The organism is Aeromonas veronii bv. veronii (assembly GCF_000820225.1).
GTDB classification, from domain to species: Bacteria; Pseudomonadota; Gammaproteobacteria; order Enterobacterales; family Aeromonadaceae; genus Aeromonas; species Aeromonas veronii.
Map to the genome: position 1 here is coordinate 1 of NZ_CDDK01000005.1, position 57190 is coordinate 57190.

The window sequence follows — 57190 nt, forward strand, 5'->3', positions numbered from 1 at the left end:
GATGCCACCTATCTGGCCTGGATCGATTGCCGCCAACTGGGGCTGCCGGACGATGAGCTGAAACAACTGCTCATCGAGAGGGGGGGCAGGGCTTTATTCGCCTCAATCTCGGCTGCCCGCGCAGCTATCTGGAGCAGGCACTCAATGGCCTGGAGGCGCTGGTCAGCAATACACCGGCCTGAGTGAAGCGAGTTGGGGCTGCACTGCCCCGACTTTTATCTCATGCACCGCGATAAGTAAGCTTACAAGCAGTCAACCTTCTATGACACGATCCGAGAGAACTTAACACTCCTGCCCGAATGTGGTAGTACAGCCCATTAAACACCCAGCCAGAACCATCACAGCTCCTGCTCCAGCAGCAGGCACTCATCGGCATCTTCGCTCAACTTGACCAGTCGACTGCGCACCAGCCCCAGCTTGGCCAACAGGCCAATGGATCGCTCGTTGCCCGGAGTGACGATGGCGACCACCTGCCCGATCCCCAACCGGCTTTTGCCATCGGCAAGGGCGGCCTGCGCCGCTTCAATGGCGTAGCCCTGACCGCGATATTGCGGCAGGAAGGCGTAACCGATATCGACCTGCTCCAGGGTATCGCGCTTGATCAGACCGCAGATACCGAGGCTGGCACCGTCCTCCTTGCGCTCCACCAGATAGAGCCCGTGACCATAACGGGCATAGCTGACCGCCGGCCCCTGCTGGATATACTCCTGCGCCTGCTCCAGGGTGCGAATGCCCCGATCACCGATGTAACGATAAAAGTCGCCGTCATTGAGCAGCTCAAGGATGAAGGGGGCATCGGTGGCGATCATTTCGCGCAGGATCAGGCGGGAGGAGGCAATCATGGCAAGGGCTCTCAAACGGAAAGTGAAGGGCAAAGAGTGCCCCGTCACTCCCGGGCTGGCAAGCCTGTGGCACCATCGGCCATAAAAAAGGGGCCATATTGGCCCCTGATGAGATGGGATAAACGGGCTCAGGCAGCCAGCAACCCGGCGTAGCCATTACCCTGCTCGCGCAGTGCAGTGAACTGGGCGGCACAATCGGCCCAGCTCAGCCCCAGTGCATCTGCCACCTTGTGGGGCCACTCGGGTGGCGCCTCTGCCCCCACATCGGATTGCGCAGCCAGCACGATCGCCAGATGGATCAACCCGGCCTCGGCGGAGAACTCCTTGGCCAGCATGGGGTTGTAGTGATACTCCACCGCATTGCTGATGGTCTCGGGGAACTTCCAGTAGCGTGCCATAGCCGCCCCGACCTGGGCATAGTTGAAGCCAACCACCAGCTCTTCCGCCTTGGCCCGCCCCTTGTGCAACTCCAGGTCGTGAATGTGATGGACGGTGTTTTCCGGCAGGCCCACATGCATCACCAGTCGGCCAAGGTCATAGAGCAGGGCGCAGGTAAAGACCTCATCTCCCTTCATCCCCTTCTTCACAGCCAGACGACGCGCCAGCTCCGCCACATTGAAGACGCAGCCCCAGAAATGTTTGAGGTCAATGCCGGGCACCGCAGTGACCGATTCGGTGAGCCCGCAGGCCAGCACCATGTTGCGCACCATCGCCAGTCCAAGCCGCACCGCGGCTTCATTGACGGTGCCGATCTGACGACTGCTGCCGAATTTGGCCGAGTTGGCCAGCCGCAGCAACTTGGCGGAGATGACAGGGTCCTTGTTGATCAACTTGCTGATCTTGAGCAGATCCGGATCCTTTTCATTGAAGGTCTGGATCAAATCGCGCATCACTTCCGGGATCTGGGGCAGTAGCTTGGGCTCGGCCAGCAGGGAATCTATCGTGGGCATAGGCGTGTCCATCCATGTTATCTGTGTTCCAACCTGTTTGCCTTGGCAAACTCCTCCTAATTATGGGTAACAAATGGCCTCCCCATCGGATTGTTTATTCGCTGGTCATTCAAGGTGTTAGTCACATTCAGGCTATACTGGCCGCCACATTCACTGTTGCGGATATCCCATGAACGACACTCAGGAATTTTTTGATGAAGACGCGCTGCTGGAGATGGTGGAAAACCAACTCAACGACGGTCACCCGCCCCATGTGAAGGCGACCCTGATGCGGCTGGTGATGAAGGGCACCCCGCGAGAAGAGGCGCTGCAATATATCGCCTGCGCCCTCGGTGCCGAGCTGATGGCGATGGAGGCAGATCAGGGCCCCTTCAATCTGACCCGTTACGGCGAGTTCCTCGACAGCCTGCCCGAGATGCCGTGGGCAGACGACTGACCCGAGCTGGATGACGGATGCAAAAAGGGCGGGTGCCAATAGCCCCGCCCTTTTTGCATGGATCCACTCCGGATCAGAACTGGGAGTTGATGATCACCTCTTCCCCCAGCGCCCCTGCCAACGGCAGTGGCCGATAGCTGGAGTTGGCGGCCCGCAGCAGACGAATGCCGCGAATGCCGACCTCCTGCGCCGCCTTGATATCCCCATCGGCGTCGCCGTAGAACAGCTTCATCTGCTTATCCTTGAGCCACTGCACCTTGGTGTTCTGACCCGGCTGATCACCCGCGAAGATCACCGGATTGAGCTGGTCGGCCGGAATATTCATGGTCTGCTGCAAGGTCTGGCTCACTGTTTCGGTCTTGGTGGCCGAGCGGCCGGTGACGAAATAGATGTGGTCTCCGCGCTTGAGATGCATGGCGATGAGCGCCTTGCCCACCTCTTTCGGCATGCTGAACGCATCCCAGCCGTTATTCATCTTCTCCCAGAAGGCGGGGTTCTTCAGATAGCTCTCGTCGTTGGGCGAGAACTCCTGTTTGCCGCGATAAAAACCCGGGCTGGAGAAGAGCAGGGTATCGTCGATATCAAAGCCGACCGCCATCGGGGGCAATCCATCCAGACTCTTGGCAATCTGCTCCACTGACACCCAGTGGATTGGCGCCTGCTGGGCCAAGGTGACGGTGGTGACACCGGCAGGGATTGGCTGAACGGTAGCGGCTTGACCCGCGACGGCAGGCAGAGAGAGGGCGGCAGCCAGCAAGGAGGCAAGCAGCGCCGGACGAGAGAAGTGTTTCATAAGGCAGGTTGTCATCTTGAATCAAAAGAGGGGCCAATAGTGCCCCCATCCCGCCTCTCAAATCTGTGAATGCTCCTGCAAAAGGGAGCATTTGACGCCCGATAATTAATCTTCGATTGGCAGCAGATCGGTAAAAACAAAGCCGTCGCGCAGCACTGTCTCGCCGACCCGAATGCCGAGCGGACGGGAGAACATGGGGCCATCATAGGCCAGGGTGTGAAACTCGCCGTTCTCGCCGCACGGATCGACTCCCTCCGGCAACGCCGCCAGCAGCACCTCGTCAAAGTCGTGGCCACCCAGGCTGGCATCCAGCTTGTTCGGGTCGAGAGCACTGATCCGCGCCTTCAACCCAGCGGCCACCATTTGCGGCGCCAGTTCACGGGTATTGCTGCCCCACAGCGGGAACAGTGGTTCGATGCCGGTACCTGCCAGCTGCTTTTCACGGTAGGCTCGCACATCCTCGAGGAACAAGTCGCCAAAGGCCATATGGCGGATCCCCTGTGCCACCACATCAGCGATAAAGCCGGTCATGATGCGGGCGTAATCCTCGTTGCTGCAGGGCCAGGGCAGATCAATAGTGGTGAGGGGCAGCCCGACGCAGGCGGCCTGCTCGGTCAACAGCTGCTTGCGCACCCCGTGCATCGCCACCCGCTCGAATGCCTGATTGAGGGTGGTAAACAGCCCCACCACCTCGATGGCGGGATCTTGCCGCAACTGATGCAGTGCCCATGCGCAATCCTTGCCGCTGCTCCAGGAGAGCAGTACCCGTTTCTTTTCCATCATTCCTCCGCCAGCGGGGCATTCGGATTGCCCCAAAAAGATGCAAGACAGTGTTGCGAATTGCGCGATTTACACACAAGAGGCAGGCAGCATACTCTCGATCACCTGTATATGCCCCTTGCACGGGGTGACAATAACTAAAAAAACCGATGGGAAACATACGGATATGACCACAAGCACACAACAGCACGATCACGCCCGCCCCCTCAATCGACAGGATTACAAAACCCTGAGTCTGGCTGCCCTCGGCGGCGCGCTGGAGTTTTACGACTTCATCATCTTCGTCTTCTTCGCCGTGGTCATCGGCGAGCTGTTCTTCCCGGCCGACATTCCCGAGTGGCTGCGCCAGTTCCAGACCTTCGGCATCTTCGCCGCCGGTTATCTGGCCCGCCCGCTTGGCGGCATCATCATGGCCCACTTTGGCGATCTCATTGGTCGCAAGCGGATGTTCACCCTCAGCATCATCATGATGGCGCTGCCGACCCTGTTGATCGGTCTGCTGCCCACCTATGCGGTGCTCGGCATCGGCGCCCCCATCGCCCTGCTGGGACTGCGGATCCTGCAAGGCGCCGCCATCGGCGGTGAAGTGCCGGGCGCTTGGGTGTTTGTCGCCGAGCACGTCCCTGCCCGTCGAGTCGGGGTCGCCTGCGGCACGCTCACGGCGGGATTGACGGCCGGCATCCTGCTCGGCTCCCTCATCGCCACTGCGGTCAACAAGAGCCTGACCCCGGCCGAAGTAAGTGACTGGGGCTGGCGAGTGCCCTTCCTGCTGGGCGGTATCTTCGGCATCGTCGCCATGTACCTGCGTCGCTGGTTGCACGAGACACCGGTCTTCGCCGAGATGAAAGCCAACAAGACCCTGGCCGATGAGCTCCCCCTCAAGTCGGTGCTGCGCAACCACAAGAGCAGCGTGGTGGTCTCCATGCTGCTCACCTGGCTGCTCTCCGCCGGTATCGTGGTGGTGATCCTGATGACCCCCACCTATCTGCAGAAGGTCTATGGCATCAGCCCGGCTGACGCCCTGACCGCCAACTCGCTGGCCATAGTGGCTCTGACACTCGGCTGCATCGTCTATGGTCGACTGATCGACCTGCTGGGCAGCGGTCTCACCTTCATGTTCGGCTCCCTGCTGCTGGCGGGCTCCAGCTACGCCTTCTATCACGGTCTGGCGGCCGGTACGAGCCAGCTGGTGCCGCTCTACATGCTGGCGGGCTTTGCGGTCGGGATTGTCGGCGCCGTGCCTTACGTGATGGTCAACGCCTTCCCGCCGGTGGTGCGCTTCTCCGGTCTGTCGTTCTCCTACAACGTGGCCTACGCCATCTTCGGCGGCCTCACCCCGATGGCGGTTACCCTCTGGATGAAGAGCGACATGCTGGCCCCCTCCCACTATGTGGTGAGTCTGTCAGTGCTGGGTTTCGCCATCGGTCTCTGGCTCTGGTTCCAGCAACGGGCCATCCGGCAGCAGCAAGCGCCGCAAGCGGCCTGACCCGAACAACACGCCCCGGTATCTGCCGGGGCTTTTTTGTACTGCTTATGTTCAGTTTCGCCAGCATAAGATAGCCTCCCTCTGGGACCTGCCACCCGCGTCGCCCCATGGCTTCCAACTCTTTATCCGAGGCTCAAGATGTTCTTTCAGGTCGTATTACTCACCTTGCTGGCGCTGCTGCCCATGGTCAACCCGCCCACCACGGCCACCCTGCTGCTGGGACTGAGCAAGGGGATGTCGCGCGAACACGTGCGCCGTCAGGTCAATCTGGCCGCCATCTATCTGTTCTGCACCCTCTGCATCACCTTCTTTATCGGATCCTCGATCCTGGATCTGTTCGGGATCTCCATTCCGGGCTTGCGCCTGGCCGGTGGCCTCATCATCGGCTTTATCGGCTTTCGCATGCTGTTCCCCGCCCCCAGCCAGCAGAGCGGGGTCGATATAAACCAGAGCATTGCCTTCGTACCGCTCACCATGCCCAGCATGTGCGGACCGGGCACCATGGCGCTGGTAATAAGCGGAGCCGCCCAGATTGCCGAGTTGCCTGACGAGTACAACCGCCTCACCATCTACGCAGGTGTGGTAACAGCGTTTGCCCTGATGAGCCTGATCAGCTGGGGTGTATTGAAGCTGGCGGATCCGGTCTGCAAGATCCTGGGCGCCACCGGCATCGATGCCATGACCCGCATCATGGGCTTCCTGCTGGTCTGCATGGGTATGCAGTTTTGCATCAATGGCATCAAGGAAGTGGCACAGGATCCGGTATTCCACGGCGGCCAGACCGTGCAAACCGCTCCGGCGCTACCAAAGGCTTCCGGCACGTTTGATCAGTTGCCGCAGAAGCCCACCGGCTCTGATTGAAAACGGTATCAAAAAGTCCCTGACGATCTGCACTGATCTTGTCCCTGATCATGTTATTGACACACAAATGAGTTAGTTTGTTTTTCATACAGACTGTATTCAGATGGACGCTGATAGGTTTGTTGATGAATACCCACTCAACTTCAGGAGAGTATGCAGATGGACAAGATGCTGACCGAAATAGGGAGCCATAGCCTGTTTCACGAGTACCTGAACGTGGTTGGGATTGCGAGCCCATCCCTCGCCAAGATCGAGCAACGCTGGGAATATAAAGATCAAGAGCAGCTGGTTGCCAAAATCCAGATCGACAAACAGGGTAACGCTCGCTATTTCATCGACGCACGCGCAATATCAGTCAACTGATACTCTGTATCCTTACCAGCCCCGGCCTACTGACCGGGGCTTTTTGTTTTCAATGACTCCGGATAACAAAAACCCCGGCACATGGCCGGGGTCTGCATATCGCCGGGTTACTGCTCACTTCGCTTACTGGGTGCCACCCACGGTGAGCTGATCCAGTTTGAGGGTGGGCTGGCCGACACCGACCGGCACGCTCTGCCCCTCTTTTCCGCAGATACCGACTCCGCGATCCAGCGCAAGATCGCTGCCCACCATGGAGACCTGGCTCATCGCTTCTGGGCCGTTGCCGATCAGGGTCGCGCCCTTGATGGGAGCGGTGATCTTGCCATCCTCGATGAGGTAGGCCTCGGAGGCAGAGAAGACAAACTTGCCGGAGGTGATGTCCACCTGACCGCCGCCGAAGTTGGGGGCATAAATGCCCTTCTTCACCGAGGCGATGATCTCCGCCGGGTCATACTGGCCCGCCAGCATATAGGTGTTGGTCATGCGCGGCATCGGCATGGCGGCGTAGGATTCGCGGCGCCCGTTGCCGGTGAGCGGCACCCCCATCAGGCGAGCGTTCTGCTTGTCTTGCAGATAACCCTTGAGGATACCGTTCTCGATCAACACGTTGTAGCCACCCGGTGTCCCCTCGTCATCAATGGAGACGGAGCCGCGCCGACCCGGCAGGGTGCCATCATCGACGATGGTACAGTGCTTGGAGGCCACCTGCTCGCCGATGCGGCCAGCAAATGCGGAAGATCCCTTGCGATTGAAATCCCCCTCCAGACCATGACCCACCGCCTCGTGCAGCAGCACGCCAGGCCAGCCGGAGCCCAGCACCACCGGCATGGTACCGGCTGGCGCGTCGATGGCTTCCAGATTGACCAGCGCCTGACGCACCGCTTCACGCACATAGCCAAAAGCGCGGCTCTCCAGCCCGTCCAGTTCGAGGAACCAGTCGTAACCAAAGCGGCCACCGCCACCGGCACTGCCACGCTCGCGGCGATCGCCCTTCTCGGCGATCACGGTCACCGACAGACGCACCAGCGGACGCACATCGGCGGCCAGGGTGCCGTCGGTGGCTGCCACCAGCACCTCTTCGTAGACGCCGCTGATGGAGGCCATCACCTGATTGATGGCGGGATCCAGACTTCTGGCGAACTTGTCCATCTGCTCCAGCAGGGCGATCTTCTGGTGCTTGTCGAGGGTCTGCAGCGGATCCATGGCCGGATAGAGCAGGTTCGCTTCGGTGCGGGCCCACGCCTTCACCTTGCCGTGAGCACCGGCTGCGGCGATGCCGCGAGCGGCAGTCACCGACTGTTGCAGCGCCAGCAGGCTCAGCTCGTCCGAGTAGGCGAAGCCGGTCTTCTCGCCGCTGACGGCGCGCACCCCCACACCCTGATCGATGTTGTAGCTGCCATCCTTGACGATGCCATCTTCCAGCATCCAGGACTCGTGCCAGCTGCGCTGGAAATAGAGATCGCCGAACTCCACCTGATGACTCATCAGGCTGCCGAGCAGCTGCTGCAGGCGCCCTTCATCGAGGTCGTTCGGGGCCAACAGGGAGGCACTAACCTGGCTCAATAGACTCAATCTTCTTCTCCAATCTCGACGTGAGATGTCGTAACGGTTAATTCATCCGGTGTGGCCCGGTGTTCAGTTCGTATTCGCAGGGTGCAATGGGCGCCGTGAATGGCGCCGCCAACCCCAAGATCTGCACAGGTGCAATGTGCTTCGCTTGTTGCACCCTACGTCAATCAACACCCCGGGATCACAGCAACCGGGCATGCCTCAGCACCGGCATAGTGCGCTGCAATTCATCGATAAGCTCGGCATCCATCTGTGCCAGCACAGTGGCACGGCCCGATGGCTGGCAAGCCAGCACCCGACCCCAGGGGTCGATCACCATGCTGTGGCCCCAGGTCTGGCGCCCCGTTTCGTGAGTGCCGCCCTGATTGGCCGCGACTAGGTAGCACTGGTTTTCGATGGCGCGGGCCCGCAGCAGCGGCTCCCAGTGCGCCTCGCCGGTCACGGCGGTAAAGGCGGCAGGCACCAGCAGCACGCGGGCACCGGCACGGGCCAACTGACGGTAGAGCTCGGGAAAGCGCAGATCATAACAGATCGAGAGGCCGAGGGGACCAAAGGGAGAGTCCACCAACACAGGCTCCTCGCCGGGGCTGAATGTCTCCGACTCACGGTAGCGACCATGATTGTCCGCCACATCCACGTTGAACAGATGGATCTTGTGGTAATGGCCCCTGAGCGCCCCCTCGGGGTCGAACACCAGCGAGCTGGTGTGGATATGGTCGGAACCTGCGATAGTCGTCGGCATAGCCCCGGCCACCAGCCAGATGCCATAATCGCGGGCCCATTCAGCCAGTTGCTGCTGGATCGGGCCCTCACCTATGGCCTCGGCCCCATCCAGATAACCCTGCCGTTCGCCAAACAGGGCGAAGTTCTCCGGCAGCAGCACCAGCAGCGGCCGCTCTTTGGGCAAGGCCGCCAGTTCGGCGGCGATCTGCTCCCGGTTATCCTGCCAGTGACGGCCAGATACCAGCTGTATTGCGGCTAACCACATGACGTTCTCCTTGTCGCTTGAGCCATCAGACGGTGACAGCATCCCCCGCCTGCAGGGTGTAATCCAGCACTATGATGCGCTCCAGCACCGGGCGAAAGATGGCCTTGAGGGCATCGTGATCAGGATGGGGCAGATAGCGCTGGCGGGCTGCTTCGTCGGCGAAGGTCATCAGCACGCTGTGGGTAAAGCCACCATCCCTCCCCTCCGGGCTGTCATTCTCCCCCCCACTCCACGGCGGTCACGCCGCTGACCTGATGGGGAATGGCGAGAAAGGCGGTACGCACCGCATCTATCCGGGCAGGCTGGGTGCCCGGCTTGAAGGCGATCAGCAGGATATGTCGGATCATGGCTCACTCCTTGTGATGATGCCGGGCCGCTCGTTTAGCGCTGAGCCGGCCCAGCGTGTTTGGGGCTCAGCAGGAAAGGGGTCACCTCTTGGGTCGGCAGGCTGGGAGCAACGGCATCTACCGCCTCTTTCTGCTGCTGGTTGAGCTTGATGCGCGCGCGATCTCGTCCCGCCTCGATCAGCTTGGGTGCGTCGAGCGGGCCCGAGATGCGAAAATCGATACGGGTCACCACATCCACCACCGGCTCCAGCAGTTTGGAGAGGGCCAGAACATAGAGACCCGTGACCGGCGTGATGGAGAAAGCCGCCACCACCGGCAGGGTGCCACCCAGATTGGGGGAGAAGCTCAGCTCGTAGTCGAGCCGCCAGCGCACCAGATCGGCGATCCCCTCGCCGCGCAGGTTGCCTGCCGCCCCCTTCATATAGAAATCATCGTTGCTGACCAGCCCCTGCTTGATGGTGGCAGAGGCGGACATGGATTCGAAGTAGAAGCCCTTGTCGAACACATCGCGAAAATCGAGCCGCAGCTTGCGCAGCAGGGAATCGAGGCTGAGCAGGGAGAGCAGCCGAGCCCCCTTGTCGTTGACCTCCCGCAGAGTGCCGCCCTCAAGCTGATAGTTGGCACTTCCCCCCAGAGTCGGCAGACTCGGGCGGTAGGGCACATCCTGCCAGTTCAGATCAAAAGCGAGGGAGCCGGGAGCGTCGCCGATGGGCGAGGTGTAGCCGAGCCGCTTGAGCAGCAGCTCGCTGTTGTTGCTGGTCAGCTTGCCACGGGCACGGGTCTCCATCCGGTTGCCATCGGCCAGCCAGTCGACGCTGCCGGTGAGCTGACTCCCCGCCAGCCGCACATCCAGCCCCTTGAGGGTCACCTTGTTGGCGCCGGGCACCAGCTCTCCTTTCACTTCACCAAGCGGCAGCTCGCCAAAACGGCAATCGACACAGCTCACCTTCAACCAGGGGATGGATGCCATGATGGCGTTGTCCTGCTTGGCATCGGGATCCGGGCTGAGATCCGAACTCTTGCCAGACCAGTAGATTCGGGCAAACTTGGCATCCACCGGACGATTGGCTACTGCAGGCAGGCGGATCACCCCCATCACATCGGGGCTGTCGATCATCACTTCGGTCGCCTGATTGGTCGGCCCCACGGTGAAACGCGCCGCCTTGAGGGTGGCACTGCCGATATAGGCGCGAGCCAGCTGTCCATCCACCCACCACTCCTGCGGCAGGAAGGCCGGGCCAACCACCGCGTTGCCGGTCTGATTCTGCGCCGGCAGCCATTGTTTAAGTCGCGCCAGCCAGCCACCCACATCGGCCTCCTGCTGGTTGATGGCAAGCAGCATGGGGGCATCGCGCATTACCCGGGCGCCCGGCTGGCCCACATCGACCCGCACCCGGCTGAGATAAGGCACCCCTTCGCCGTAGACCAGTCGGGTCTGCATATCCACATCAGCCCCCAGTACGGCACGAATGTCGGCGCTGCCATCCCGGCCACGGGCGATCACCTTAAGCGGCAGTCGACTGGCACTGCTCTTGGCCAGCGGCAGCGGCAGATCCAGCGCCATCCCCTGCAGGTTGGAGTCGAGCGCCAGCTGGAAACTGAACGGCTTGCTCTCGGGCAAGGTCAACCCGAGCTTGCCGCCCCAGTTGCTGCGGCCGTTGAGAATGCCGAATGAAGAGATGGCGGCGGGCTGGCGGCGGCTATCCCACTGCCCCTTGAAATCGAGGTCGACCTGATAGTGATCCGGATGCTGGCGCCCCTGATAGTCGAGGGTCAGCGGCTGGTTCCACAGGCTCGCCTTGAGGTTGCTGAAACGGGTCTGTTCGTTGTCATATTCGAGGCGCCCCTGCACCTTCTCCAGCGGCAGATCCAGACTGGCGACCCGCACCTTGTTGTTGCTGAAGGTGGCATCGCCGCTCGCCTTGACCTCGCTCTCGCCATCGAGAGGAATATCGAGCTTGACCGAACCGGCCATCGGGCCGCGGATCTCGATCTCCCGCAGCGCCTGTCCCACCGAACTACCCAGCGGGGAGTCCTGCAGGTAGTCGCTGATGGCCTTGCCCTCCCCCTGCACCTTGGCATCCACATAGAGGTGGGCGCCGGGGGAGAGATCCGGGATCCAGGCATGCACCGAGTCGGAACTCGCCTTGCCGAGTTTGGTGGATCGGCTGCGCATATCGAGACCGGCATTCTGGAACAAGAGATCGATCTGCAGGTCGGTGAGCGGTTGCCAACCGGGGAAGAACTCGTAGGTGGCCTGCTCCAGCGGCACCGCCACCTGGAAGATGCCCTTGCCGTTGTCGTAGGGAAAGTCCCTGAACTCGCCATACCAGAGCAGGTCGGCCCCCTTGGCCTTGCCCCCCTTGATGGCGCCGCTCAGGTAATCCACCAGCCCCTTATCCATCGCCTGCAGCGGGAAGTAGCGATCCGCATGGCCCGCATTCTTCACATCGATGCGGCCGGTCAGGGCCAGGAAAGGGTGCTCGAACAGATCGAGGCGGAAACGGCTGGACAGGGTCAGATCCGGGTTATCCAGCGCGATATCCTGCCCGTAGAGCACCCAGCCCTGTTCCTCGCGCCACCAGTCGAGGCGGGCCGAGAAGTTGTCGACCGGGATAGGCACCTTGAAATGACGGGCGGGATCCACCTTGTCGTTCGCCAGCGCCAATCTGGCGCTACCGCCGGTCGGGGTAAGCCAGAACTCGCCGTTGAGATCCTGCATCCCGGGTATATCCTGCCAGGCCTTAAGACGCACCTTGCTGAAGCGGCCACTGAGGGAGAGCTCCTGCCAGTCGGCATTGGCCAGCAGCGTCAGCTCCTGCACCGACCCCTGCGGATTGGTCTGGCGCAGGGTCTCGCAGAGTGTGGGGTAGAGCGCCGAGACCAGCTGACTGATCTGGGTGATCTTGTCGAACTCAATGCTGGGCAGATAGCCCTGCACCCGATCCCCGATCCGCTCCAGCTGCAAGCGGCTCTGCAACCAGGGTTTGCCGTCCAGCTTGAAGTTGACGTTGTGGCTGGCCAGTTGCCAGTCGGTGCCCTCACGGCGCAGCTGGATCTTGCCACCATCGAGGCCGAAACGGTGCATCTCCCCTTTCTTGGGATCCTTCCAGATCAGGTAATTGTTGCCAAAAGCCAGCAGGGTATTACCCAGCTTGCCACTGTCAAACTCGCTCCAGAGCTGGAAGTCGAGCTGACCGGCAACCTTGGGTTCGCCCGCATGGATCTTGGCCAGGGTCGGGGTGATATCGAGCTGGCGGGCCCCCAGATAGAGCTGACCCTTGAGGCGATCGAGCCGGGCAGTCGGGGCGTCCACATCCAGAATCAGATCGAGGGTGCTCTCGCCCACCCCGTTGATGAGGTAAGCCTTGCCGACCCCCTGATGGCGCTTGCCACGGTTCTGCCAGCGCAGTTGGGCGATGTCGAGGGCGCGCAGATCACCGAGGGAGGTGGTGACGCTGAGGCGGGTGTTGTGCACATCGAAGGTGGAGAGCTGGGTCAGCAGAAAGCGCAGCAGGGCGCCCTGCTGGGGATCGCCGGAGGGGCTCTCGTCAGCCGGTTGGCGCAAGTCGATGGTGATATCGCCATCGCTCAGGATCAGCTCGCCAAACACCGGCTTGAGCTCGTTAATGGTGCGCCAGAAGTCGAGATGCACCCAGGCTTTGCCGAGCTGTACGGCAAAACGCCCCGAATCCGGGGCGATGGCGAGTTGCTGCAGCTCGAGGGCGGGCCCGGACTGTGTCCAGTCCAGCACCACTTGCTCCACGCTGACCTTGAGTTGTGAATCACCCAGCAGAGTGTGGATCAGACTCTCCCGGTATTGATTCAGCAAAGGGCCACCAACCCGTACCAAGGTGACCAGCATGGCCATCAGTACGAACAGGACCCCCAGGGCCAACCAACCCCGACTCAGCCAGCGATAGACCAATTACATCATCACCACGTCGAACTGCTCCTGACCACAGAGGGGTTCGCTCACTACCCGCACCTGCTTGCCGATGAACACTTCCAGCTCAGCCAGACTGTGGGACTCCTCGCCATGGAGGTAGTCGGCCACGGCCGGGGCTGCGTAGACGGTGAACTGATCCGCATCATAGGCACGATTGACCCGGATGATCTCCCGCAGGATCTCGAAGCAGACCGACTCCACCGTCTTGACCCGGCCGCGCCCCTTACACTCGGGGCACTCGGAGCAGAGCACATGCTCCAGACTCTCGCGGGTGCGTTTGCGGGTCATCTCCACCAGACCGAGCTGGGAGAAACCGTTGACGTTAGTCTTGGCGCGGTCTTTCGACAACGCCTGCTCCAGACTGTGCAGCACCCGACGACGGTGATCTTCCGACTGCATGTCGATGAAGTCGATGATGATGATGCCGCCGAGGTTGCGCAGGCGCAGATGGCGGGCGATGGCCGCCGTCGCCTCGACGTTGGTGTTGAAGATGGTCTCTTCCAGGTTGCGATGGCCGACAAAGGCGCCGGTGTTGATATCCACCGTGGTCATGGCTTCGGTCTGATCGATGATCAGGTAGCCGCCGGATTTCAGCTCGACCTTGCGCTCCAGCGCGCGCTGGATCTCGTTCTCCACGTCGTAGAGATCGAAGATGGGTGACTCGCCGGGGTAGTACTCCAGCTTGTTGGCCAGCTCAGGCACATACTCACCGGTGAAGCGCTTGAGCTGATCGAAGCTCTGACGGGAGTCAACGCGGATCTTGTCGAGCTCGGCGCCGACGAAATCGCGCACCACCCGGAAGGCCAGGCTGGGATCCTCGTAGAGGATCTTGCAGGGCGGGTACTTCTGCTTGCGCTCGAGGATCTTGCGCCAGAGTCGTTTCAGGAAGGCGGCATCCTGCTCCAGCTCCAGCTCCCCCACCCCTTCGGCGGCGGTACGGATGATGTAGCCACCCAGCTCGTCCACATAACCGGCCACGGTGCGCTTGAGGCGCTCCCGCTCCGCTTCGGACTCGATGCGCTGGGAGACACCAACGTGGGCGCTGCCCGGCATAAACACCAGATAGCGGGAGGGCAAGGTGATATCGGTGGTGAGACGGGCCCCCTTGGTACCCAGCGGATCTTTCACCACCTGCACCATGATGTCCTGCCCCTGACGCACCAGCTCGGCGATGTTGCCGACCTGGAACTGCTCCTTCTCCTTCACCGCCACACACTCGGTGTGCGGCACGATATCGGAGGCGTGCAGGAAGGCCGCCTTGTCCATGCCGATATCGACGAAGGCCGCCTGCATACCGGGCAGCACCCGACTGATCTTGCCTTTGTAGATATTGCCCACGATGCCGCGCTTGGCCTGACGCTCGACATGCACTTCCTGCAGCAGACCGTTTTCGACCAGAGCGACCCGGGTTTCGGAGGGGGTAACGTTAACCAGCAGTTCTACCGACATAAGTAACCTTGCCTGTTCCAGTTTTGAATTCTATAGAGCCAATCCGGTACAACGCGCGCAAGGGAAAAACGCAGCAGAGCACAGCTGACGGGAAATTACTTGAGCTGTTCCAGATGATGCTTGATCAACAGATCTGTCTCCAGCAGGGGCAGGCCGACCACGGCGCTATAGCTCCCCTCGATGCGGCTGACAAACTTGCCCGCAATACCCTGTATGCCATAAGCCCCGGCCTTGTCACAGGGCTCACCGGTCTGCCAGTAGGCCTCGATCTCGGCCTCGTCCAGCTTGCGAAACGCCACGTTGGTGGTGACCAGACGCACGTCACAACGCTCCTTGCTGGCCAGCGCCACCGCCGTCATCACCTGATGCACCTTGCCGGAGAGGGACTCCAGCATATCTTTGGCATCCAGCAGATCGGACGGTTTCTCCAGTACCCGGTCGCCCAGCACAACTATGGTGTCGGCACCCAGCACCGGCAACGCCGTCGGCGCACACGCCACGCCCGCCATCGCCTTGTCACGGGCGAGGCGGCAGACGTAATCCTGCGCCTTTTCACCCTCTTCCCGCTGCTCGGGCACATCCAGTTTCAGCACCTCGAAGCGGTAGCCAATCTGGGTCAGCAGTTCACGGCGACGGGGAGAAGCCGAGGCGAGATAGAGTTGTGGTTCGTTGTTTTTGTTCATATTTACCTGATATTGAAGCGGCGCCGCACCTTGCGCAGCACCAGAAACACCCAGGGCCATATTAGCATCGTCGTCAACGTCGACCAAAAGTAGGAGAAGTTGAGACTGGCCTGGCTGAACAGATGCTCGGCCCAGAATACCGTCATTTTACCCACCAGCGAGAGGCCACCGATGATCAGTGCCTGCTGCCAGAGGGAGAAGTTGCGGATCTTCTGGAACTGGAAGGCCGCCAGATAGGTGGTAATGGCCATCGCCATCGCCCGCACGCCGAGGGTGCTGCCAAGCAGCACATCCAGCAGCAGGCCCGCCACCCAGGCGGTGCCGACGTTGGTCCGGTGCGGCAAAGCCAGTGCCCAGTAGATGAGCACCATGGCCAGCCAGTCCGGACGGAAGGGGTCAAATTCAAAAGGAAGCGGCAGGATCGACAGGCTCAAGGCCAGCAGGATCGAGATCCAGATCCAGATCCTGCCGCTGGCGGGTTCTAGCATTAGCGGGTGGCTCCTGCGGCGGACTCAGCGGGAGCCGCCCGTTCGCCATCCTCATCATGTACTTCAGGCTTCTTGTCGGTCCACAGCAGCAGCAGATAGCGCAGCCTGTCCAGCTCCACCAGCGGCTTGGCCTCGACCTGAGCGAAGGGCTTGCCCTCCACATACTCGGAACGGGTTACGGTCGCCACCGGATAACCTTCCGGGAAGCGGCCACCCAGACCTGAGGTGACCAGCAGATCACCCACCTGAATATCGGTATTGCGCGGCAGGTTGCGCAGCTCAAGCTTGTCGAGCTCGCCACTGCCGGAAGCAATAGCACGCAAGTCGTTGCGCAGTACCCGCACCGGAATGCCATGGCTGGAGTCGGTGATCAGCAGCACGCGACTGGTGGTGGAGCCCACGTGGAGCACCTGACCAATCACACCCTGATCGTTGATCACCGCCTGACCGTTGTAGACTCCATCCAGCGCCCCCTTGTTGATCAGCACCTGATGGCTGAAGGGGTCAGAATCCACCGACAGCAGCTCGGCCACCATCTTGCGGGACTCCTTGTGCACCGGCGAACCGAGCAGCTCACGCAGCCGCTGGTTCTCGTGTTCCAGCTGATCCATTTTGAGCAGACGGGCACGCAGGGTAAACAGCTGTTGCTCCTGCTGCTTGGTCTGCTCGATGAGATCGGCGCGGGTCTGCACCTGGGTCGACATGGTGTCGAGCAGGGTACCGGGCGCATTGGCCATGTATTGCAGGGGACTGACTAACGAACTGAGGTAGACGCGGACATGGGTAAACACACCGAAGCGGGAATCCGCGACGATGGCAGCGATGGAGATGATGACGGCGAGAAACAACCGTAACTGAAGCGAAGGGCCTCTACCAAAAATGGGTTTCATGGGTCGTCAAAAAAGAGCCGGCACGCTGGCCGGCTTTGGGTCTTATTCGTAGTGGAACAGATCGCCACCGTGCATATCGATCAGCTCCAGCGCCTTGCCGCCGCCACGGGCCACACAGGTGAGGGGATCTTCGGCCACGACGACAGGAATGCCGGTCTCTTCCATCAGCAGACGGTCGATGTCTTTCAGCAGTGCGCCACCACCGGTCAGCACCATGCCGCGCTCGGAGATGTCGGAAGCCAGTTCCGGCGGAGACTGCTCCAGCGCCACCATGACGGCAGCCACGATACCGGACAGCGGCTCTTGCAGCGCTTCCAAGATCTCGTTGGAGTTGAGAGTGAAGCTGCGCGGTACACCTTCAGCCAAGTTACGGCCACGCACTTCAATCTCGCGCACCTCTTCACCCGGATAGGCGGAGCCGATCTCGTGCTTGATACGCTCGGCAGTGGCTTCACCAATCAGGCTGCCGTAGTTGCGACGAACGTAGCTGATGATCGCTTCGTCAAACTTGTCGCCACCGATACGGACGGACTGGGAGTAGACCACACCGTTCAGGGAGATGATGGCCACTTCAGTGGTACCACCACCGATATCAACCACCATGGAGCCGGTCGCTTCGGATACCGGCAGGCCGGCACCGATGGCAGCAGCCATAGGCTCGTCGATCAGGTAGACCTCACGGGCACCGGCGCCCAGTGCGGACTCCTTGATGGCGCGACGCTCAACCTGGGTTGAACCGCACGGTACACACACCAGCACGCGCGGGCTGGGGCGGAAATAGTTGTTGTCGTGAACCTGCTTGATGAAGTGCTGCAGCATCTTCTCGGTCACGTAGAAATCGGCGATCACGCCGTCTTTCATCGGGCGGATTGCGGAAATGTTGCCCGGGGTACGGCCCAGCATCTGCTTGGCGGCATGACCGACAGCAGCGACCGATTTGGCGTTCCCGCGCTCTTGGCGAATGGCGACAACTGAGGGTTCGTTAAGGACGATCCCTTGATCTTTTACATAGATCAGGGTGTTGGCAGTTCCCAAATCGATCGACAGATCGTTGGAAAAGACGCCTCTGAGCTTTTTGAACATGGCTACGGGAAATCCTAAGAATTTGGAGGTGCAGAAAACCGGCTAACTTTACCAATGCCCACCCCAATGGGCAAGCGCTCAAACTGTCGCCAATCAATCAGGCGCGACAAAAATGCGAGTCATCACTCACTCGGACACGCTTGCAAACACTAATAAACAAGGATTTAGGGGGATGCTGTTGAGCCATCCCCCCTCACACATCATTTACTGCAATACTTCGCGCCGATAAATAATTCTGTCATTACCCCGGCTGGAGCCGAAAATGGCCTCACCTTGCAGGTTACCGTCATTGGCACTCGTGGGGTCCGACAACCAGAGGGGCTGCGACGGCTGTTTTGCCAAATCGACCTTGTAGGGAATGCGCACCGAGATGTCCGGCTTGGCAAAGTGGAACAGGATCTCCCCGTCTTTCGCCAGTGCAGCATCCCCACCCGGTGCAGAACTGCCCAACCCCAGCTTGATCTTGCGACCCGCCCCCAGATTCAGCTCGCGAGTCGCCGCATCAAAGGTGTGACTCGGATTGAGGAAAGTGAACCCCTGATTGGCCAAAGAGAGCTGGGTACATTTATCTTCCTTGTTTTGCAGCCAGTTGCCCCCTTCGTAATATTGCATCTGCAGTGGAATGGCCAGCGGCGCAGAGGCAAGACCCGCCGCCGTGCCAGCCAGCAGGCGGCCATAATAAGCCGTCATGGTGTTATTCACCCGCGTAGGAATCGTCAACTGCTTGGCATTGCAGTTGACCCCTTTGGTACAACCATTCTTGATGCCAGGATTCAGGTCAGCGTCAGCCATGAAGGTGACTGAGGGTGACTCCTCATCAAGCACTTGCAGGCCAAAACGCAGTAACTTAAAGGGCTCTTCGGGAGTAGTCAGGCCGGGATCGCGCTCAGAAAGCCGGGCAAAGCGGCTCTGGCTGTCAATATTGGCTTCGCCTGATGCCCAGCTGGCCATCATGCTCCCCACTCGATCCGTGCGATCAATCCCATCATGATTATTGCCTGCCACCAGATAGAGCCGCCCCTTCGCGAACTCACCACCATAGTTTGTGGTCACCCCGGCACTCTTGTTACGAGCCTGTACCGTCATCTTGACCCCGAATGGCTGACTCATATAGCTGAACTGCCCGCAAGCAGGAGTAAGCACCCCGCTCAGCAAATTGAAATCCCAAGGGACAAAACGTCCCACCGGCAGGCTGCTGGCGGGAGGGATGGTATAGCCGAAATAGCCCGTAGATACAGCGCTTCCTTCTGGCGGCTTTGCCGCCGGTGGCGTCGCCGTCATCCGGAACACTCCCACCTCGCTCACGGTCTGGCTAACGTTATTGGCACTGTTGGCCGCAGCCACATGGCTATAGGCGGTAGTACCCAGCGTTGCATTGGTGCCCGGATTGGGTGCCACCAGCGTACTGCCCAGAGCAATATTGGGCAGGGCAAAGTTGGGCGTAGTCTGATTCCCTACGCAGATATCCCCATCATTGGCCGACTCCCAGGCCATCGCCTTGATATCTACCTGGAACGTCTCCCCCGCTTTTTTGAAGACAGGACAGCTGCTATCACCAGCCGCGCAGACCCCTTGCGGAGGGGTTATGCACAAGCCGACAGGACGTGCCACAAACTGATCCGCGCCTAGCATCACCAGACCGGCTTCACTGCCAGTACCATCATAGCGGGCATCCAGTTGCACCTTGCCCGCATCCGGGTACTTAACCGTTATGGTCGACTGCCCCTGCGCATCGAATACGAGGGAGAGTGGCGTTGCAGCTCCCTGACTGGCGCCAATCGTACTGCTGTTGACGCTCATCTGGCTGTTATAGGGATTACTGGCGGGGGTGATATAGCTGCTCCAGAACTTGACGTTCTTGGTCTGACTGGCAAACCCCGGCACACACTGCTTGGTCACATCGCTCTTTTTGACCGCCTTGATGGTCACCGTCTGTGGCTGATTGGAATAGGTATCAGGCACATCAAAGAAGAAGCCGCTATCGGCAAAGTTCAGGGTACAGGCTGCCGCACTGGGCGTACCGGCCCCGGCCTTGCACAAGGTGGTACTGAATGGCTTGGTCGTCGGAGTCGAGCCGGAAACGCCTATGGTGACCGCGGTCGGCGTATTGTTGCGCAACTGTACCGTGGTCGAACCGCCGCTAAAGGTCACCGTATTGCCGCCAATCCAACCATTGCTGGCAGAAGTAGGGGTAAGACTCAGGGTTGCAGTAACCGGGTCGGTGATAAGCGTGGTACATGCTGCATCGGCGCACGCCTTGACCGTCACCGTCTCGGGGTTGCAGGTCAGTGGCTGACCGGAGTGATCAAGTTGGAAATGATCAATCTGCACCCCAATCGGGTTGGATCGCAGGGCGCAGATCTGCACGTTGTCGATTTCGTGGAAGTTAGTCACCGAGCCGGTGGAGCCGGTCAGGGAGAGCAGGAAATTGGCAGGTACCGCAGCCTGACCGGCCTGATTCGCCATATTGATGGGGCCAACCAGGGTGCTGTAGCCCAAACCAGTATCTCTCTCGACTTTCGCCAGCGAGCTGCCAGCGGCCCGAGAGTCGACGGTAATACGATAGCGGTGGGGGCGATTACTGTTGGTGCCGCTGTCGACGGGCGGGTTCAGGTTGCTGACGGTACCAGCCAGATAGTTGTATCCAGAGGTGCCCGCTCCCGAGCCACGGATGGAAACTGCCTGCCGGCGCGACCCCAAGTTGATGGTCCCCCCTTCATTAGCATAGTTACCGTACTCATCGAGCCCGACCCCGAGCCAACCGCCCGCAAAGCCGCTGATTCCGGTCTTGAAGCCATAGCCTAGCGGGCCACCAAAGGCACCAGGCTGGGGCGTCAGGGTCGCATCCGAGAGCACCACCGCCATCCCGTCCGCCCCGCTAGAGCCAAAAGTTTTGTAGGCATACTGATCGAACTCGACTGTCACCAGGTTGCCGGCTCCCGGGAAGAGACGCTGGAATGTGGCTGACGTGGCTTGGTTGGTAACGTTCTGGGTTAGACGCAGGCGACCATTTTGTACCGACGGCAATGTGCTGTTGTTTCGCTGGGCAACCACCCAACTGTCCGGGTTGATCTGGGCACTTTCAAAGCCGTCAGCAAAGCAGGTCAGCATGGGGGTCAGTACCGCTTCGTTGATGCTGGATTGAGCATCCATCTTCAGGTAACCAGCCGTCACCCTCCCATAGACGGTAGCCTTGTTATTCATGGTGAGCAGCCCATCGGTATAGAGGTAACCGTAAAAGGTGGTGCTATTGTCGATCACCATGCTGTTGTAGTTAACCCAAATGAGGCTGCCTTGATTGTTGGCGTTGATATTGACCGTATTGATCAACTTCACGTCCTGATTGACGAAGATCCGGGTGATGCCGCTGCCAGACAGGAGGATAGTGCCGTTGTCCAAGGTCAACTTGTCAATAAAATAGTCCCCCTCACCCAACACCAGAGTCGCATTGTTGCGCACCGTTAGGCTCTTGAGCTGATAGACGCTGCGACTCGGGAAGGTCATGGTGCAGTTTTCTACCATCATGGTGCCATAAGCCGCGCTGGAGGCCGTTTGCGATCCCGACGAACAAGTCTGAGCTCTATTGGAATTGGTGGAGAGAAACGCGTTGTTACCATTCAGGGCAAGACCACGAATATCACTGCCAGTAACCGTGCAGACCTTGTAACCGCCAACACCATCATCGCAACGGGGACTGTTGTTCTGATCGGGCTGGATAGAGCAGAAGTTGAGTGGCAAACCGCCTGTACCATTGATCTTGGGATTGTTAAGCTGGATGAGCTGGTCACCGCTGATCTGGTGGCAAGTATTATTGTTGTTGCCATGATGCCCCTGCACCACAGCAGGGAAAACTGTGCCTATGTCGATGGGATCGAATGCCCAAGCCTGACTACAAAGAAGGGCCAGCCCCCATAGCCATTTCATCATAAACCTCCATCATAGGCTTCAGCCGTCACTGTCCTACTCACGGCATAATCGGGGTTGGTACTGCCCAGATCGGTCGAGCCACAGGAGCCGACACTGAGCAGACGGTAACCATTGGTCACCTCTCCGTTATAGGTCACAGGTTGTTGTACGCAACTGATCCTTGCCTCGCAGCCAGCCAGTCCAGAATTGCCATTAAACACAGGTGATGAGAGTACCCACTCGCAACGATCAAGCGGTGATGGCGATGTAGGTCTATTTGGAAACAGCTGATACAAGGCAATCTCCAGCCCGCTCTGGGCGGCCAGCAGGGCACGCACGCTGCGCACCTCCACCGTATTTTTCTCGCCGCTATCGACCAGAAAACGGCCCATGGCAGCCGCCAACAGTGCCATCACCACAATCACAAACAGGGCGATCATCAAGGCACTGCCTCGCATCCGTCCGAAAGCCTGTGGATCAGGGCACATTGAACACCTCTATCTTGTGGTTGAAGGTGACCGACTCCCCCTTGCGCTCGAAGACAAAGCGCATGCCAAACTCCCCTTCGGCGTTAAACGCCGAGGTTTCCCGATAGAAGGTGCCAATACGAAGGGAATCCGCCATCAACACGCCCTGTGCAGGTAAGGGTGCTCCAATGGGGGCTGTGGCACGGGTCAGCGTGTTTCCTTCCACACAGTAGCGAACCTGCTGGTTGGCAAAGTAGACCCGGCTGCCTGGAGAGAGGCCAGTCAGACTCTCGGCACTGGTATAGCCGATAGTTTGCGCTCCGGATACGGGCGTCAGCACATCCGTGACCCTGGCTACGCAGCGGCCATAATCGCAGCCTGCAGTAAGCGAACCGACATTTTTGTCCGGCACGGGGAATACAATCAGCTGATCGTCTTTTTTAACGGCGGTGACATCCACATCCAGCGGATTGGCAGCAGAAGCCGGGGTCGCCATCACCAGCTCAAGGGTGGCCGTGCTCCCCGACATGGCGCGGTTAAGTGCCAGATAGCGGCTCGAGGTGCTGATGGGCCAGAACCGCAAACAGGCACCGGTGTCGTCCCATGTCCCGCCAGTCGTCTCGATCCGCTCCGAGCCCGGCACCGCATCGCGCAGTTCGCGGTTAAGCCGCTCCATGGCGAAGCGGGCATCGCTCATCAGCTGCTCACGACTGCTGGCATCGCCATAAATCTGGGTACCGATACCGATAAACTGGCTGGTAAAGGTCGCCATAATCCCGAGCAGCAGGATAACCATCACCAGCTCGACCAGGGTAAAGCCACGATTACCCCGAGGTTTACGGTAGGTCCGATTGGCCGCCAGGCGTAATGGAACGCCGGAAGTGGTTACAGGCGCGGACATTCGGACAGGCAAGCAACACCCGACAGCGGAGCGATCCATCAGTAATTACCCCGATAAAAAGAGAAGTCGAGCACGCTCTGATCCGGTAGCTTGATCTGCAGATCAATACGCTTGCCCACAGAACAGGGGGCGGCACAACTCCTGAAGGTGCCGTCGCTGAAATCGGCTCCACTCACCGCAATTTTCACCTGATAGTTGCGATACTCCTCGCTGCTGACTCCCGCCTCAGTTTGGGTCAGGGTGTTGGCATCCACCCAGTCACCTGCGGTATCGAAATCATCCACATCGTTATAGGCATAGGATGCGGGCTCGCCATCCGGGCCATAACTGGTGGAGCAGGAAGAGATGGTCACCCCTGCCACCTGCTCGCCACAACGATAACGACCACCGTTATGATCCGAATGTTCATCAAACGACTTTTGCAAGATCTCGCCGGAGAGGCGCTGGGCCAGCTGGGTGGCGCGTACCTGCTGCACTGGGTCTACCGCCTGCGGCGCCTGATTGATAAGCAACCCCAAAATGCCGGTCAAAGCCACCGCCAGCAGCACTATGCCAACGATCAGCTCAATCAGGGTGAAACCACGCTTAAGGGATCTCATGGATAAACCCCTCGGATTCAATCTTGATACGGCCACTCTCGCGACCATCGGTGACTTGCAGCTCGCAGCCACCGGCGCAGCTAACGAGCGGGCGGCCCATTTGATCAAAGCGGATAACAAAAGGAGGCGTGCCCTTGTTCGAGGAGAGGGAGATCCCGACAGGCAGGGTCACCGGACGACCACGGGTGAGCTGATTAGCGTTCCAGCTAGATATAGCCGCAGGATCGCCACAAGGGGAGAGCGTGCTGTGGCCAAACTGGCCCGCGTCAACCCGCAGTGAGGTACAACGATTGGCCGGTTCGTGCATATTGACGGTCTGTACCAGCCGCAGCCGGGTCAGCAGCTCGTCGCGCACGGTTTGAGTTTCAAAGCCGCCTTTGCCCAGCCATTTTGGCACGGCAAAGGCGGCCAGAATCCCGAGTAACAGGATCACCAGTACCAGTTCAATGAGGGTAAAACCCTTATGCCTTGACTCTAACATGTCAATAGAAAGGGTAGGAATTGACTCCTACCCTTTCCATCATCCAATTACTTACAGCCAACCAAACTGATGGTCGGTGTACCGTTAGAAACGGTAACTTCCTTGTAGGTAACAGAACAGCTGTCACCTTTACCGCTTGGAGCAAAAGTTATGGTGTTAGCTGCTACAGCCCCAGAAACTTTCCAACCATCCAGTGCCACCGCCTCGCTGATTGTGGCTGCAGTTGGATAGCCATATGCTACAGCAACTTTATCGATTGGAGCGGCCATAGAGATAGGCCCAGCACTGGTCTCATAGCCATTCAGAACAGCTTTGCTATAAACCAGCGCAGAAGCACTTTGCAGGGCAGCTTGTACGCCTTGTGCAGCAGACTTACGAGCATCATCCTGCAGATTCAGGAACTTGGGTGCAGCGGTGACCGCCAGAATACCCAGAATGATGATCACGATAACCAGTTCGATCAGGGTAAAACCCGCCTGTTTTTTCATTTCACTTTCCTCTGTTAATTAATATTTGTGGTCACCTGACCGGACGCCGGGCGGTAACTGAAACTCATAAATGCATCAGTCTTGCCTTGCGGATCCTGATACTTGCCATCACTGCCCTTACTCAAACTATTGACCAAATAGTAACGGCAGACCGAATCCAGTCCATTACTGCTCACTGTGGCATAGTATTTCAGGTCATTGCCGCTACCGCGCACTTCATTGAAGCTGGCCGTAGCCTTGGGCGGGTTTTGCAGTAACCCCTCCCAAATATTGAGACAACGTTCGGCGGTCAGATTAGCGGGATCCACATCGGGATTACCGCTTGCAACGGTATCCATGGGATAGCCAGGCGACAGCTCGCCGTTGCTGATCTGGGTATCGGTCGGAGTGGTCAGATAGAAGCGGCTGCCGTCATAGAGCACGGTATTGAGACTGTCCTGTTTGGCGCGACCTTCCGCCTCCCATTGCGCCCGCACCAGTGAAACGCCGGTAGCAAAACCGCCGGAGACTCCCTCGACGCTGGCCTTTTTCGCTTCATCGGTCACATCGAGAAAGCGTGGCAGTGCAGTCACCGCCAGGATCCCCAGGATCACGATAACGATCACCAGCTCAATGAGGGAGAAGCCGGCAGACCGTCTCCTCATCCCGTTTTCCGGCATTGTTGGTGCCATTGGTTTCATTGTCATGCTCCCTCCGTAATGCCCCACATTATTTCATGCAGGCCCAAAAAAATCATGTAGTTGGGTCATATGATTAGTTTCATTCAAGGCTTTTTCATCACCCGCCCGTCAGAAAACTGATAAACAAGCCAATAACCATCCCACCCCATCTCGCAACCACTGCCATCGGGGCGGGCCAGAATCTGCAGAGGAGGCATGCCCCCCTTCGTCTCACCCATCAGAGCCAACCACAACTGACGGCAATTTTCCGAAGGGGATTGCAGCGGCACTAACCCCAGGGGCCACCCTCGGGCATCAAACTGCCACCCCTTGCCGGCGACATGCAGTGTCTGCGGGCGCCGCTCATCGAGCCAAATGCCGTGCAAACGCTGTGCCCGCTCGGCAAATTGCTCCCCCAGCAAGGTGAGAGTGAGCTGCTGCGCCTCTTCCCGGTGGCCCTGATAGCTACGCACCAGGGTCGCCACGATCACCATCAGCAGGATGATCACGGCGATCCGCCGATATCCTGTCAGCCAGCGATCATCTTGCTGCGTCTGTCTGCTCATCCAGCCCTCGACTCCACCGATCACTTGCCTCTTACGGCTCTCATCATGTCCCACCATTCAAGCGTGAAGATGCCGAGTTACTTGCCGCGAACAGCGCGCATCATGTCCCACATGGGGGTGAAGATACCCAGCGCCAGGATCAACACCATTACTGCTACGATCCCGATCAGGATCGGCTCGATGCGGGCGGTGAGACTCTTGAGGTCATAATCCACCTCCCGCTCGTAATACTCGGCCGCTTCGTGCAGCAGGTCATCGACCTGACCTGTCTCCTCACCCACGGCGATCATCTGCATCACCAGCGGGGTGAACAGGCCGCTGCTGCTGGCGGTGCGCAGCAGGCTCTCGCCCCGCTCGATACCGGCGCGCATATCCCGCACTCGCCCCGCCATATAGGCGTTATCCACCGCATCGGCCACCAGGGTCAGCGCGGTGTTCAGCGGCACCCCTGCCTTGAGCATCATGGAAAAACTGCGGGCAAAACGGGCCAGCAGGGAGCGCTCTATGATGGTGCCGACGATCGGCAACTTGAGCTGCCAGCGGTGCCAGGTCAGCTTGCCCTTGGTGGTGGCGACCCAGCGGCGCCAGCCGAACACCATCCCAGTCAGAATGGCGAGCAGCAGCCACCAGTAGTTGACAAAAAAGTGCGAGGTGGCGAGCAGAATGCGGGTAGCCAGCGGCAACTCCACCCCGAATTTGGCGAACATGCCAGCAAACACCGGGATCACCATGATATTGAGGATCACCATGGCGATACCGATGGCGATCATCACGAAGCTGGGGTAGCGCATCGCGGTCTTGATCCGCTTGCGGGTCTCCAGCTCCAGCTCGAAATAGTTGGCGAGCTGCAAAAAGGCCTCTTCCAGCTGACCGGTGTTCTCACCCACATGGATGATGGCGACAAACAGGCTGCTGAATACCTTGGGGTGCGCCTGCATCGAGCTGGAGAGCGGGCGGCCGTTACCGAGATCCTCCCCCAGCGAGTGCAGCGCCCGCTTGAGCGGCTTGCTGTGGGTGCCCTCCTCCAGCCCGGCGATGGCACGCAGGATCGGGATCCCGGCCCGGGTCAGGGCATACATCTGGCGGCTGAAGATCACCAGCTCGTCCAGCTTGACGCCCCCTTCCAGCAACAGTGACCAGTCGATGGCGGCGGACTTGGCCTTGCCCGGTTTGAGCTCGGTGGGCATCACGCCACGGCGCATCAGCTGCTCGGCGGCCGCCATCTCGTTGGCCGCTTCGACCACGCCACTGGTGGCGTTGCCCTGGCTGTCACGCCCCTTGTAGGCAAAGTTAGCCATCGCTTACCCCAAATCCTCGGCCAGTCGCAACACCTCATCCACCGAGGTGATCCCCTGACGGGCATAATCGAGGGCGGTGAGGGCCAGCGGCCGGTAGTGTTCGTGTTGACGGGCCGCCTTGGCGAACCCTTCCGCATCGTTGCGGCGCAGGGCATCCATCATCGGCTGATCCAGCTCCAGTAGCTCGTAGACCCCGATCCGGCCGGAATAACCGGTAAAGTTGCAGCTCTGGCAACCCCGGCCCTTGTGATAGGTGTGTTGGCCGGGCGCCTCGCCGGAGAGTACGGTGAGCCAGGTGGCCTGCCCTTCGTCGGGCGCCTTCTCCTCGACGCAGTGCTCACATACCCGCCGCACCAGCCGCTGGGCGACCACCGCCCGCAGGGCGCTCGCCACCAGATAGCCGGGCGCCCCCATGTCGATAAGGCGCAAGGCACTGGTAACCGCATCGTTGGTGTGCAGGGTGGTCAGCACCAGGTGACCAGTGATGGCGCCACGCAAGCCTATCTCCACCGTCTCGTTGTCACGCATCTCCCCCACCAGCAGGATGTCCGGATCCTGACGCAGGGTGGAGCGCAGCACGTTGGAGAAGGTGAGGCCGATCTTGGGGTTGACCTGCACCTGATTGACACGGGAGAGACGATACTCCACCGGGTCTTCTACCGTGATGATCTTGTTGCTGGACTGGTTGAGCTCGGAGAGCGCGCCATAGAGGGTGGTGGTCTTGCCGCTACCGGTCGGGCCGGTCACCAGGATCATGCCGTGCGGGCGTTTGAGCTGACGACGGAAACGGGTCAGGATCTCCGGCGGCATCCCGGTTTCGGTCAGCGACAGAATGCCGGAGGATTGATCCAGCAGACGCATCACCACAGACTCGCCATACTGCACCGGCATGGTGGACATCCGCACATCCACATCGCGGCCGCGCACCTTCATGTTGAAACGCCCATCCTGCGGCAAGCGCTTTTCGGAGATATCGAGCCCCGCCACCAGCTTGAGGCGCAGCACCAGCGCCTGGGCAATGCGCACCTCGTTGAGGATGTTCTCGTGGAGGATGCCGTCGATCCGCTGGCGAATGCGCAGCACCTTCTCGTCCGGTTCGATGTGAATATCCGACGCCCCTACCTGCACCGCATCCTCGAACAGGGAGCGCAGCAGCTTGGCCACCGTCGCCTCTCCCTCGTCGTTAGCCCCCAGATTGCTGGAGCCCAGCTCGAAGCCGGAGTCCTGATACTCCTCCTGCAGCTGTTCGGCGAAACTTTCAATCTCGCGGGTACGGCGATAGAGGCGGTCGAAATACTCCAGCAGTTGCCCTTCCCGCGCCACCGCCAGCACCATGATGCGCGGGCTGAGCAGGGCAGCGACGGCATCCAGTGCGCTCAGATCGGCCGGATCCGACATGGCCACCGTCACCTTGTCGTCGGTAAGGTTGACCGCCAGCGCCCGATAACGGCGCGCCTGCACTTCGGGCAGCAGCGGCACCGCGGCGGCGTCGATGGTGAGGTTGTTGAGATCAAAGAAGGGCACATCCAGCTGGCGGGCGAGGAACTGCAACAGCTGCACCTCGCTGATAAAGCCGAGGTCGATGAGAGTGGTGCCCAGCTTACGGCCGGTCTGACGCTGCTGCTGCAGGGCAAGCTGCAGCTGATCATCAGAGATGATCTGCTCTTGTACCAGCAGGTCGCCGAGGCGCATTTTCAGTCTGGGTTGTGCCATGTTTGCTCCGATCTCTGTTACTTCACACCCGTTGCCGCATCCGATTCCGCTTTGCTAATCGAACCTGCTGTTTATCAAGGGGTTAGTTGGCCAATTCGTTGTTCCAGCCAGTTGGTCGACGCCTCGCCGAGGTTGCCGTGCAGCAGGGCGTTGCGATAGGCATCGAGCGCCCGCTGGCTGTGGCCCTGACCATCCTCGGCCACACCGAGACCAAGCCACCAGCGGCCCTGATCCGGCTGCTGACGCAGCAGCTTCACATAGAGCGCCGCCGCATCGGCATTCTGGCCCAGCTCCTGAGTCAGCCCGGCCCAGGTGGCGTAGTAGTCCATGTTGCTGGCGAGATCCGGCTGATAACCGGACAACCAGCCAAGCGCCTGCTGCTGCTGCCCCTCGCTGATGGCAAGGCGGGCCAGTAACAGACGAAAATCGGCCTGTTGGGGATCGAGCCGGATCCCCTCTTCCAGCAGCTGACGCGCCTCGGTCAGACGGCCCTCGCCGTAGAGCAGCCCCGCCAGCTGCTCGCGCGCCCCCTGGTTGTAGGGGTCGTGGGCCAGCACCTGATAGTAGTTGTCCTGCGCATCCCGCAGGCTTCCCTTGGCCATGGCGGTGGTCGCCTTGCGCTCCGCCAGTGCTGCCAACTCCTTGGCCGACAGCTCGACCGTCTCGATCTTCAATACGCTCGGCTTGCGCGGTGCGCTGACAACTGCCTGCTGCTCTGCCGCCAGTTCGGCGTAAAGCTCGGGCTGCAGCTCTTCATCGGTCGGCTCCGTCTCGTCAACATCGCTGGAGGCATCAAAGGGCGCACCGTCGGCCATGCCATCCGAGTCACTCTCGCCTGCCTCATCATTCACCTCATCCTGACTTGGCAACGGCAGCGCGGCCGCCACCTCGACCGGCTCGGGCTGGCTGACCGGCGCGGCGGCCCTTGCCACCACATCGGGAGTCACCGCATCGGGGGCGATCACTTCACTGGCAGCAGTCACGGTATGAGTCTGCTGCCAGTAGATCCAGGTTCGCCAACCAAGGATCCCCAGTGCCAGACCGCAGATCAGGGTCAGCAGCAACATCCACCATCCCTGCTGGCGCGCAGGGGCAATATAGACAGCAGCACCTTCGGATCCTTGCTGGCGCCGGTCCAGATCTTTCAGCATCTGGTTGATAACGCTCATGGCCAGACTCCATAAGCCAGGGCGCACCCCAGCAACAGTAACAGGGGCCACCAGCGCCGTGGCGCAAAGCGGCGGGCATCGTCGGTATCGCGAATGGCGAGCCGTACCAGACGGCTATCGACCTGACGCACACCCTGACCATAGGCCAGCATCAGGCACTTCTGCGCCAGGATATTGATCAGTCTCGGGATCCCTCGCGATGCGCGCCACAACAGACGCATGGCGCGACCTGCAAACAGCGGTGCCCCGCGGTAACCGGAGACCTGCAATCTGTGCTCCAGATAGGCGCGGGTCTCGTCAAAACGCAGCGGCCGCAGGCAGTAGGAGAAGCCAATCCGCTGGCGCAGTTGGCGCAGATGCGGCTTGCCCAGTCTGGCATCCAGCTCCGGCTGGCCGAACAGCACGATCTGCAGCAGCTTGCTCGACTCGGTCTCGAGATTGCCGAACAGGCGGACCGCCTCCAGCGTCTCGTCCGGCAGCGCTTGCGCCTCGTCGATCAGCACCACCACCCGGCAGCCCTGCTGGTGCAGGCTGATCAGGTGACGATGGATACGATCGGTCAGATCCAGCTCGCTCTGATCCCGTACCGCCAACCCCAGCTCCAGCGCCAGCGCGATGCGCAGCTCGGCCGGAGTGAGGTGGGGATTGGGCAACCAGGCAAGCCGCACCGGACGCGCTTCCGAGCCCAGCTCGCTGAGCAACTTGCGGCAGAGCAGGGTCTTGCCGGTACCCACCTCGCCGGTCACCTTGATAAAGCCCTCCCCCTGCGCCAGCGCCCAGTTCAGCACCTGCAGCGCCTCTTCGTGAGGCGGCAGGCCGTAGTAGAAGCCGGTATTGGGAGTGAGGCTGAACGGTGCCTCCTGCAGGCCGAAGTGGGTCAGGTACATGAGACCTCACCTGCCACGGCAAGCAAGCAGCCTGTGCAGGCAAGGCAGCACAGGCCGTTCGGGATAGGGGTGACCGTATCTGGTGTCATGGGTCAGCCCTTGGCCGGATACCACTTGTCGAGCAGCTCGGAGGAGCGTTGCAGCTCGTTTTGCCAGGTATCTTTCTCCACCACGGTCGGTTTGAGCATGATCACCAGCTCCACCTTCTTGGTGCTCTCGCGGCGGTTGGTAAAGGCTTCACCCACCCAGGGAATATCCCCCAGCAGCGGCACCTTGCTGACGATCTCCTGCTTGTCGGTCTTCATCAGGCCGCCGATAACGATGATGTCACCGTTATTGGCCTGCACCACGGTATCCGACTCACGGATCGAGCTCTTGGCGAGCGGCAGTTGCAACTTGCCACCCGAGGTACCCATGTCGATCACCTTGTTTTGCTCTTCGGTATCGATAACCGAGGGATGGATATGCAGCAGCACCTTGCCCTCTTCATCGATCTGCGGCGTTACGTCCAGTGCGATACCGGAGAAGAAGGGGGTCAGCTCCACGTTAGGCGTCTTGTCTGTGCCCGTCGAGGTAGTGGTAATGGTGGTGGACGCATTGGTGACGTAATACTCGTCCGTCCCCACCTTGATCACCGCCTTCTGGTTGTTGGTCGCGGTGACACGGGGACTGGAGAGGGTATTCACATCGCCCTGGGTCTTGAGCAGGTTGACCGCCACATTGAAGTTGCCATCAGAGATCTTGAAACCGGCGCCGCCACCCAGCGCACTGAAGATCTGGTTGGGGGTGCTGGGCAGCTGAGTATTGGCAAGCGACTGGCCACCGGTAATCCCCTTGTTGCCATCCCAGCTGGCGGAGAGACCGCTCCAGTCCACCCCCTGCTCATACCCTTCGTTGAGGGCAACTTCGATGATCCGTGCCTCCAGCACCACCTGCCGCTTGAGGTGACTCTCGGACTGAGTCAGGAATTCACGCACTGCCTTGAGCTCTTTCGGATAGGCGCGGATGGTGACCAGACCCGCCTGCGGGCTGGTGATCACGGCGCGACCGTCACCCGTGCCAATCAGGGTCTGCAGGGAGTCGCGCAGATCGGTCCAGTAGTCGCTGTTGGTGTCAGTCTCGATTCGGGTACCGTTGTTGTTGTCACCGCTCGAGTTGCTGCTGGTTGAGCTGTTGCTGCCGCTGTTGTTGTTCGACGCACTGTCAAAACTGCTGTCGCTGCTGTTATTGCTGTCATTGGCCGTCACCCCGCCGGTGCTGACCGAGGTGCGGGAGAGACCACGACGGGACATCATCAGGTAGTTGACCGGGATGGTTTCGGTGCGCAGGCCCGCCGGATAGATATGGAAGACATTGCCCTTGCGCTGCACGTCGAAGCCGTACATGTCGCCCACCACCGCCAGCACCTCTGGCAGAGTCACATCCTTGAGCTCGACGGAGACCTGCCCGGCCACCCCGGGGTGAACCGCCACGCTGTAGCGGGAGCCCTTGAACAGGGAACCGAAAAACTCTACCGCCTCCACGTCGTGAGCCGCGATACGCAGCCGCTTCTCCGGCATGCCGACCGGCATCTGCGGCCGGTTCAACTGCAGCAATTCACTTTGCACCGATTTGGGCAACGCGGTCAGAGGGGCAGCCTGTTTCTGCTGTTCGTTCATGGCCTGTTTGAGGGCATCCTTCGCCTGGGTCGGCTCGGGGTGCTGATACGTGGTACAGCCTGCAGCCATCATGGCCACGGTGATCAGACAGAGACGGTGTTTTTTCATGTAATTAGGGCACCCTGACTTGCAATTAAACTCGATAAAGCCGATTCACCTCTCGAGAGGCAAGCACGACTCAAACCCGGATCTTGCTGGCAAACAGTGTTACCGCATGGCGTTTTCCCGCCTTTTCCAGCACCACGGCATCGGCATTGATGGCCACCAGCGTATAGCCGTCCACCTGTTGCCCGACCCGATAACTCTTGCCATTGAGTACCGCCAGTGCCGGGCCATTGCCCAGCACCACACTCTGCAGCTTCGGCAAACCGGCACTGTTCTCGCCGGTCGCACGGGCGCCAACCGCCACATCAGCCAGTGGCGCGGTGGGATCCTGCAATACTTCGACCTGCTCCGCCTGTACCAGCAAGCTGAACAGGCAACAGCACAACGCAAACACTCTAGCCACGGATAAACTCCTTGCTGGTACTCAAGGTGTAGATCTCCATCTCCACCACCGCGCCGGGATAGGCTTTGACCTGATAGTCGAACTGCTTCCAGTAGAAGTGGCGCGGCAAGGCTTCCAGCGCTTTAAGATATTGATACACATCGAAATAGCCGCCTTCAAGCTGAAGCCGGATACCATGCTTGTAGAGATTGACCTTCTGCTCCCCCGCCATCAGCGGGGTAGGCTCCAGCGAACTGAGGGCCAGCATATGGAGATTGGCGGAGCGGGAGAGCAGCGCCTCCAGCACCAGCGGCATCTCGTGCGCCGGGATCAGATCGACGGTCTGGGCCTTGAGCTTATCGTCGATCCGGGCCAGATCCGCCTCGACCTGCGCCAGCTGGTCGCGAACTCCCTGATTGGGATCCCGCTTGAGCCGGGCCTGTTTGCCGAGGTTTTCCAGCTCCATGATCTCGAGGTCGCGCTCGGCGGCGCTCAGGGCCATGCGATCCTGCTGCAGGCGAGTATCGGCGCCATCGAGCCAGCCGTAGAGTCCGGCCGCGCCCAGCAGCACCAGACCAGTCAGCAGGATCAACACCCGCTCCCGCTGGCTCAACACGGCGATACGCTGGCCCCATGCCTGCCACTGTGCTTTCAGGTTCATCAGGGTTTCTCCCGCGCAATGCCGCTCAACTGGAAGGTCAGACGGCCTTCCTTGTCACGGCCGAGGGTCAGTTCACCAAACTCCTTGCCCACCAGACTCGGGGTCTGCTTGAAGCGATTGACCCAGGCCGGCACATCCTGACTGCGTCCGGCAAAGCCGGAGAGGTTGATCCGCCCTTCGTTGATCTCGATGCGCTGCAACGAGAGGTTGCTGTTGCGAATGCGGGAAAGATCCGCCATCACGCTGGCATAGCCCTGGGATTTTTGCAGGGTCAGGCTGCCCAATTGGCGCATCAGCCCCTGCTTGGCCGTCAGCTCATCCTGCTTGTTGACCAGTTGCTGTTGCAGCCGGGGATCTGCCTGATGGCGCGCCAGCTCGGCATCGAGCCGCTGCGCCTCGCTGCGCTTGAGTTCCAGCTCGGCAGAGCGCTGCGCCAGCGCCCGGCTGACCTGCTGCTGCTGCCAGCTGTAACCGACACCCGTCAACAGGATCAGCAGCAGCGCAAAGCCCCATACCAGCGCCATCTGATTGAGGCTGGCCCACTGCCGCTTGGGTCGAAACTCGGCGCCATAGAGGTTTATCTGACGTTTCATCACGCATCCTCCCCGATGGCGGCGGCATAGGCCGAGAGGTATTCGACGCCAGCCAGCACCGCCTTGTTGGCCATGGCGGAGACGGCAAAGCCGAAGGTCTGCTCCATGTGGCGCACCAGGGTACCGATAAAGGGCGAGGCGACGGCAAACTGCATCTGTCCCAACTCGGGCAATTTCAGCTGGCCCGCCAGATAGTCAAGAGAGCGCTGGATCTCCAGCGCCAGCGAGTCGAGCAGCATGCTGTCCGGCTCATGCTCCCCGGTCAGGCTGGTAAAACCGCGCAGCTGGCGGGAGAAGCAGAGCCCCCCCTGATGGAAGACCAGCAGTTGCAGATCCTGCCCCTTGGGCTGCCACAGCAGCATGCGCACGGTCTCGTCCGCCTCATAAAGAGAGGTCAGTGCCAACTCGTCGCTAATGATGGATTGCAGGGTGGCAATACCATTGATGGCATCGGCCAGCAGTTGCACCCGGCTCTTGGGCAGGCAGATCACATTGATGCGCGGACGACCGGCAGGCGGGGTGGGCAAATCGACATAATCCATTGCCAGTTGCAGTACCGGCTCGCTGACATAATCTTTTACCGCCCAGGGGAGCGCCCCCGCCATCTCGGCATCGGGCACTGCGGGTTTGTCGATCTGGATCTGTTGATAAAGGCTGGCGGCGAGGGCTACCCGCACCTTAGACTTGGCCAGCCCATGACGACTGAACAGCTCATTGATGGCAACAGCCCACTCCTGTGGGCCGTTAATAGAACGAGTCGCAAAAACGGGGGAATTGCCCACCGCTGCCAGCATGATCCTGTCATTGGCCAGCAACAGCCCCACCTGGCGGCTTGGCGTCGATCGCCTGAACAGTTGTTTCATGTGAGCTCGCCCATCAATAGTGGTTAAATGTGTGAAATATTAACATAAACAGCAAATTAGCTTCCATATAAAAGACGGACTCACCATTGCAAGCCAACCTTTCCGCCGAGTCAGAGGGTCAAGCCATCCTCCCTTCCCCCCTGCAACGCCTCCACCATCCGTTGCTGACCCGCTATGGTGTCGAGCTGTGGTGCAAGCGTGATGATCTGATCCATCCGGCCATCTCCGGCAACAAGTGGCGCAAGCTCAAGTACCACCTGCTGCATGCCAAAGAGCACGGCAAACGGCATCTGCTCTCGTTTGGCGGCGCCTACTCCAATCATATCCACGCGCTGGCGGCAGCGGGGTCCCAATCTGCTCTTCGTACTACCGGTATCATACGGGGCGAATATGACGCCGTCAGTAACTCTACCCTGCGGGATGCCCGGCGCTGGGGCATGGATCTCGTTTTCGTCGACCGCCAGAGTTACCGGCGACGGCAGGATCCCGACTGGCTGGCCCAATTCGATGCACCCGATACCCTGATCGTGCCGGAAGGGGGTAGCAGCCCGCTGGCCATCCCCGGGGTGGCGGAACTGGTCGGCGAAGTGCCCTTCTCGCCAGATCTCTGGGTACTGCCCTGCGCCAGCGGCGGCACTCTGGCGGGCCTGATCGCTGGCAAACGGGATCGGGAGCAGATCCTCGCCATTGCGGTACTGAAAGGAGGCGGCTTTATCGCTGACGAGGTGTGTCGCCTCCATCCCGCGGCTGCCAATATCCCCGGCTGGCGCATCGCGCTCGATCACCACGATGGTGGCTACGCCAAATTCAGCCCGGCCCTCTGGCAGTGGGTGCAAGATTTCAGTGCCACGACCGATCTGCCCCTTGAGCCTATCTACAGCGGCAAGGCGATGTGGGGGCTGTTTCGCGAACTGGCGGCGGGCCGCATCGCCACCGGCAGCAAAATCGTCTTCATCCACACCGGCGGTATGCAAGGGCTCGTCGGGCTGCGGGAGCAGGGCCGACTGTGAACCCCGCCTGACGGCAACCGCAAACAGCACCGCAAACAACAGAGGGTCGCCCCAAGGCGACCCTCTGTTGTTTATCTCAATCACCAGCCGGTTCCAGCACCAGCCGCTGGGGCTCGGCAAACCAGGGTCCCTGCCCGGCATGCACCCCGAGGTGGCGCAGCATCTTCCACTCGTCGCCACTCTCCACCCCCACTGCCAGCACCCGGGTGCGGGTATTGGCGCAGCCACCGACCAGACTACGTACCGCCATCTGGTTGACCTGACGGGCATGGATTTCCCGTACCAGGCTGGGGTGCAGCTTGAGGAAGTTGATCTCGAACTCCTTGATGTACTGGGTGCTCACCACATCCTGACCGGCATGATCGATGGCCAGCTGGCAGCCCAGCATCCGCAGGGAGCGCAGCGGCCGCTTGAGCGCCTCGAAGTGGCGGGTCACCTGAGATTCCGAGAGTTGCAGGATCAGCCGCTCGTTGGTGCTGCGCGGCAGCTGGAACAGGGCGAAGAAGAGCCAGCGCTGGAACTCGCGGTTGAGCAGGCTCTGGGCACTGAGGGTCAGACTGATGGGGCAGCTCTGCTCGGAGCGCTGGCGCAGCAGGGCGAGGGTCTGCTCCGCCACCAACCGATCCAGTTGCAGCAACAAGCCCACCTTCTCCGCCATCGGCATGAAGATCCCCGCCTGCAAAGCCCGTCCCTGCTCGTCGTGCAGATAGGTGAGCAGCTCCTGCTGCAACACCACCTGCCCCCGATCCTGCTGGATCGGCTGGGTATAAAATTCGATGCCGTGCTCTTCGAGACGGCGGCTGATCAGGGTGCGCCAGCGTACCGTCCCCTTGCTGCTCTGCTCCTCATCCAGCTGCTTCTCGTAGAGGAACCAACCGTTGTGGCCTTGCAGCCGGGCACTCTTGAGGGCCAGCTCCGCCTCCTCCTGCACCTTGAGCAGGCTGTCTTCTGCCTGATAACAGACGGCGCCGAGATAAACCGCTGTCTCGGGGTTGACCTCCTGCGGCCAGTGCAGCCGTTGCAGGCTCTTGAGCAGCTGGTTGGCGCTATCCACCATCTCGCTCTCGGACATATTGGGCAGCAACACCGCAAAAACCTGACCGGCATAGCGGGCCTGCAGGGCACCGTTGTGTTTGCGCACGAAGGCACCTATGGTGGCGCTCGCCTCCATCATCAAATCGTGCCCCAACAACTCGAACTGATCGGCCTCCAGCTCCTCCAGACAGGCGAGATCGATCAGCAGCACGCCGCCGCTCATCACGCTCGCCTCCATGATGGCGCTCTCCAGCCGGTTGTCGAAAAACAGCCGGTTGCCAATGCCGGTCATCTTGTCGACGAAAGCGTTGCTGCGAATGAAGTTGTCGAAGCGGCTGCGCTCCTTGCGGGCATCAGCCAGCTCGGCGAGCAGATGATCGAGGGCCTGACTGGCGGCCACCGGCCACTCTTCGGCGGGGTCATGGCTCAGTTTGGAGAGCTTGTCATCGAGGATCAGCTGGGCACGAATGCCCAGCAGCTCGGCCCCGCGCAACTGCTGGCGCAGCCAGCGGATGGAGTACCAGAGACCGAACACCACGATAAAGATCCCCAGCGAGATGCCGGACATTGCCTTGATGGAGTATTCCGCCTCCTTGAAGGGGCGCTCCAGTTTGAAGTTGGCCTGCATGCCGGCCTGATGGGGCAGCGGGTGGCTGTATGGTTGCAGCAGCTGTTCGTCGACCGGATTGCGCACATCGCGGAACCAGTAGACCCGCTGGTTATTCTGGCGCACCTCCAGCTCTACCACATGGGCAGCCCGCAGCAGGGTGGGCAGCCAGTGACTCATATCTTCCATGTCGTGAGCAACATCGAGCTGCTTGTCGAGCACTTCGACCAGCGCATCGACCTTCTTTTGCTGCAACTCCATGCCCAGCTCGCGAAAGCTGAACACCCCGCCAATCAGCACGGTCGCCATGGCTGCGATCACGCAAAGGGTGATAAATGAGACAAGCTGTGTAGTGAGTTTCATGCGCCTTTCCGTATGCCCGGCATCATCCATGTCGCCTCATGGTAGCAGCGGCGGAGTCACCATCACTATGGACGGGGATCCCGCTTCTGCAATTTAAGCGGGCAAGCATAACCCAAAGCAGAGGGAGAATACCAAGGATGACGGGCTACAGACGCGGGAAAGGGCGGGATGACAGACAGAAAAATGGTCCCTCAAAGGGGACCAAAAGGAACACTCATATCAAAACTAACACTCTGTGCTACTGACAAAAAACAGATACAGGAGTATTGAACACACGGTGAGTCAAACCGCAGGGCTACTCTAATGCAGTTCGGATAAGCTGAGCAATTGTCATTTATGACAGGTCAGCGATTGAAGCTAGCCAAAGTTAATAATAAACACATTTAAAATCATGCAGTTAAAAAATCAATCAACAAGTGTGACAAGTCGGACTCAAATTGATTGCACTAATGCTCTATGATGGCAAAGTCCATTTGTGTCTCATGAAACTGGCAGGTACTTCCTTTGCGTAAATCACCCGTCTGGATCGCTCTGTTGCTGTTCGTCCTGCCTGTCGTGGGCAGCCAGTTTCTCGGCCTGTGGTTTGCCAAGCCGATGACCTTTCATCTGCTGAAAGAGAAGGTTGCCGAGCTCAGGGGGGCCATGGCAGAACGCCACCGGGAGCTGGATGCCTCCATCAACAACCAGCTGGCACGATTTGAGTTCAACTGTGGTGCCAAAGACATGGCGCTGCTGCGCGATCCGCGCTTCTACAGCACTCATATCCGCCTGCAGGGGTTAGAACTCGCCTCCGGCAACAGCTGCTCCAGCCTGGGGGTGGGGATCCCGCTGATCAAGGAGCTCCAAGACAGCGGGCAGAAGTTCGGCAAACTGGGGGTCGCTGCCACCGTAGCTAAATACAATACTGAGCAGGAGCTAGTGGCCTATTACCGAACCGGCGGCAACCTCGCCTACTGGGTGCTGGATAACAGCTGGAGCCACGACCTGCTGCAACACCCTTGTAGCCACTGCTTCTATCTGGAGTTCAGCCGACAGGATAACGATGCAAGCACAATCCACTTTCCCCGTGGCGACAAGGAGATCAAACAGGAAGAGAGCAATATCAGCCTGAGTTTCTTCGATCCCAATGAGCTCACCAAACAGACGGTCTGGGCAGGAAAAGCGCTGGAGCAATATGCCTATGACCAACTCAATCACTACGGTCTCTGGTTCGGTATCGCGCTCGGCGCCCTGTTAAGCGTCACATACTGGTTGCTGCGCAGCTATCGGCGCTCCCTCAAGGGACTGCTGCAAACAGGATTGATACGCAAAGAATTTATTCCCCTCTACCAGCCGATAGTGGATGCCCGTACCCACCAAGTGGTGGGATTCGAGGCGCTGCTGCGCTGGCAGCGGGGAAACGAGCTGATCCCCTCGGGCACCTTTATCGAATATGCAGAGGAGCAGGGACTGATCCTGCCGATGACCGAACAGTTGCTGGAGCAGGTGATCACCGACCTGCCGCAGCTGGCACCGGAGCAGTGGGTCAGCGTCAATCTGGTGGCGGCCCATATCGAGCAACCCCTGCTGCGCTCCTTGCTCGCTCACAGCCAAAACCCCTCACCCACCCGGCTCACCTTCGAGCTGACGGAGCGCAAGCCGATCCTCGACATCAAAGCGGCCACCGAGGAGATCACCCTGCTGCAACAGATGGGGTATCACTTCAAGCTGGATGATTTCGGTACCGGCTACGGCGGCTTTGCCTACCTGCAGAGCCTGGGGATCCGCCAGATCAAGATCGACAAGATGTTCGTCGATACCATAGGCACCAACGACCTCAAGCGCAGCGTACTGGATGCCATCATCATCTTCGGTCGGGAATCGGGTATGGAGATGATCGCCGAAGGAGTCGAGAGCCAGCTGCAGGTCGACTATCTGAGCCAGCACGGCGTCTATCTGATCCAGGGCTACTTCTTCGGCAAACCCATGCCGCTGAAGATTCTGACCCACTGGCAACGGGAGTGGCAGCTGCAACACCAGAAGGCCAGCTAACGCAGAGATGGCAGGATTTGGCCGTGAAACGGTTTGGCCAGCGGCTCGACATCATCAGGTTGATGCTGGCGGTAGCGCCGTAACCCAGCCCGGCCATCAGGCGGGTAAATCCCCCTGCAGACCTGGGCCCGGCTCCATGGTGAAATCGAACCACCTCCTGCCACCCCTTATTTACATTCAGCAACAAAATGATCTGCCCTGACGGGGATAACAACCTTTATCATAAGGAGCCGGTTATTGCGCAACCGATAACCGTGCAGCCTGTTTACGTCATCCGGTCGTCCAGACCCCCAATAGAGAACCATTGCCTATGAAGACAGTTATCCGGCAAGAGATTGCCCTGCCCGTTGGCCTGCTGACCCTGCTCTTTTTCAAGACCCTGGGCAGTGACCTGCTGACAGAGACAACTCCGCTCGGGATCTATCTTCCGGTTTCGGCGGCACTACTGGCCATCGTCACCTGGGCCATCTTCTCGGTCGTGCGCCACTCCGATGCCCTCGCCATCAAGCTGGGCGAGCCCTTCGGCACCCTGATCCTCACCCTCTCGGTCATCTCGCTAGAGGTGGTGATGATCTCCTCGGTGATGCTGACCGGCGAGCCCAACCCCACCATGGCCCGCGATACCATGTTTGCGGTAGTGATGCTGGTGAGTACCGGTCTGGTGGGCTTCACCCTGCTGTTTGGCGGCTGGCGCTACCACACCCAGAGCTTCAATCTGGACGGAGTGAAATCCTATCTGGTGGCCATCATCCCGCTGGCCCTGCTCTGTCTGGTGCTGCCCAACTTCACCGAGGGCGGTGCAATCGGCAGTATGTCGCGCGCCATGTCGTGGATGTTGATCATCATCTCGATCCTGCTCTACGGGGTCTTTCTGCTGATCCAGACCCGCAGCCACAGCCACTTCTTCGTCGACAGCGATCACGAGGATTATGAGGAGCACCACGGCCCGCTGCAGAGCAACGTCTATCACACCATCCTGCTGCTCGCCTACCTGCTGGTGGTGATCCTGCTGGCCAAGACCCTGGCCATCCCCATCAACTACGGGGTGCATGTGATGGAAGCACCCGCCGCACTGGGCGGATTTATCGTGGCCTGCATCGTGCTGGCCCCCGAAGCAGTCGGCGCCATCAAGGCCGCCTTCAACAACCAGCTTCAGCGGGCAATGAACCTCTACTTCGGCTCTGTGTTGGCCACCATCGCCCTCACCGTGCCTGCCGTGCTCTTTATCGGCTCCATGCTGGATCAGGAGGTGCGCCTCGGCCTTTCCCCCGCCGATATGGTGCTGCTGGTCACGACCCTGATGGTCTGTAAAGTAACCTTCAGCAGCGGCCGCACCAATGTGCTCCATGGTGCGACCCATCTGGTGTTGTTCGTGGTCTATCTGTTCCTGATGTTCGAACACGAATAACCGCGTTCAACCAACGTCAGACACGCAAAGACCGCCCGATTGGGCGGTCTTTTGTTATCTGCTCCCGGCTCTCACCGGCGCCTGTGAAGCTGCTTCCCCCTCATCCCCAACCCTTCTCCCGCCAGGGGAGAAGGGTGATCAAGGCTTACAGGCTGGGCAGCACCCCGGCCGGGATCAGGTCGTTGTAGCTGGCGCGGCCCAGCAGCGCGGCGGCGGCTTCGATATCCGGCGCGAAGTACCTGTCCTTGTCGTAGAAGCTCACCTCTGCCCGCAGACGTCCCTTGGCCAGCTCGATCAGCTCGCTACTGCGCAGCGGCGCGCGGAAATCCAGCCCCTGTGCCGCCGCCAGCAGCTCCACCGCCAGAATGCCGCGGGTGTTCTCCGCCATGTCTGCCAGCCGACGACCGGCGAAGGTGGCCATGGATACGTGATCTTCCTGGTTGGCGGAAGTGGGCAGGCTGTCTACCGAGGCCGGATGAGCCAGGCTCTTGTTCTCGGAGGCCAGCGCCGCCGAGGTGACCTGGGCGATCATAAAGCCCGAGTTGACACCGCCGTTGTTGACCAGGAAGGCGGGCAGGCCCGACATGCGGGAATCGATCAACAGCGCCATCCGCCGCTCGGAGAGGGAACCTATCTCGGCGATGGCCAGCGCCAGATTGTCGGCAGCGAAGGCCACCGGCTCGGCATGGAAGTTGCCACCTGAGAGGATCTCCTCGTCATCGGCAAACACCAGCGGGTTGTCGGAGACCGCGTTGGCCTCGCACACCAGCACCTCGGCGGCGTGGCGGATCTGGGCCAGACAAGCCCCCATCACCTGCGGCTGGCAGCGCAATGAGTAGGGATCCTGCACCTTCTCGCAGTTGTGATGGGACATGCCGATCTCGCTGCCATCTACCAGCAGGTGGCGATAGCAGGCAGCCGCGTCGATCTGGCCACGCTGACCGCGCACCGCGTGGATGCGGGCATCGAACGGCCGACGACTGCCAAGGGCGGCCTCCACACTCATGGCGCCTATGGTGATGGCACCGGCGTAGAGATCCTCGGCATGGAACAACCCTTCCAGCGCAAAGGCGGTGCTCGCCTGGGTGCCGTTGAGCAGCGCCAATCCTTCTTTGGGTGCCAGTGCGATGGGTTCGAGGCCTGCAATTTTCAGCGCAGTAGCGGCGTCGATCAGCTCGCCCTTGTGGCGAGCCTTGCCTTCACCGATCAGCAAGCAGCTCATATGGGCCAGCGGCGCCAGATCGCCGGAGGCACCGACGGATCCCTTCTTCGGTACCACCGGATAGACTTCAGCGTTGATGAGGGTCATCAAGGCCTCCAGCACCGTCAGCCGGATGCCGGAGAAGCCGCGCGCCAGCGAGTTGAGCTTGAGCACCATCATCAGCCGCACGGTAGCGTCATCCATGTACTCGCCAATCCCTGCCGCGTGGGAAAGCACGATGGAGCGCTGAAGCTCGTCCAGCTGCTCCACCGGAATGCGGGTGTTGGCCAACAGGCCAAAGCCGGTGTTGATGCCATACACCACCCGGTTCTGCTCGATCACCTTGGTAACCACAGCAGCTGAGGCGTGGATCCCCGGCAGCGCGGCCGGATCCAGTGAAACATGTACCGGCTCGCGGCTGACGCGGCGCAGGGTGGCAAGATCCAGCTCGCCCGGAGTAATAGTCAATTCAAACATGGTGTTACACCTTTCCTTTGACACCGTTGGCGCCGTCAATCATCGGCAGATCCAGTTTCGCCTCATGGGCACAGTTGATGGCAATCTCGTAGCCGGCATCCGCGTGGCGCATCACCCCGGTGGCCGGATCGTTGCGCAGCACCCGACCGACGCGGCGGGCCGCGTCATCGGAGCCGTCGCAGACGATCACCACGCCGGAGTGCTGGGAGAAGCCCATACCGACCCCGCCGCCGTGGTGCAGGGAGACCCAGGTCGCGCCACCGGCGGTGTTGAGCAGGGCGTTGAGCAGCGGCCAGTCGGAGACGGCATCGGAGCCATCCATCATGGATTCGGTCTCGCGGTTCGGGCTCGCCACCGAGCCGGAATCCAGATGGTCACGGCCGATGACGATAGGGGCTTTCAGTTCACCGTTTTTCACCATCTCGTTGAAGGCCAGACCAAGGCGTACCCGATCCTTGACCCCGACCCAGCAGATCCGCGCCGGCAGCCCCTGAAACGCGATGCGCTCGCGGGCCATGTCGAGCCAGTTGTGCAGGTGAGGATCATCCGGGATCAGCTCTTTCACCTTCTGATCGGTCTTGTAGATATCTTCCGGATCGCCGGAGAGGGCCACCCAGCGGAACGGACCTATCCCCTCGCAGAACAGCGGGCGGATATAGGCGGGGACGAAGCCGGGGAAGTCGAACGCGTTCACAACCCCCTCTTCCAGCGCCATCTGACGGATGTTGTTGCCGTAATCCAGAGTCGCCGCGCCGCGCTCTTGCAGGGTCAGCATCGCCTCCACCTGACGGGCCATGGAGCGACGAGCAGCCAGATTCACCTCCTGCGGGGCACTCTGCTGCAGCTCGCGCCACTTGGCCACGCTCCAACCCTGCGGCAGGTAGCCGTGCACCGGGTCGTGGGCGGAGGTCTGGTCGGTCACCACGTCAGGGGTGATACCACGGGCCACCAGCTCGGCGAAGACGTCGGCGGCGTTGCCGAGCAGACCGACGGAGATGGCGGTGCCGCTCTGTTTGGCCTCTTCGATCATGGCCAGCGCCTCATCCAGACTGTGAGCCTTCTTGTCCACATAACGGGTGCGCAGACGAAAATCGATGCGGGTCTCGTCACACTCGACGGCGATCATCGAGAAGCCGGCCATGGTGGCGGCCAGCGGCTGGGCGCCGCCCATACCGCCGAGACCACCGGTGAGGATCCAGCGGCCCGCAGGCGAGCCGTTGAAGTGCTGATTGGCCACCGCGAAGAAGGTCTCGTAGGTGCCCTGCACGATCCCCTGAGTGCCGATGTAGATCCAGGAACCCGCAGTCATCTGGCCGTACATCATCAAGCCCTTCTTATCGAGCTCGTTGAAGTGCTCCCAGTTGGCCCAGTGCGGCACCAGATTGGAGTTGGCGATCAGCACCCGCGGCGCATCCTTGTGGGTCTGGAACACCCCGACCGGCTTGCCGGATTGCACCAGCAGGGTCTGATCCTCCTCGAGCCGGGTCAGCACCTCGACGATCTTGTCGAAGCAGGCCCAGTTGCGGGCAGCGCGACCGATGCCGCCATACACCACCAGCGACTGGGGATGCTCGGCCACCTCGGGGTCCAGGTTGTTCATCAGCATCCGCAGCGGCGCCTCGGTGAGCCAGCTCTTGGCGGTCAATTCAGTGCCGCGCGGGGCACGGATCACGCGGTTCGGATCATGACGGGGATCCTGCTGTTGCACAGACATACACACTCCTTGTTGTATCAATAGGGTGCCTTCGGCGATATGCGGCCAAAGGGTTAACGGGTCAACAGATGAACCAGCCGCGCGGCCACGCGGGCGCTGCGGTTATCCTGATCCAGCGTCGGGTTGTACTCGGCCAGATCGGCGAGCCTGAGCTTGCCGCTGGCCCGGATATGGGCAATGAGCGGTTCGATCACCGCCAGCTCCACGCCACGGGCGGCGGGGGCGCTCACTCCCGGCATCACGGCCGCCGGCAGCACATCGAGATCGATGGTCAGATAGAGGTGATCGCAGTGGGCGATAAAGGCATCCAGCCCGCTTAGCAAGGTGGGCAGAGCACGCTCGCTCATGGCTTCATCTTTCACATACCAGACCCCCAACTCGTCGGCCCGTTCAAACAGCGCCTGGGTATTGGCGGTCTCGGCCACCCCGAGGCAGGCGTAGCGAAACGGTGTGCCCTGAGCGGCGCACTGCTCGGCGATCTGGAAGAAGGGGGTGCCGGAGCTGGCCTGCTCCTGCTTCATGCGCAGGTCAAAGTGAGCATCGAGGTTGATAATGCCGACCTTGCCACTGCCACCCAGATGACGGTTAAGGCCGCTCCAACTGCCAAAAGCCACCTCGTGACCGCCCCCCAGCACTAGCGGGAAGTGGCCCAAATCGAGCGCAGCGGCGACCCGCTCGGCCAGATGGCCGTGGGCGGCGTCGAGATTGCCATCGGTACAGCTCACATCCCCACCATCGTAGACGGGGCGACTCAGATGCCAGGCGGTGTTGGCCAGCAGCTTGCGCACCGCTTGCGGCGCACCGGCGGCACCGACACGCCCCTTGTTGCGGCGTACCCCTTCATCGCAGGCAAAACCGAGCAGTACCACACCGGCAGCCTCTTGTGCCCCGGCGGCCCAGGGCTGCACCTCTTGCCAAGGCAGAACTTTGTCATGCCAGCGCAGGGCCAGTTCGCCATCTTCCGGATCCTGCCGCCCTTGCCAGAGCGACATATCGACCGGGTTGAACTTATCCATGAAGGGTCTCCTCGCCGTTGAAGATGCGACCTGCCAGCTGATCGACGCCAACCATGTAGCTCAGCTCGGCCGGATGGGCGCAGTGCCAGATCAGGAAATCGGCCGCCATCCCCACCCTGAGCTGGCCAAGGCGATCCTGCTCGCCGAGCGCTTTGGCGGCGTGGCGGGTCACCCCGACCATGGCCTCCAACGGGGTCAGGCCAAACAGGGTGCAGGCCATGTTCATCGCCATCCGTAGCGAGACGATGGGGGCCGTACCCGGGTTGATATCGGAGGAGACCGCCATCGCCACCCCCGCCTTGCGCAGGGCGGCAACTGGCGGCAGCTTGGTCTCTTTGAGGAAGTAGAAGGCGGTGGGCAGCAGGGTGGCGACCACGCCACGGTGGGCCAGCGCCAGGATCCCCTGCGGATCCAGATACTCCAGATGATCCACCGAGAGGGCGCCGAAGTTGGCGGCCAGCGTGCTGCCACCGAGATTGGAGAGCTGATCCATATGCCCCTTCACCGGTAGGCCGTACTGATCCGCCGCCAGATAGACCTGCTCGGTCTGGGCCAGCGAGAAGCCGATATGCTCGCAGAAGACATCCACCGCATCGGCCAAGCCCGCCTCGGCTACGGCCGGAATGATCTCTTGGCAGATGGTCTCGACCCAGCTGTCGGGATCGTCGCGATACTCCGGCGGCACCGCATGGGCCGCCAGCAGAGTGGTTTTGACCCGGATCGGCAACGCCTCTCCCAGTCGGCGGGCCACCCGCAGCATCTTGAGTTCGTCATCCAGCGTCAGGCCGTAGCCGGACTTGATCTCCACCGTGGTGACCCCTTCGCGGATCAGGGATGTCACCCTCGGCAACGCCAGCTCGAACAGTTGCTCTTCGCTGGCGGCACGGGTGGCACGCACCGTGCTGATGATGCCACCGCCCCGACGGGCGATCTCGGCATAGGGCACTCCCTGCTGGCGCAGCTCGAACTCCTCGGCACGGCTACCGGCGAAGACCAGATGGGTGTGACAATCGATAAGGCCGGGGGTGACCAGCTTGCCCTGCATATCCTGCCAGTGAGCAGGATGGAGTCCCTTAAGCTCGGCCATCGGCACCAGCGCGTGGATCTTGCCATCCTGCACGCCGATGGCGTGGAGCGGCAGCAGGCTGTAGTCGGCCAGCTCATCATTCAGGGTAGCGGGCGTCACGTTGAGCCAGACCCGCTCGCAGTTCAACAGTTCCTTGTTCATAGCGACCTCAAATGTATATACATATTCTTATAGTCGATCTCTATGACGAAAGGAAGAGCGAAATTCACATCCTGATAACAGCATCAAACTTAGAGTTTAAGCACAAAAAAGCCCACCAGGAGGTGGGCTTTGCAAAATCGAGTTGTATAGACATTTACTCCAGCTGAGTCTTGGAGCTGAGCTTGTAGCGGGAACCGGGGGAGAGCAAACGGGCGTAGGAGACGAGATGCCCCTCCGACCAGGTACGCCGATGCAACAACAGGCAGGGGGAATCTACGCGGATCTGCAACAATCCCGCCTCACCGGCGCTGGGCAACACGGCTTCCACCACGTGCTCCATCTCGGAGAGGGGGCAGACATCCATCAGATAGCGGTTGGGAGTTTGCAGGGTGAAATCCTGCTCGCCATAGCCCGGCAAGCGCCCGGCATCAACGAAGCGCTCCTCCAACTGCAACGGCTCGCCATCGGCCTGATGGACGATCAGGCTGTGAAAGATGGGGGCGCCCACCCGCAGCCCCAGTTGTACCGCCACCTTCTCGTCAGCGGCCAGTCGCTGTAGCCGGATCACCCGGGCGCTGTACTCACCGCCACGCTCGGCGATCTCGTCGGCAATATTGCGAATAGCCAGCAACGGCGACTCGGTGCGCCGGTCCGCCACGAAGCTGCCGGAACCGGCGGTACGCACCAGCCAACCTTCCGCCACCAGCTCCCGCAGCGCCCGGTTGACCGTCATCCGGCTCACGGTAAACTGCTCGCACAGGGCCGCTTCGGTCGGGATCCTGTCCCCCGCCTGATAGTGGCGTTCGCGGATCCCGTCCAGAATATGCTGTTTGATCTGCAGATAGAGGGCTGGCGCCACCATGAAGCTCCCTAGCGCCGACGGTGGGGCGGACGCATGTCCGGCCAGGCGCGATAGACATCGGGGATCTGATCCGGGCCGCTGATGCAGAGATCGAGATCATGCAGCAAGCCATCCTTGATCCCGTAGATCCAGCCGTGGACGGCCAGCTCCTGCCCCTTGCGCCAGGCGTTCTGGATGATGGTGGTGTGGCAGACGTTGGCAACCTGCTCGGCCACATTCAGCTCGCACAGATAGTCGAAGCGCTCGTGCTCATCCTCGATGGCCTCGAGCTCTTCACCATATTTGAAGTAGACATCCTTGATGTTGCGCAGCCAGTTGTCGATGAGACCCAGCTCCTGGTTCTGCATCGCGGCTTTGACGCCGCCGCAACCGTAGTGACCGCAGACAATGATGTGCTTCACCTTGAGGACTTCTACCGCGTATTGCAGCACGGAGAGGCAGTTGAAATCGGTATGTACCACCAGATTGGCGACGTTGCGGTGGACGAAGACATCCCCCGGCAGCAACCCCATCAGCTGGTTGGCGGGGACCCGGCTGTCGGAACAACCGATCCAGAGGTATTCGGGGGCCTGCTGGGCAGAAAGAGTGGCAAAGAAAGCGGGATCTTCGGCTTTGATCCGTTCGGCCCACTCACGGTTGTTGGTAAACAGGTCGTTCAACAGTTTCACTTCTGCTCTCCCTAATGTGGCAGTGGCGGCAACATAACACACTCAAGGGTAACCAAAGCAAGGCCGACCAGATCCCTGCGAAACAAAAACAGGGCCATCAGGCCCTGTTTTTATGAGAGGAAGCATCAGGCTTCCATGGCATCTTTCAGCTTCTTGAGTGCGTTCTTCTCAAGCTGACGCACACGCTCGGCAGAGACGCCGTAGGTATCGGCCAGCTCCTGCAGAGTGGTCTTGCTGTCATCATCGAGCCAGCGGGCGCGGATGATGTGCTGGCTGCGCTCATCCAGGGTGGCGAGGGCCGAGCTCAGGCGACGGGTCGCGTGATCGTCCCAGTTGTCATTCTCGATGGTCGCGGCCAGATCGGAGGATTTGTCCTCCAGATAGTGAACCGGAGCGAAACCGCCCTCTTCCTCATCATCACCCACCAGATCGAACGCCTGATCGTAGTTGGCCATCCGAGCTTCCATTTCGGTCACATCAGCGGCAGAAACGCCGAGATCGGCCGCCACGGCCTGAACCTCTTCGTGGTTCAGCCAGCCCAGACGCTTTTTGGATTTGCGCAGGTTGAAGAAGAGCTTGCGCTGGGCCTTGGTGGTCGCCACCTTGACCATGCGCCAGTTGCGCAGGACATATTCGTGGATTTCGGCCTTGATCCAGTGCACGGCAAAGGAGACCAGACGCACGCCGACCGTCGGGTCGAAGCGCTTGACCGCCTTCATCAGGCCGATGTTGCCTTCCTGAACCAGATCGGCCTGAGGCAGACCGTAACCGGCATAACTCTTGGCGACATGAACGACAAAGCGCAGATGCGACATAACCAGCTGACGAGCAGCCTCGAGATCGCCATCCTGCTGCAAACGCTCAGCCAGTTCACGCTCTTCCTCTGCGCTCAGCACAGGAATAGAGTTTACTGCCTGGATATAGCCTTCCAGACTACCTTGCGGAATCAGAGCCATAGTGCGCTGCAATGAAGTTCCCATCTGTTACCTCTTACTTTTCAATCGAATCAGTCTAACACCCTGAGAGGGTCTGTCTACTGACCGGATGCCATTCTGCGGCGTGTATCAAAGAACATGCCCAGTTTTAGACCGGCTTATCTTAAGCCTGCAGGATGAATCATGAATGAACAGTCAAAAAAAGGGGGTCACAATGAAGGACCCCCGAAAAGTAGCATGCTAAGTCCATTGTTGCGGAGCTCGCAACCTTCACATGCTTGCCAAGTCTGACGAGCAAGGCAGAGGGGCCACACCCGTATAAATGCTTCAGCTTTAATAGACTGCTTATAAATCAGAAGGTTCACTGGATCTAGCGAAGATCCGGAAGATCATTGTTATTCAGAATACTCTGACTATGGGGGCCAAGCCAGAAACGGCCCCTCTTTTACTTGATCCGCCTCTCAAAATCCAGCGATTTACTTTGATGACAAAGTAATCAGGATGGTTCGATGTCGCGAATGTGGCGATGGACCGAGAACCAGGAGGCAATCAGCCCCAGCAGGGCGCCCAGCAAGATCAGATTGATCCCGTCTACCGCCCCCATGCCAACCAGCCGGAAGTTACTGTTATACAAGCCTGCCAGCTCCTTCACCACCCCCTCGCTCCAGATCACCATCACTTCGGTCAGCCACCAGGCCAGCATGCCGCCGATGACCCCGAACCAGATACCGGTATAGAGGAAGGGACGATGAATAAAGGAGTCGGTCGCCCCCACCAGCTTGAGCACTTCAATCTCGGAACGCTGGTTGAGGATGTTGAGACGCAGGGTATTGCCGACAATCAGCAACACGGCGGAGAGCAGCAGCACCGCGATACCGGTAATGGTGTGGCGCAGCAGGTTCATGATCCCCTGCAGCCGGGTCAGCCACTGCAGATCCAGCTTGCCCTGTTCGACCCCCACCTCGTTATTGAGCTTGCTGAGCAGCTCGGCGGCCCCTTCCGGGTTCTGCCAGCGCGGATCCGGGATGACGCTCAGCACAGGCGGTAGCGGGTTGCTGTCCAGATAATCGAGCGCATCGCCGAAGCCGGAGATCTCACGAAACTCCCGCAACGCATCGTCACGGCTCAGGTAGGTGACCGAATCCACCTCGGGATAGAGCAGGATCCTGTGCTGCAGATCGAGAATGCTCTGCTCCGGCAGATCCTTGCGCAGGTAAAGGGAGATCTGGGAACTGCTCTGCCAGCTCCCCTCCACGACCTCGGCGTTTTTCAGCAGCACGTGGAAGCAGGATGGCAGCGCCAGACTGACGCCCAGCACCGCCAGCGTCATCAGTGAGGCGAGCGGATTGCGCCACAACTCCCCGAGACTGGCAAACGCTTGCCGCACATGGTCAACCCCGTACATCATCAGACGACGCAGCAGCGGTTGTTTATGACGAACGATAGCCATCAGAGCTCCTCCCCGGCCGAATACATGCGACCCGCCTTGAGGGTCAGGGTGCGATAGCGCATGCGCGCGATCAGCCCCAGATCGTGGGTAGCAATCAGCACCGAGACCCCAAAATTATTGAACTCCTGAAATAGCCGCATGATATCCATGGAGAGCTGGGGATCCAGGTTGCCGGTCGGTTCATCCGCCAGCAGCAGCGGCGGCTTGTTGACGATGGCACGAGCGATGCCGACCCGCTGCTGCTCACCACCGGAGAGCATGCGCGGCTGGTAACGCTCCTTGCCGAGCAGCCCCACCTTGTCCAGCGCCGCCGCCACCCGCTTGTTGATGTCCGCATGGCTGTAGCCATCGATCACCAGCGGCAGCGCCACGTTGTCGAACACGGTGCGGTCCATCAGCAGGCGGTGATCCTGAAAGATCATCCCGATCTGGCGGCGAACATAGGGGATCTGGCTGCGCTGGATATGGCTGACATCATCACCATGAAAGAAGACGCGACCATCGGTCGGACGCTCCATCACGCTGATCAGTTTGAGGAGGGTACTCTTGCCCGCCCCCGAGTGCCCGGTCAGAAAGGCCATCTCTCCCTTGCGCAGGTGAAAGCTGACCTTTTGCAGCGCCTGATGGCCGCCGCTGTATACCTTGCTGACCTTGTCAAAACGAATCATAACGGTTCCCTGAAATTGACAAACCCCGACCGGAGTCGGGGTATGGAACACTTACTCATCACGGCTGAGCTGACTCATCGCGGCCGGACTTATTCATCGCGGCTGAAGAGCGCCTCGATGAAGTCGTTGGCAACGAAGGGACGCAGATCGTCGATCCCCTCGCCCACCCCGATATAGCGGATCGGGATCTGGAACTTGTCGGCCACCGCAAAGATGACGCCGCCCTTGGCCGTGCCATCCAGCTTGGTGAGGGTGATGCCGGTCAGGCCAACCGCCTCGCTGAACAGCTTGGCCTGGCTCAGCGCATTCTGGCCGGTGCCGGCGTCCAGCGTCAGCATGATCTCGTGGGGCGCCTCTTCATCCAGCTTCTTCATCACCCGCACCACCTTCTTGAGCTCTTCCATCAGGTTGCTCTTGTTCTGCAGGCGACCGGCGGTGTCGGCGATCAGCACATCAGCCCCGCGGGAGCGGGCGGCCTCGATGGCGTCATAAATGACGGAAGCGGAGTCGGCACCGGTATGCTGGGCAATCACCGGAATGTTGTTGCGCTGACCCCAAACCTGCAGCTGTTCGACCGCTGCGGCACGGAAGGTGTCACCCGCCGCCAGCATCACGCTCTTGCCTTCAGCCTGGAACTGCTTGGCCAGCTTGCCGATGGTGGTGGTCTTGCCGACGCCGTTTACGCCGACCATCAGGATCACATAAGGCTTCTTGCTGGTGTCGATCACCAGCGGCTGCTCGACCTTGGCCAGCATCTCGCCCATGTCCTGCTTGAGCAAACCGTAGAGCGCCTCGGCATCCTTGAGCTGCTTGCGATCCGCGTGCTGCACCAGCCCTTCGATGATGCGGGTGGTGGTGTCGACGCCGAGATCGGCGGTCAGCAGCTGGGTTTCCAGCTCTTCAAACAGCTCATCGTCGATCTTCTTGCCACGAAACAGGCCGAAGAAACCGGAACCGATATTCTCCTTGGTGCGCACCAGACTGCGCTTGAGGCGAGCAAAGAAGCCCTCCCGCTGCGGTTTGTCCTGGGTGTCGTCGTCCACCTTGGCGGCCAGCGGCAGGGCAGCCAGGGCGGCGGCCTCAGCCTCCATCGCGGCGACCAGGCGCATATCTTCCGCTCGCTGGGCCTCTTTGGCGATACGGGCTTCTTCCGCAGCCTGAGCTTCGGCGGCAATGCGAGCCTCCTCCGCAGCGCGGGCTTCGGCAGCAATACGGGCCTCTTCCGCGGCGCGGACTTCGGCAGCGATACGAGCCTCTTCCGCAGCGCGGGCTTCGGCGGCAATGCGAGCCTCTTCCGCAGCGCGAGCCTCGGCAGCAATACGAGCCTCTTCTGCAGCGCGAGCTTCGGCGGCAATGCGAGATTCTTCCGCGGCGCGAGCCTCGGCAGCAATACGAGCCTCTTCTGCAGCGCGAGCCTCGGCAGCAATACGAGCCTCCTCTGCAGCGCGAGCCTCGGCGGCGATACGAGCATCTGCTGCAGCGCGGGCTTCGGCAGCAATGCGAGCCTCTTCCGCAGCGCGAGCTTCGGCGGCGATGCGGGCCTCTTCCGCGGCGCGAGCTTCGGCAGCAATACGAGCTTCTTCGGCTGCCTTGACCTCAGCGGCTTGCGCCTCTGCGGCAGTGCGAGCGGCTTCAGCGGCACGCTCCTCTTCGGCGATCAGCGCTTCGTTGACGATCACCGGCTCCAGATCGGAAGCGCACTCCTCCACCACCAGCGGGCCGTGGTCGTCCAGCTCGGTCGGCAGACAGCAATCATCCTGCAAAACGGAATTCTGTGCGCTGGCAGGCACTTCGGGGGCAACGGCCGGCGTACTATCGGAAACAGTGGAATCGGAAACAGGAGCGGGGGTAGCAGTGACCTCGGGCTCAACGGTAACGGGGGTGGCTTGGGGTGTCTGTGGTTGGACAGCCTCAGCCTCTTCTTTCTTGCGGCCGAAACCCAGCCAGGAAAACAAACCTTTTGCCATCTAAAAATACTCACATCAAAGGCTGACTGCTAAGATAGCCGTCCCTTGGCGGGTCGGCATAAAAATGAACCGCCTTATACTACCACTTTATTTTCTGACGATGAAACGCGATGCCCAGAGTGAAATCCAGCCGTAGCAACCCGAGCAAGAGTCCCGCCCCGCAAGGAAAATCGGGCTTTGTAAGAATCATCAGCGGCCAGTGGCGAGGCCGCAAATTGCCGGTCAAGGATGTGGAGGGGCTCAGACCCACCACGGATCGCGTCAAGGAGACCATCTTCAACTGGCTGGCCCCCCACATTCGTGGCACCCGCTGCCTGGATCTGTTTGCCGGTAGCGGCGGACTCGGACTGGAGGCACTGTCGCGCTATGCCGAGCAGGTGACCCTGATCGAGATGGACAAAGGGGCCGCCGACCAGATCAAGAAGAACCTGACCGCCCTCGGCAGCAGTCAGGGTCAGGTGATCCAGTCAGATGCAGTGAGCTGGCTGCAAGGCCCGGCCACGCCGTTTGATCTGGTGTTCCTCGATCCACCGTTTCGCCGCGAGCTGCTGCCGCAAGTGTGCGAACTGCTGGAGCAGCGCGGCTGGCTGGCAGCGGACGCCCTCATCTATCTGGAGCGGGAGAAGGAGATGGCCGATCTGGCGCTGCCTGCCAGCTGGCAACTACTCAAGGATAAACAGGCAGGTCAGGTCTGTTATCAACTCTATCTACGGGAGGTAAACAATGAAGCGGGTCTTTAATCTGTTGGCGATGGGGCTGATATTGTTCTTCTGGTTTGGCGTGCTGGTGAGCCTGATTGCCCCGCTGCCCGGCAAACTCAACGGCTTTCTGCCGGTCTGCGGCGTGATCGTCGCCCTGCTGCACTGGCTGCAGGCCAGCATGATCAAGGCAGCTTGCAAACGCTACTTCGCGGTCACCAAGGCCGAATTTGTCACTGTGCTGATATTTGGCGTGTTTGGCATGGTCGACATTCGTCAGCGCCTGCAAGAGATCGTCAACGCCGCCCAGCGCGGCAATCTCTCCGGCAAACCATAAAAGAAAAGGGGACGGCGGTAGCCGTCCCCTAGAGTCGTGTCGTCCTGTCCGTAGAACTGCAATGCTCCCTGCAATCCCTGACGTTATCCTAATCCTTTGGAATATCCCCTTTCCAATCCGTTGGCGTGTCCTGCGGCGTTCCTGGCCTGGCAATTCATCCTGAACTGCTTCACTGTCTCCATCCTGGAGGTGTCCATTACCACGTCCTGTGGGGTTCCTTGCGTCTTCCTGACAGATAACCATCCGGGTTATCTCACTTCATCCTGAAGTATTCCTCTCGCATCCGGCGAGGTCCTGTTCATCCTGAAGAACGAGGTTCCGTTCGTTCTGCTCCCATCCCGAGAGTGTCCTGCCGCATCCCGCGGTGTTCCTTTATTCATCCGTGACGATAATCATCCTGATTATCGAGCTCATCCTGAGGTGTCCCTTGTCCACATCCTGCGGACTATTCCATCTTTATGCGCTGTCCTGCATCCTGCCGAACCAGCTCCGTCCTTGTGAGACCCATACTAAGGAAATGCGCACCCCGAACAAGGGCCATCCGATGATAAAGATCCGATGCGGCTCCCATCTCAAAAAACGAACTTAAAAACTAACCTTTTAATATCAGTCAGTTATTTAGTTTCACGGGAAAGCTCGATCATTCTGGCATGGCTTCGCGTACGGCTCAAAGCGCCAGCCTCTTACAGTCGCTATGGCAGATCTCTTACACGGGTTTCGCCCCCAAAAACGGGGCAGGAAAACGGTTCAATCCTGACGTTAAGACTTAAAAAATAGTTGAATAAATATGCTTAAAAAAACCGCAAAAAAAGAGCCGAGACCAGGCTCGACTCTTCAACATTCCAATTTTTTAATCAGCTCAAGCGGTTGGCCGGATTGAGATAGGCCTTGCGCAGCGATTCCGGTGCCAGCACCTCCAGTTCACCGCCGATGTTGTTCAACCAGCTGCGAAACTCCGGGGTGTCCTGCACTTCGGTCTCCACCACCACGCTGCGCTTGTCATAGCGGGTCATGCGCGGATTGTTGCCGGGGATCTGGTTATCCACCAGCGACTGGCTGTTGGCATCGATCCGGCCGACGAAGCGGATCGGGCCGCTCACATCCTGATAGCCCTGATCGCGGATCAGCTTCTGGATATTGAAATCCTTCGGCTGGGTGGCGCTGAAGTTGGTCAGCTCAACGTTCTTGATATGGTCGAACGGGATGCCGTAGACCTTGGGATCCAGCTCGGACAGAGTGCAGAGCAGGATCGGACCGTCCGGCTGATTGAGAATGCCGAGCGGGTTGATACGGTCGTAGCAGAGCCACACGGTGCGCTCTTTGATCACGCGCTGGATCTCGGCACTGAACTTGCGACCACGCCAGAGCGCATCGCGGATCAGGGTGCTGCGGCGGATCTCCGGGTTGCCGGCAAACGGACGCGGTGACTGATGGACACTCTCCAGCCAGCGTTCGGCCAGTTCGCTCTGGCTGTCGCGGATCACCTGGCTCGCCTTGTCGACCAGCGGATTCAATTCGGTCAGTACACTCGCCGGCAACAGTTGGCTCGCCTGATCACTCCAGGTTTTCAGAGCCACCGCCAGCGAGAGCGGCATGATATTGGCAAAGTCGTTGAGGCCGTGGCGCTCGAAGCACCAGCCATGGGGTTTGCTGCGTTCGTCCGAGGTGAGGTCGAACAGTCCCATGCCGGACATCTCCTCCAGGTCCCGTTGCACGGTACGCAGACTGACGTGGATACCTTCCTCTTCCAGTTTTACCTGGAGTTGGCTGGCGGTCAGCTTGTAAGGGCGGTGCGGGATGCAACGCGCCAAGGTCAGTTGTCGTAACAGCTTCTTGCTCATGGTGCTTGCCTTCACTGGTTTAGCGTTGACTGTATGCTAGTCGTGACTTGCGACAGTCTATGTCGCAAGTTTTGCTGCGACAACTGTCGCCATTTTCATACAAAACACACTAAATAATTGATTTATAAAGACAATGCACTCAAAAAAGGAGCCGCTAGAGGCTAAAATTAGCCAAAAATCCCTCAAATGAAAGTTCTATGTTGCGATTTATTGTCAGCATAAAACTCCGATTAATTAATTCATCTCAGAATATGATTTCAGGGGAGAGCATGACTCTCCCCTTTTGCTCACATCAGCCACGACCAGGCTGACTTGGTGATG

53 protein-coding genes and 1 pseudogene (1 of these 54 cut by a window edge) are annotated in these 57190 nt (G+C 60.1%); 11 read left to right on the plus strand and 43 right to left on the minus strand.

Annotation, left to right across the window (positions count from 1 at the left end):
• The coding region (locus BN1139_RS21715; RefSeq protein ID WP_041980080.1) for a hypothetical protein at window positions 1–186 on the plus strand (186 nt) is incomplete at its 5' end.
• 152 nt (window positions 187–338) lie between these two features.
• On the opposite strand, the gene BN1139_RS02085 is transcribed toward BN1139_RS21715, so the two are convergent.
• Both BN1139_RS02085 and BN1139_RS02090 read right to left on the minus strand, forming a co-directional pair.
• Entirely contained in the window at window positions 339–842 is a 504-nt protein-coding gene (locus BN1139_RS02085; RefSeq protein WP_005348681.1) for a GNAT family N-acetyltransferase, read from the minus strand.
• 128 nt (window positions 843–970) lie between these two features.
• On the minus strand, window positions 971–1792 hold the full coding sequence (locus BN1139_RS02090; protein ID WP_005348676.1) for an HDOD domain-containing protein: 822 nt from the start codon (window positions 1790–1792) through the stop codon (window positions 971–973).
• Window positions 1793–1961: 169 nt separating this feature from the next.
• On the opposite strand from BN1139_RS02090, the gene BN1139_RS02095 reads away from it, so the two are divergent.
• Window positions 1962–2228, plus strand: a complete 267-nt coding sequence (locus BN1139_RS02095) for a hypothetical protein (protein WP_005348674.1) — start codon at window positions 1962–1964, stop codon at window positions 2226–2228.
• A gap of 73 nt (window positions 2229–2301) precedes the next feature.
• Here BN1139_RS02095 and aphA read toward each other — a convergent pair whose 3' ends face one another.
• Window positions 2302–3021, minus strand: a complete 720-nt coding sequence (gene aphA, locus BN1139_RS02100) for an acid phosphatase AphA (protein ID WP_005348672.1) — start codon at window positions 3019–3021, stop codon at window positions 2302–2304.
• A 105-nt stretch (window positions 3022–3126) separates the two neighbouring features.
• A complete protein-coding gene (locus tag BN1139_RS02105; protein ID WP_005348671.1) occupies window positions 3127–3801 on the minus strand; it encodes a Dph6-related ATP pyrophosphatase in 675 nt (224 codons plus the stop codon).
• 166 nt (window positions 3802–3967) lie between these two features.
• Between BN1139_RS02105 and BN1139_RS02110 the strand changes: the two genes are divergently transcribed.
• The 3 genes from BN1139_RS02110 (at window position 3968) to BN1139_RS02120 (ending at window position 6511) form a co-directional block, all read left to right on the plus strand.
• Window positions 3968–5287: an MFS transporter gene (locus tag BN1139_RS02110; RefSeq protein WP_005348661.1), complete on the plus strand. Its 1320-nt coding sequence runs from the start codon at window positions 3968–3970 to the stop codon at window positions 5285–5287.
• Window positions 5288–5425: 138 nt separating this feature from the next.
• Entirely contained in the window at window positions 5426–6148 is a 723-nt protein-coding gene (locus tag BN1139_RS02115; protein WP_005348656.1) for a MarC family NAAT transporter, read from the plus strand.
• Between the two features lie 159 nt (window positions 6149–6307).
• Complete coding sequence (locus BN1139_RS02120; RefSeq protein WP_005340062.1) at window positions 6308–6511, plus strand: hypothetical protein; 204 nt, start codon at window positions 6308–6310, stop codon at window positions 6509–6511.
• A gap of 123 nt (window positions 6512–6634) precedes the next feature.
• Here the strand turns inward: BN1139_RS02120 and tldD are convergent, their stop codons facing one another.
• The 10 genes and pseudogenes from tldD to BN1139_RS02170 all read right to left on the minus strand — a co-directional run bounded on the left by tldD (window position 6635) and on the right by BN1139_RS02170 (window position 21482).
• Window positions 6635–8083, minus strand: coding sequence for a metalloprotease TldD (gene tldD, locus BN1139_RS02125; RefSeq protein WP_005348653.1), 1449 nt, complete (start codon window positions 8081–8083; stop codon window positions 6635–6637).
• A gap of 178 nt (window positions 8084–8261) precedes the next feature.
• Complete coding sequence (locus BN1139_RS02130; RefSeq protein ID WP_005348651.1) at window positions 8262–9068, minus strand: carbon-nitrogen hydrolase family protein; 807 nt, start codon at window positions 9066–9068, stop codon at window positions 8262–8264.
• A gap of 25 nt (window positions 9069–9093) precedes the next feature.
• Window positions 9094–9415: pseudogene (locus tag BN1139_RS02135) on the minus strand (Dabb family protein).
• Between the two features lie 34 nt (window positions 9416–9449).
• Window positions 9450–13343, minus strand: coding sequence for a YhdP family protein (locus tag BN1139_RS02140; RefSeq protein ID WP_013724165.1), 3894 nt, complete (start codon window positions 13341–13343; stop codon window positions 9450–9452).
• Window positions 13344–14813, minus strand: coding sequence for a ribonuclease G (gene rng / locus BN1139_RS02145; protein WP_005348639.1), 1470 nt, complete (start codon window positions 14811–14813; stop codon window positions 13344–13346). It lies immediately after the preceding gene.
• 95 nt (window positions 14814–14908) lie between these two features.
• Entirely contained in the window at window positions 14909–15496 is a 588-nt protein-coding gene (locus BN1139_RS02150) for a Maf family protein (protein ID WP_005348636.1), read from the minus strand.
• A 2-nt stretch (window positions 15497–15498) separates the two neighbouring features.
• Entirely contained in the window at window positions 15499–15984 is a 486-nt protein-coding gene (mreD, locus tag BN1139_RS02155; RefSeq protein ID WP_005340054.1) for a rod shape-determining protein MreD, read from the minus strand.
• The gene (gene mreC, locus BN1139_RS02160; protein WP_005348633.1) at window positions 15984–16874 is read right to left on the minus strand and encodes a rod shape-determining protein MreC; all 891 of its coding nucleotides are present in this window, start codon (window positions 16872–16874) and stop codon (window positions 15984–15986) included. Before mreC ends, mreD begins: the two co-directional genes overlap by 1 nt.
• Before the next feature lie 42 nt (window positions 16875–16916).
• The gene (locus tag BN1139_RS02165; protein ID WP_005340051.1) at window positions 16917–17957 is read right to left on the minus strand and encodes a rod shape-determining protein; all 1041 of its coding nucleotides are present in this window, start codon (window positions 17955–17957) and stop codon (window positions 16917–16919) included.
• 204 nt (window positions 17958–18161) lie between these two features.
• Entirely contained in the window at window positions 18162–21482 is a 3321-nt protein-coding gene (locus BN1139_RS02170; RefSeq protein ID WP_232297603.1) for a DUF6701 domain-containing protein, read from the minus strand.
• A 27-nt stretch (window positions 21483–21509) separates the two neighbouring features.
• On the opposite strand from BN1139_RS02170, the gene BN1139_RS21720 reads away from it, so the two are divergent.
• Window positions 21510–21872 (plus strand): hypothetical protein, encoded by a 363-nt coding sequence (locus BN1139_RS21720; protein WP_232297602.1) that lies wholly within the window; start codon window positions 21510–21512, stop codon window positions 21870–21872.
• Between the two features lie 8 nt (window positions 21873–21880).
• Here BN1139_RS21720 and BN1139_RS02175 read toward each other — a convergent pair whose 3' ends face one another.
• The 16 genes from BN1139_RS02175 to BN1139_RS02250 form a co-directional block, all read right to left on the minus strand.
• The gene (locus BN1139_RS02175) at window positions 21881–22303 is read right to left on the minus strand and encodes a hypothetical protein (RefSeq protein ID WP_005348623.1); all 423 of its coding nucleotides are present in this window, start codon (window positions 22301–22303) and stop codon (window positions 21881–21883) included.
• Window positions 22304–22340: 37 nt separating this feature from the next.
• Complete coding sequence (locus BN1139_RS02180; RefSeq protein WP_041202656.1) at window positions 22341–23231, minus strand: PilW family protein; 891 nt, start codon at window positions 23229–23231, stop codon at window positions 22341–22343.
• 38 nt (window positions 23232–23269) lie between these two features.
• On the minus strand, window positions 23270–23830 hold the full coding sequence (locus BN1139_RS02185) for a prepilin-type N-terminal cleavage/methylation domain-containing protein (protein WP_005348620.1): 561 nt from the start codon (window positions 23828–23830) through the stop codon (window positions 23270–23272).
• Window positions 23817–24311 carry a prepilin-type N-terminal cleavage/methylation domain-containing protein gene (locus tag BN1139_RS02190; protein ID WP_005348619.1) on the minus strand — a complete coding sequence of 165 codons (495 nt, stop codon included), beginning with the start codon at window positions 24309–24311 and terminating at the stop codon, window positions 23817–23819. The genes BN1139_RS02185 and BN1139_RS02190 overlap by 14 nt, the downstream gene beginning before the upstream one ends.
• Before the next feature lie 47 nt (window positions 24312–24358).
• Complete coding sequence (locus BN1139_RS21850) at window positions 24359–24799, minus strand: prepilin-type N-terminal cleavage/methylation domain-containing protein (RefSeq protein ID WP_005348618.1); 441 nt, start codon at window positions 24797–24799, stop codon at window positions 24359–24361.
• Between the two features lie 14 nt (window positions 24800–24813).
• The gene (locus tag BN1139_RS02200; protein WP_005348617.1) at window positions 24814–25485 is read right to left on the minus strand and encodes a prepilin-type N-terminal cleavage/methylation domain-containing protein; all 672 of its coding nucleotides are present in this window, start codon (window positions 25483–25485) and stop codon (window positions 24814–24816) included.
• Between the two features lie 77 nt (window positions 25486–25562).
• Window positions 25563–26024, minus strand: a complete 462-nt coding sequence (locus tag BN1139_RS02205) for a hypothetical protein (RefSeq protein WP_005348615.1) — start codon at window positions 26022–26024, stop codon at window positions 25563–25565.
• 77 nt (window positions 26025–26101) lie between these two features.
• Entirely contained in the window at window positions 26102–27322 is a 1221-nt protein-coding gene (locus BN1139_RS02210; RefSeq protein ID WP_005348613.1) for a type II secretion system F family protein, read from the minus strand.
• A gap of 3 nt (window positions 27323–27325) precedes the next feature.
• Window positions 27326–29035 (minus strand): MSHA fimbrial ATPase MshE, encoded by a 1710-nt coding sequence (gene mshE, locus BN1139_RS02215; protein ID WP_005348611.1) that lies wholly within the window; start codon window positions 29033–29035, stop codon window positions 27326–27328.
• A 74-nt stretch (window positions 29036–29109) separates the two neighbouring features.
• Complete coding sequence (locus BN1139_RS02220) at window positions 29110–30204, minus strand: tetratricopeptide repeat protein (RefSeq protein WP_005348610.1); 1095 nt, start codon at window positions 30202–30204, stop codon at window positions 29110–29112.
• Window positions 30201–31091 carry an ExeA family protein gene (locus BN1139_RS02225; RefSeq protein ID WP_005348609.1) on the minus strand — a complete coding sequence of 297 codons (891 nt, stop codon included), beginning with the start codon at window positions 31089–31091 and terminating at the stop codon, window positions 30201–30203. The genes BN1139_RS02220 and BN1139_RS02225 overlap by 4 nt, the downstream gene beginning before the upstream one ends.
• 92 nt (window positions 31092–31183) lie before the next feature.
• On the minus strand, window positions 31184–32857 hold the full coding sequence (gene mshL / locus BN1139_RS02230) for a pilus (MSHA type) biogenesis protein MshL (protein ID WP_005348608.1): 1674 nt from the start codon (window positions 32855–32857) through the stop codon (window positions 31184–31186).
• Between the two features lie 70 nt (window positions 32858–32927).
• Window positions 32928–33257: a SctD/MshK family protein gene (locus BN1139_RS02235; RefSeq protein ID WP_005348607.1), complete on the minus strand. Its 330-nt coding sequence runs from the start codon at window positions 33255–33257 to the stop codon at window positions 32928–32930.
• Window positions 33250–33897, minus strand: coding sequence for a hypothetical protein (locus tag BN1139_RS02240; protein ID WP_005348606.1), 648 nt, complete (start codon window positions 33895–33897; stop codon window positions 33250–33252). The genes BN1139_RS02235 and BN1139_RS02240 overlap by 8 nt, the downstream gene beginning before the upstream one ends.
• Window positions 33897–34490 carry a PilN domain-containing protein gene (locus BN1139_RS02245; RefSeq protein WP_005348605.1) on the minus strand — a complete coding sequence of 198 codons (594 nt, stop codon included), beginning with the start codon at window positions 34488–34490 and terminating at the stop codon, window positions 33897–33899. Before BN1139_RS02245 ends, BN1139_RS02240 begins: the two co-directional genes overlap by 1 nt.
• Entirely contained in the window at window positions 34490–35353 is an 864-nt protein-coding gene (locus BN1139_RS02250; protein ID WP_005348604.1) for a type IV pilus biogenesis protein PilM, read from the minus strand. Before BN1139_RS02250 ends, BN1139_RS02245 begins: the two co-directional genes overlap by 1 nt.
• An 86-nt stretch (window positions 35354–35439) precedes the next feature.
• On the opposite strand from BN1139_RS02250, the gene BN1139_RS02255 reads away from it, so the two are divergent.
• Window positions 35440–36363 (plus strand): 1-aminocyclopropane-1-carboxylate deaminase/D-cysteine desulfhydrase, encoded by a 924-nt coding sequence (locus BN1139_RS02255; protein WP_005348602.1) that lies wholly within the window; start codon window positions 35440–35442, stop codon window positions 36361–36363.
• 76 nt (window positions 36364–36439) lie between these two features.
• On the opposite strand, the gene BN1139_RS02260 is transcribed toward BN1139_RS02255, so the two are convergent.
• Window positions 36440–38368: an EAL domain-containing protein gene (locus BN1139_RS02260; protein ID WP_041202655.1), complete on the minus strand. Its 1929-nt coding sequence runs from the start codon at window positions 38366–38368 to the stop codon at window positions 36440–36442.
• Window positions 38369–38872: 504 nt separating this feature from the next.
• Between BN1139_RS02260 and BN1139_RS02265 the strand changes: the two genes are divergently transcribed.
• Both BN1139_RS02265 and BN1139_RS02270 read left to right on the plus strand, forming a co-directional pair.
• Window positions 38873–40399: an EAL domain-containing protein gene (locus BN1139_RS02265; protein ID WP_005348598.1), complete on the plus strand. Its 1527-nt coding sequence runs from the start codon at window positions 38873–38875 to the stop codon at window positions 40397–40399.
• Between the two features lie 310 nt (window positions 40400–40709).
• A complete protein-coding gene (locus BN1139_RS02270; RefSeq protein WP_005348596.1) occupies window positions 40710–41807 on the plus strand; it encodes a calcium:cation antiporter in 1098 nt (365 codons plus the stop codon).
• Between the two features lie 145 nt (window positions 41808–41952).
• Here the strand turns inward: BN1139_RS02270 and hutH are convergent, their stop codons facing one another.
• The 10 genes from hutH to ftsY all read right to left on the minus strand — a co-directional run bounded on the left by hutH (window position 41953) and on the right by ftsY (window position 53993).
• Window positions 41953–43485, minus strand: a complete 1533-nt coding sequence (gene hutH, locus BN1139_RS02275; RefSeq protein WP_005348593.1) for a histidine ammonia-lyase — start codon at window positions 43483–43485, stop codon at window positions 41953–41955.
• Between the two features lie 4 nt (window positions 43486–43489).
• Window positions 43490–45199 carry a urocanate hydratase gene (gene hutU, locus BN1139_RS02280; protein ID WP_005348590.1) on the minus strand — a complete coding sequence of 570 codons (1710 nt, stop codon included), beginning with the start codon at window positions 45197–45199 and terminating at the stop codon, window positions 43490–43492.
• 53 nt (window positions 45200–45252) lie between these two features.
• Window positions 45253–46215 (minus strand): formimidoylglutamase, encoded by a 963-nt coding sequence (gene hutG / locus BN1139_RS02285; protein WP_005348583.1) that lies wholly within the window; start codon window positions 46213–46215, stop codon window positions 45253–45255.
• The gene (gene hutI, locus BN1139_RS02290) at window positions 46208–47443 is read right to left on the minus strand and encodes an imidazolonepropionase (protein WP_005348574.1); all 1236 of its coding nucleotides are present in this window, start codon (window positions 47441–47443) and stop codon (window positions 46208–46210) included. The genes hutG and hutI overlap by 8 nt, the downstream gene beginning before the upstream one ends.
• Before the next feature lie 154 nt (window positions 47444–47597).
• Window positions 47598–48302: a histidine utilization repressor gene (gene hutC / locus BN1139_RS02295; RefSeq protein WP_041202733.1), complete on the minus strand. Its 705-nt coding sequence runs from the start codon at window positions 48300–48302 to the stop codon at window positions 47598–47600.
• Window positions 48303–48313: 11 nt separating this feature from the next.
• Window positions 48314–48973, minus strand: a complete 660-nt coding sequence (can, locus tag BN1139_RS02300; RefSeq protein ID WP_005339998.1) for a carbonate dehydratase — start codon at window positions 48971–48973, stop codon at window positions 48314–48316.
• 125 nt (window positions 48974–49098) lie between these two features.
• On the minus strand, window positions 49099–49953 hold the full coding sequence (rpoH, locus tag BN1139_RS02305) for an RNA polymerase sigma factor RpoH (protein ID WP_005339997.1): 855 nt from the start codon (window positions 49951–49953) through the stop codon (window positions 49099–49101).
• 451 nt (window positions 49954–50404) lie between these two features.
• Entirely contained in the window at window positions 50405–51358 is a 954-nt protein-coding gene (gene ftsX, locus BN1139_RS02310) for a permease-like cell division protein FtsX (RefSeq protein ID WP_005348569.1), read from the minus strand.
• Entirely contained in the window at window positions 51358–52026 is a 669-nt protein-coding gene (gene ftsE / locus BN1139_RS02315) for a cell division ATP-binding protein FtsE (RefSeq protein ID WP_005339995.1), read from the minus strand. The genes ftsX and ftsE overlap by 1 nt, the downstream gene beginning before the upstream one ends.
• Before the next feature lie 89 nt (window positions 52027–52115).
• Entirely contained in the window at window positions 52116–53993 is a 1878-nt protein-coding gene (gene ftsY, locus BN1139_RS02320; protein ID WP_041915430.1) for a signal recognition particle-docking protein FtsY, read from the minus strand.
• Window positions 53994–54103: 110 nt separating this feature from the next.
• On the opposite strand from ftsY, the gene rsmD reads away from it, so the two are divergent.
• Window positions 54104–54733, plus strand: coding sequence for a 16S rRNA (guanine(966)-N(2))-methyltransferase RsmD (rsmD, locus tag BN1139_RS02325; protein ID WP_005348566.1), 630 nt, complete (start codon window positions 54104–54106; stop codon window positions 54731–54733).
• The gene (locus BN1139_RS02330) at window positions 54717–55028 is read left to right on the plus strand and encodes a DUF1145 domain-containing protein (protein WP_005348564.1); all 312 of its coding nucleotides are present in this window, start codon (window positions 54717–54719) and stop codon (window positions 55026–55028) included. The genes rsmD and BN1139_RS02330 overlap by 17 nt, the downstream gene beginning before the upstream one ends.
• Before the next feature lie 854 nt (window positions 55029–55882).
• Here BN1139_RS02330 and BN1139_RS02335 read toward each other — a convergent pair.
• Window positions 55883–56869, minus strand: a complete 987-nt coding sequence (locus tag BN1139_RS02335) for a helix-turn-helix transcriptional regulator (RefSeq protein ID WP_005339987.1) — start codon at window positions 56867–56869, stop codon at window positions 55883–55885.
• A 287-nt stretch (window positions 56870–57156) separates the two neighbouring features.
• On the minus strand, window positions 57157–57190 hold the final stretch of the coding sequence (locus tag BN1139_RS02340) for a SirB2 family protein (protein ID WP_005339984.1). It continues 353 nt past the right edge of the window; the window shows 34 of its 387 coding nt (coding positions 354–387); its start codon lies beyond the right edge, outside the window; its stop codon occupies window positions 57157–57159.

What these genes read in the sequence shown, in the direction of transcription:
- BN1139_RS02085 (WP_005348681.1), bottom strand. Translation starts at nt 842, where the DNA reads ATGATTGCCTCCTCCCGCCTGATCCTGCGCGAAATGATCGCCACCGAT.
- BN1139_RS02090 (WP_005348676.1), bottom strand. Translation starts at nt 1,792, where the DNA reads ATGCCCACGATAGATTCCCTGCTGGCCGAGCCCAAGCTACTGCCCCAG.
- BN1139_RS02095 (WP_005348674.1), top strand. Translation starts at nt 1,962, where the DNA reads ATGAACGACACTCAGGAATTTTTTGATGAAGACGCGCTGCTGGAGATG.
- aphA (WP_005348672.1), bottom strand. Translation starts at nt 3,021, where the DNA reads ATGAAACACTTCTCTCGTCCGGCGCTGCTTGCCTCCTTGCTGGCTGCC.
- BN1139_RS02105 (WP_005348671.1), bottom strand. Translation starts at nt 3,801, where the DNA reads ATGGAAAAGAAACGGGTACTGCTCTCCTGGAGCAGCGGCAAGGATTGC.
- BN1139_RS02110 (WP_005348661.1), top strand. Translation starts at nt 3,968, where the DNA reads ATGACCACAAGCACACAACAGCACGATCACGCCCGCCCCCTCAATCGA.
- BN1139_RS02115 (WP_005348656.1), top strand. Translation starts at nt 5,426, where the DNA reads ATGTTCTTTCAGGTCGTATTACTCACCTTGCTGGCGCTGCTGCCCATG.
- BN1139_RS02120 (WP_005340062.1), top strand. Translation starts at nt 6,308, where the DNA reads ATGGACAAGATGCTGACCGAAATAGGGAGCCATAGCCTGTTTCACGAG.
- BN1139_RS02130 (WP_005348651.1), bottom strand. Translation starts at nt 9,068, where the DNA reads ATGTGGTTAGCCGCAATACAGCTGGTATCTGGCCGTCACTGGCAGGAT.
- rng (WP_005348639.1), bottom strand. Translation starts at nt 14,813, where the DNA reads ATGTCGGTAGAACTGCTGGTTAACGTTACCCCCTCCGAAACCCGGGTC.
- BN1139_RS02150 (WP_005348636.1), bottom strand. Translation starts at nt 15,496, where the DNA reads ATGAACAAAAACAACGAACCACAACTCTATCTCGCCTCGGCTTCTCCC.
- mreD (WP_005340054.1), bottom strand. Translation starts at nt 15,984, where the DNA reads ATGCTAGAACCCGCCAGCGGCAGGATCTGGATCTGGATCTCGATCCTG.
- mreC (WP_005348633.1), bottom strand. Translation starts at nt 16,874, where the DNA reads ATGAAACCCATTTTTGGTAGAGGCCCTTCGCTTCAGTTACGGTTGTTT.
- BN1139_RS02165 (WP_005340051.1), bottom strand. Translation starts at nt 17,957, where the DNA reads ATGTTCAAAAAGCTCAGAGGCGTCTTTTCCAACGATCTGTCGATCGAT.
- BN1139_RS02170 (WP_232297603.1), bottom strand. Translation starts at nt 21,482, where the DNA reads ATGATGGTAGAAAACTGCACCATGACCTTCCCGAGTCGCAGCGTCTAT.
- BN1139_RS02175 (WP_005348623.1), bottom strand. Translation starts at nt 22,303, where the DNA reads ATGATCGCCCTGTTTGTGATTGTGGTGATGGCACTGTTGGCGGCTGCC.
- BN1139_RS02180 (WP_041202656.1), bottom strand. Translation starts at nt 23,231, where the DNA reads ATGTCCGCGCCTGTAACCACTTCCGGCGTTCCATTACGCCTGGCGGCC.
- BN1139_RS02185 (WP_005348620.1), bottom strand. Translation starts at nt 23,830, where the DNA reads ATGAGATCCCTTAAGCGTGGTTTCACCCTGATTGAGCTGATCGTTGGC.
- BN1139_RS02190 (WP_005348619.1), bottom strand. Translation starts at nt 24,311, where the DNA reads ATGTTAGAGTCAAGGCATAAGGGTTTTACCCTCATTGAACTGGTACTG.
- BN1139_RS21850 (WP_005348618.1), bottom strand. Translation starts at nt 24,799, where the DNA reads ATGAAAAAACAGGCGGGTTTTACCCTGATCGAACTGGTTATCGTGATC.
- BN1139_RS02200 (WP_005348617.1), bottom strand. Translation starts at nt 25,485, where the DNA reads ATGACAATGAAACCAATGGCACCAACAATGCCGGAAAACGGGATGAGG.
- BN1139_RS02205 (WP_005348615.1), bottom strand. Translation starts at nt 26,024, where the DNA reads ATGAGCAGACAGACGCAGCAAGATGATCGCTGGCTGACAGGATATCGG.
- BN1139_RS02210 (WP_005348613.1), bottom strand. Translation starts at nt 27,322, where the DNA reads ATGGCTAACTTTGCCTACAAGGGGCGTGACAGCCAGGGCAACGCCACC.
- mshE (WP_005348611.1), bottom strand. Translation starts at nt 29,035, where the DNA reads ATGGCACAACCCAGACTGAAAATGCGCCTCGGCGACCTGCTGGTACAA.
- BN1139_RS02220 (WP_005348610.1), bottom strand. Translation starts at nt 30,204, where the DNA reads ATGAGCGTTATCAACCAGATGCTGAAAGATCTGGACCGGCGCCAGCAA.
- BN1139_RS02225 (WP_005348609.1), bottom strand. Translation starts at nt 31,091, where the DNA reads ATGTACCTGACCCACTTCGGCCTGCAGGAGGCACCGTTCAGCCTCACT.
- mshL (WP_005348608.1), bottom strand. Translation starts at nt 32,857, where the DNA reads ATGAAAAAACACCGTCTCTGTCTGATCACCGTGGCCATGATGGCTGCA.
- BN1139_RS02240 (WP_005348606.1), bottom strand. Translation starts at nt 33,897, where the DNA reads ATGAACCTGAAAGCACAGTGGCAGGCATGGGGCCAGCGTATCGCCGTG.
- BN1139_RS02245 (WP_005348605.1), bottom strand. Translation starts at nt 34,490, where the DNA reads ATGAAACGTCAGATAAACCTCTATGGCGCCGAGTTTCGACCCAAGCGG.
- BN1139_RS02250 (WP_005348604.1), bottom strand. Translation starts at nt 35,353, where the DNA reads ATGAAACAACTGTTCAGGCGATCGACGCCAAGCCGCCAGGTGGGGCTG.
- BN1139_RS02260 (WP_041202655.1), bottom strand. Translation starts at nt 38,368, where the DNA reads ATGAAACTCACTACACAGCTTGTCTCATTTATCACCCTTTGCGTGATC.
- BN1139_RS02270 (WP_005348596.1), top strand. Translation starts at nt 40,710, where the DNA reads ATGAAGACAGTTATCCGGCAAGAGATTGCCCTGCCCGTTGGCCTGCTG.
- hutH (WP_005348593.1), bottom strand. Translation starts at nt 43,485, where the DNA reads ATGTTTGAATTGACTATTACTCCGGGCGAGCTGGATCTTGCCACCCTG.
- hutU (WP_005348590.1), bottom strand. Translation starts at nt 45,199, where the DNA reads ATGTCTGTGCAACAGCAGGATCCCCGTCATGATCCGAACCGCGTGATC.
- hutG (WP_005348583.1), bottom strand. Translation starts at nt 46,215, where the DNA reads ATGGATAAGTTCAACCCGGTCGATATGTCGCTCTGGCAAGGGCGGCAG.
- hutI (WP_005348574.1), bottom strand. Translation starts at nt 47,443, where the DNA reads ATGAACAAGGAACTGTTGAACTGCGAGCGGGTCTGGCTCAACGTGACG.
- rpoH (WP_005339997.1), bottom strand. Translation starts at nt 49,953, where the DNA reads ATGGGAACTTCATTGCAGCGCACTATGGCTCTGATTCCGCAAGGTAGT.
- ftsX (WP_005348569.1), bottom strand. Translation starts at nt 51,358, where the DNA reads ATGGCTATCGTTCGTCATAAACAACCGCTGCTGCGTCGTCTGATGATG.
- ftsE (WP_005339995.1), bottom strand. Translation starts at nt 52,026, where the DNA reads ATGATTCGTTTTGACAAGGTCAGCAAGGTATACAGCGGCGGCCATCAG.
- ftsY (WP_041915430.1), bottom strand. Translation starts at nt 53,993, where the DNA reads ATGGCAAAAGGTTTGTTTTCCTGGCTGGGTTTCGGCCGCAAGAAAGAA.
- rsmD (WP_005348566.1), top strand. Translation starts at nt 54,104, where the DNA reads ATGCCCAGAGTGAAATCCAGCCGTAGCAACCCGAGCAAGAGTCCCGCC.
- BN1139_RS02330 (WP_005348564.1), top strand. Translation starts at nt 54,717, where the DNA reads ATGAAGCGGGTCTTTAATCTGTTGGCGATGGGGCTGATATTGTTCTTC.
- BN1139_RS02335 (WP_005339987.1), bottom strand. Translation starts at nt 56,869, where the DNA reads ATGAGCAAGAAGCTGTTACGACAACTGACCTTGGCGCGTTGCATCCCG.